We start from the raw sequence: 56,005 nt of genomic DNA on the forward strand, positions 1-56,005 counted from the left end.
CCCTGGCGACGGCACCGGGACCGGAGGGCCGAGGGCGGGTCCGAGGATGTCCGGGACGGTGCCCGACCCGGGTGTACCGACCATGGAGGTCGACGGCACCCGCATCGGCGCGTTCGAGGCCGGGCCCCGGCCTCGGACGAGTCGGGGCGCGGACGGCGGGGACCGGGAGCGAACGTCCGGGACGAGGGGTCCGTGAGCGGCTGGAGGCCCCGTGTCAGGGCGGGAACAAGCCTGTGGACAACTCCGATCGGTGGGAGGAGCGGCGGCATAATGAGTGCTATGCCCCTTCTCGTAGAGACCAGCGCCACGTTCGTCGGCCGGGAGACCCAACTCCGTTTCCTCCGGGAACACGCCAGACGAGCCCATGAGGAGGCACCGGGCGTGGTCCTGATCGGCGGTGACGCCGGGGTGGGTAAGAGTCGCCTGGTCAGTGAGTTCGTCGCTGCCCACCCGGAGGGGACGGTCCTCGTCGGTGGTTGCCTCCAGCTGGGCGTCGACGGTCTGGCCTACGCGCCGTTCACGGCGGTTCTGCGCCAGTTCCTCCGTGAACGCGGGCGCGCGGTGTTCGAGGCGGCCGCCCCGGGCGGGGTCGGCGAGTTCGCCCGGCTGCTGCCCGAACTGGGCGAGGTTCCGGCGGAGCGGCGGGAGAACCGGGGCATCCTCTTCGAGCAGATCCTCCGGCTGCTGACCCAGGCGGCGCGTGACGGCGGCCTCACCGTCGTCCTGGAGGACCTGCACTGGTCCGACAGCGCCACCCGTGACCTGCTCGTCTTCCTGATCCGCAACCTGGACCAGGCCGGGATCCAGTTCGTCGTCACCTACCGGAGCGACGACCTGCACCGTACCCACCCGCTGCGCCGCCTCCTGCCCGAACTCGAACGTGTCCCCGGGGTGCACCGGATCCGGCTGGAGCCATTGAGCCGGGACGAGGTCGGCCGCCAGGCGGCGGCCATCCGCGGCGTGGAGCTGGCGCCGGACGAACTCGACGACCTCTACCGTCGTACCGACGGCTTCCCGCTGTTCGTCGAGAGCCTGGCCTGCGCGGACGATCGCGCCCCCGGCGACCGGTTCGGCGTCCCAGACCGCTTTCGCGACCTGCTCCTGGAACCGCTGCACCGAATCGACGACACCGCCCTGTCGGTCCTGCGGGTCGCGTCGGTGGGCGCGGTGTCCGGCGACATCGAGCACGAGATGCTCCACCACGCCGCCGAACTGCCCGAACGTGAGTTGGAGACCGCGCTGCACACGCTGGTCGACGCCAACCTGCTTCGAGTGCACGGGACCGGCTACCGGTTCCGACACGCCCTGCTGCGCGACGCCGTCCACGGCGAACTGCTGCCCGGCCCGCACGCACGACTGCACCTGCGCTTCGCCCAGCTCATCGACGCCTACCCCGAATCGGCCCCCGCCGACCGCCGCGCCGCCGAACAGGCCCACCACTTCATGGCCGCCCAGGAGCTCCCGCGCGCGCTCCAGGCGTCCTGGTGGGCGGCGGTCCGGGCCGGGGACGCCCTCGCCGCGGACGAGGAGCTGGCCATGCTGGAGCGGGTCCTGAGCCTGTGGGCGCGTGTGCCGGACGCCCAGGAACGGGTCCAGGGCCACACGTGGGCGGAAGTCATGAGCCTGGCCGCGGGGGCCGCCCTGGCCGCGGACCGCCACGCGCGGGCCCGGGAGCTGACCGACGAGGCCCTGGCCGTCCTGCCGCGCGATGATGACGACCACACCCGCATGATCCGGGCCGAGCTGCTGCGCCGACGCGGTCAGGCGCGTGCCCACGACCCCGAGGGCGGGGGCGTCCTCGACCTGGCCCGCGCGCTGGAACTGCACCCGCCGCACATGCCGGGATACGGACTGTTGCTGTCGATCCTGGCCAGGGAGAGCCTGCTCTACCGGGTCGACCGTGACCCCGGGCCGGACCAGCGCCAGCTGTCCGACCTGGCCGACGCCGGGCTGAGCGCGGAGGAACTGGCGCGGTCGGCACTCCGGCTCGCCGAGCGTTCGGGGGTCCGTCTCGACACGTGCGCGGCCGCTGACGCCCGGATCACCCTGGGCGGGATCCTGATGTCCCAGGGCGACCCGGAGCGGGGACGGCCGCTGATAGAGGAGGGCATCCGCCAGGCCGCCGACAACGCCGACCCCAACATGGAGGCGCGCGGGGCGGGCAACCTCGGGCACTTCCTGCGCGAGCTCGGTCGGCACCAGGAGGGCCTGGAGGTCCTGGAGGAGTCACTCGCCCGGCACGCCGCGCTCGGGTGGGCGTCGGTGCACAGCACGTTCAACAACCAGAACCGGGCCGAGATCCACTTCGAGCTCGGGGACCTGGTTCGGGCGCGCGAGATCGTCGGCGCCACCCGCAACGGCCACCTCGCCACCAAGAACCGCTGGTACATCCAGCCCGTCGAGGCCAGGACGGCCGCCGCCATGGGGGACCTGGCCGCGGCCCGGGAGGCGGCCGGGCCGGAGGACCGAAACCGCGTCCTGACCGCCCAGCGCATGAACGTGGTTCAGCTGTCGGCGCTGGCACAGCTGGAGACGGATCTGGTGGGGGGTGCGGTGGACGAGGCCCTGGAACTGTCCGTGCGGGTCTTGGAGAAGGTGGCGCTGGCGGCCGGGCCGGGCTACTCGTGGCCGTTGGTGGAGGTGATGGCCGAGGCCGCGCAGCTCGGTCTGGGACCGGGGTGGTCCCCGGGAACCGCCGAGCGGGCCAGGCGGGTGCGCGCGCTGGCGGGCGAGGTCGTGGCCGAGATGCCGGTCATCGGTCCGGTGCAGGGGGCTTACGCCGCCTCGTGTACGGCCCGTTTCGCGATGATCGACGGGACCGGTCCGGGGGAGGCCCTGGCGGCGTGGCGCGCCGCCGTGACGGCCTGGGAGGGAACGCAGATGCGGCTGTACCTGGCCCGGGCCTGGGTGCACGCCGCCGAAGCGGCCGTCCAGGCCGGTGAGCGCGCCTGGGCGGTGGAACGGGTACGCGAGGCTCACGCCGTGGCCGTCGAATGCGCGGCCCGACCGCTCGCGCGCGCCGCCGCCGACCTGGCCCGCAGGGTGGGTGCGGCCCTGTCGGCGGGCGAGGCCGCGCCCGCCGCTCCGGCCGGGCTGACGGCGCGTGAGACGGAGGTGGCCCGGATGCTCGCGGTGGGGAGCACCAACGCGCAGATCGCGGAGGCGCTGTTCATCACCCCCAAGACGGCGAGCGTCCACGTGTCCAACATCCTGGGCAAGCTGGGGGTGGCCAACCGGGCGGCGGCCGGAGCTCGCGCCCGCGAGCTCGGCCTGCTCTGACCGTCGCCCCCCCCGTCCGACGAAGGGCGGTGGGCGGCCGACGCTCCCACCCGGTTCCCGTGTCAGCAGGCCACTCACCTGCTGCCCCTCACCGGGGAAACGGTGTCTGCCACCGTCAGGACCGCTGCCGGTCCCGTGGGCGATCGTGCCGCCCCGGTCCCCGTGGGGCCGAACACGTCAGCCGAACGTGAGAGCACCTGCGAGGCGGTCCCGTCCCCAACCGGGGCCGAGCACCTGGGCGCACTGGTCGGCGGTGCGGGGCCGACGCACGCGGGCGGTGCCCCGCGTGCGCACCAGGACCACCGCGATCCGTGCGGCGTCCAGATAGTCCCGTCCCGCCGGGGAGAGGATCTGCCGATCCCGTTCCGGCGGGGAGCGAAACACCCCGCCGATCTCACCGAGATCCTGGTCCCGCTCCTCGGGCGACCGCACGGTCGCGTGCCGAGACCGGGGCCACACGGCTCAGACGGTCCAGCGGTTGGTGATGGGCAGGCGGCGGTCGCGGCTGAGGTTGCGTGAGCTGATCTTGGTCCCGGGCGCGGACTGGCGGCGCTTGTACTCGGCGCGGTCGACGAGCCGGATGACCCGGCGGACCAGTTCGGGGTCGTATCCGGCGAAGACCAGCTCCGCCTCGCCCTTGTCGGTGCCGACGTAGGCGTCCAGGACCGCGTCGAGGAGGTCGTAGTCGGGCAGGGAGTCGCTGTCGAGCTGTTCGGGACGCAGCTCCGCGCTCGGCGGCTTGGTGATGGAGTTCTCCGGGATCGGCGGGACCTGGCCACGGCGTTCGGCGTCGGCGTTGCGCCAGCGCGCGAGGTCCCACACGAGCGTCTTCCAGCAGTCCTTGATCGGGGCGAACCCGCCCACGGAGTCGCCGTAGAGGGTGGAGTACCCGGTGGCGGACTCGCTCTTGTTGCTGGTGGCCAAGACCAGGTGGCCCTCCTGGTTGGACAGGCTCATCAGCAGGGTGCCGCGCACACGCGCTTGGAGGTTCTCGGCGGCCAGCCCGCTCAGCGGTGCGTCGATGTCCGCCGACGCCTGCTCGAAGGCGGTGACCACGGGCGCGATGGACACGGTTCGGGTGGTGAACCCCTGCCGCTCGGCGAGCTCCTCCGCGTCGCTGACGGAGTGCCCGCTGGAGTGCGCGCTGGGCAGGAGGAGGCCGTGGACGCGGTCGGCGCCCAGCGCGTCGACCGCGATGGTCGCGACCAGCGCGGAGTCGATGCCTCCGGAGACGGCGACCAGGGCGGAGCCGAACCCGTTCTTGACCACGTAGTCCCGTAGCCCCACGACCAGGGCGTGGTACACCTCGCCGGTGTCCGAGAGCGGGTCGGGCCGGGGGGTGACGGTGTTCGCCCGGGGCGGGTAGGGCGTGACCGGCGTGTCGGAGAGGGTGTGGCGGACCACCCGCAGACCGTCGACCTCGGTGCCGTCGGGCACACCGTTGTCGGTCCGGTCGGGCAGGTCGAGGTCGGCGACCAGCAAGGTCTCCTCGAACTGGGGGGCGCGCGCCACGAGTTCTCCGTCGGCGTCCACGATCAGGGAGTCGCCCTCGAAGACGAGGTCGTCCTGGCCGCCGACCATGTTGACGTAGGCCAGCGCGGCGCCGGTCTCACGGGCACGGCGCCGGCACAGTTCGAGACGTACGTCGTCCTTGTGCCGTTCGTAGGGGGAGCCGTTGAGGGAGACCACGAGGTCGGCACGGGCGGCACGGGCGGCCGTGACCGGTCCGCCCTCCCGCCACAGGTCCTCGCACACGACCAGGGCCACGTCGACGCCGTGGACGCGCAGGACGGGGAGGGTGTCGCCGGGCACGAAGTTGCGAAACTCGTCGAAGACACCGTAGTTGGGCAGGTGGTACTTGGCCGAGGTGAGCACGGACCGGCCTCGGTGCAAAACGGCGACCGCGTTCTGCGGGGCCCCGGCGGGCAGTCCGCCGTGCGGCGCGAACCCGGTGGGCGGCGCCCCCTCCCGCCGGGAGAGGTGACCCACCACGGCCGGGAGGTCACCCAGGCCCGCGCGGTCCAGGTCGGCGGCGAGTTCCCGGGTGGCCCGGATGGAGGCGGACACGAAGGAGTTGCGCAGTGCCAGGTCCTCGACCGGGTAACCGGTGACGACCATCTCGGGCAGGGCCACGAGGTGGGCTCCCTCTCCCGCGGCCCGCCGGACGGCCGACACGACCAGGTCGCGGTTCCCCTCCAGGTCACCGACTGTGGGGTTGACCTGGGCGAGTGCGATTCTCAACTGTGCCACGCCTTCGAGGGTAGCCGTCTCGTGTTACGCCTGTGGAAGACGGTTCCACGGGGGTCGGACCGGTCATAATGCGGATGTGGGGGTCGGAGTGCTCGGCCCCGACACCGCGTGCGGAAATACCCCGGAAATATGCGCACGGCAGACTGGGTCTGGGACACTGTGTCCGGCTTGGCTCCGCGTTCGGCGGGCCGGGAGCGGGACTGACCGGCATCGAGGAAGGTTGATCGTGAATCGACAGCAGGAATTCGTGCTCCGCACGTTGGAGGAGCGCGACATCCGGTTCGTGAGGCTGTGGTTCACCGACGTGCTCGGGTACCTCAAGTCCGTGGCCGTGGCGCCCGCCGAACTGGAGGCGGCCTTCACCGAGGGCATCGGCTTCGACGGGTCGGCGATCGAGGGCTTCGCCCGCGTGTACGAGGCGGACATGCTCGCCCAGCCCGACCCCTCGACCTTCCAGGTCCTGCCGTGGCGCAACGAGCCGCACGGCACCGCCCGCATGTACTGCGACATCCTCATGCCGGATGGTTCGCCGTCCTCTGCGGACCCGCGCCACGTGCTCAAGCGACAGCTGGGCAAGGCCTCGGACCTGGGGTTCACCTTCTACACCCACCCCGAGATCGAGTTCTACCTGCTGAAGAAGTTCCCCGAGCACGGGGAGTTCCCCGAGCCGAACGACTCGGGCGGCTACTTCGACCACACGCCGCACAACAGCGCGCACGACTTCCGGCGCAACGCCATCAACATGCTGGAGGCCATGGGCATCTCCGTGGAGTTCAGCCACCACGAGGGCGGCCCGGGCCAGCAGGAGATCGACCTGCGCTACGCCGACGCGCTCACCACCGCCGACAACATCATGACCTTCCGGCTCGTGATGAAGGAGGTGGCGATGGAGCAGGGCGTGTACGCCACGTTCATGCCCAAGCCGTTCACCGAGTACCCGGGCTCGGGCATGCACACGCACCTGTCCCTGTTCGAGGGCGACCGCAACGCCTTCTACGAGCCGGGCTCGGAGTACCAGCTCTCCAAGGTGGGGCGCGGGTTCATCGCGGGTCTGCTGCGGCACGCGGACGAGATCACCGCCGTGACCAACCAGTGGGTGAACTCCTACAAGAGGCTGTGGGACGACCCGGCCGCCTCCGCCGGCGCCGGCGGTGAGGCTCCCGCCTACATCTGCTGGGGCCACAACAACCGGTCCGCCCTGGTCCGGGTGCCGATGTACAAGCCGGGCAAGTCCAACTCCAGCCGGATCGAGATCCGCTCGATCGACACCGCCTGCAACCCGTACCTGGCCTACGCGGTGATCCTGGCGGCGGGCCTCAAGGGCATCGAGGAGGGCTACGAGCTGCCCCCCGGCGCCGAGGACGACGTGTGGGCGCTGACCGACGCCGAGCGCCGCGCGCTGGGCATCCGCCCGCTGCCGCAGAGCCTGGACGAGGCCCTGCGCATCATGGAGAACAGCGAACTGGTCGCCGAGACGCTGGGCGAGCACGTGTTCGACTTCTTCCTGCGCAACAAGAAGGCGGAGTGGAACTCCTACCGCCGCCAGGTGACGCCCTACGAGCTCCAGCGGTACCTGCCCACGCTCTGAGGCGGCGGCGCTTCGTCGTCGGGGCCCGGTGGTCCAGTTGGACCGCCGGGTCCCGGCGTTTCCGATGGAGCCGCGTGCGGCGTGGTGCTCGTCTCGAACTCCCTGAGGGCGAATGGGTACGGGTGGGGGTATGTTGTGTCCAACGGAGGTGGTCAGCGGTGGAACTCAAACCAGAGATGATCAAGGACGCCCTCACCCGGCTGCGCCGCGCACAGGGGCAGCTGAGCGGCGTGATCTCGATGATCGAGGAGGGCGAGGACTGCGTGGACGTCCTCCAGCAGCTCGCCGCGGTGTCCAGGGCGCTGGACCGGGCCGGATTCAAGATCGTGGCCACGGGCATGCGACACTGCAACGCCGCACGCGAGCGCGGCGAGGAACCGCCCATGACCGAGGAGGAGCTGGAGAAGCTCTTCCTGGCACTCGCCTGAGGTCGGAACCACCTGACCGGTGTCCGCGCATGCGGACACTCCCGTCATCCGCATACCCCCGGTACGCCTTCGTCCACCGCACACCCCTGGGCGTGTCTTCCCGAAAGGGAGACGTCATGATCTTCGCCCAGTACCACCTCGACTGTCCGTCCCAGGCCTCCCACCTCATCGGCGACGAGACCACCGGCCGTGCCGTGGTCGTCGAGGGCGCGGCCACATCCCGCGGCCGACCCACCCTCCCGGATCGGTGAACTGCCGGCTGAGCCCCGTGGTGGTCCACCGCGCGGGCGGCCACCGGTCCGGTGTCGCCGCGAGCCACGTGCGTTCGCGCGGCCGCGAGGACGTGTCAGACCTGACCGGCGGGTACAACGCCTATCAGCTCGTGTCCGTCTGACCGAGGAGGCGACGGCGTGCACCCGCGCCCGTCGTATACCCCCCGGTGTACTCATTCCTCGGGGCGGGAGCCGTCCTCTCCCGCCCCGGCACTCCCCCGAACCGCTCACCAACCTGGAGGACTCATGTCAGACACCCTCGACGTCGCGTCGGCACGCGCGCTGATCGACACCGACCCCGACACCCTGCTCCTCGACGTTCGCACCCCGGCCGAGTACGAGAGCGCCCACATCGCCGAATCCGTCAACCTGCCCCTGGGGCTGGTCCAACGCCACCTGGAGCGGGTCACGGCCAACGCCGGCGGACGCCTGGTCCTCGTCTGCCAGTCGGGGGCGCGCGCCGAGCGGTGCCGGACCGTCCTCGCCAAGGCCGGGCTCACCGACACCGCGGTCCTGAACGGAGGCATGTCCGCCTGGGCCGCCTCGGGCGCCCCCGTCGTCCGCGGCCGTGAGCGCTGGGCCCTGGAGCGGCAGGTCCGCTTGGTCGCCGGGAGCATCGTCCTCACCTCCGTGATCGCCGGCCTGTGGTGGTCCCCGGCCGTGTGGGTCGCCGCGTTCATCGGAGCGGGGCTCACGTTCGCGGCCGTCTCCAACACCTGTGCGATGGGCACACTGCTCACGAAGCTGCCCTACAACCAGCCGCGCGACGCGGTCGACGTCGAGGCCTCACTGGCGCGGATCGGCCGCGCCGGCGGTCGGGCCACCGGAACCGCGTGAGCGCCGGGGCCGACGGCCACCCTTCCGGCCCTGGTGGTCGGCGCGGTTTCCACTGGTGATGGGCCTGCTCCGGCTCGGCGGACTCGCGGACTTCCCGTCCCGCTCCGTCCTGTCGGGGTTCACCTCCGCCTCCGCCGTGCTCGTCGTGGCGAGCCGGGTGAGGGACCCGCTCGGACTGGACGCCGCGCGTTCGGCCACGCCGCCGGGCACGGCGGCGGCCGTCGTGGACGGTCTGACGACGGCGCACGGAGCGCATGTCGCCCGGCCTGTTCGGCGGGCTTCCGGTCGCGGACGGGTTCGCGTGCGGCGCGGTCGAAGTGGCCCCGTCCCCGGAGTCAGCCGATACCGAGGTCGCGGGCGCGCACGGCGGCGGCGTTGCGGTTGGACACCCCGAGCTTGGCCATGAGGTTGGTCAGGTGCACGCTCACCGTCTTGGCCGAGATGTGCAGCGCCTGCCCGATCTCCCGGTTGGTGCGGCCCTGGGCGACCTCGGCGAGCACCTCGGCCTCGCGCCGGGTGAGCCCCGCGGGCGGGACCTCCCCGGAGGGGGCGGCGGTGGCGCCCTCGGCGGCTTCCAGGGCGGGCGGCGCCCCCTCCGCCAGCCCGTGGCGGATCCGCAGCAGGGCCGCCTGACGGCCGATCAGTGTGAGTCCGTACCGCGCCGCCGTCCCCTCCACGACGGCGAGGTGGGCGGCGGCCCGGTCGCGGTCACCGGCGCGCAGGGCGGCCCTCACCGCAACCAGCAGGAGCTCAGCCTGGAGCACCGTCCGCCCCTGTGTCCGGGCCAGGTCGAGCGCCTCCTCGCAGGACGCCAGGGCCTCCTCGGGGTCCTCCGCGATCAGCCCCGCCAGGTACCCGGCGGCCAGTCGGCGGCCAGGGTGGCCCGGCCGCTCACGCAACGTGTCCAGGGCCGCCCGCAACTCCGTGATGGACTCCCCTACCTCCTCCCTACGGTCCGGGTCCTCGGCCGAAGAGACCAGGACCTCCGCGATCTCGGCGAGGAAGGCCGCGTACAGGTCCTCCGGCAGTTGCCACCGGCCGCCCCTGCTCCGGTCCAGCAGTTCCCGTGCGAAATGGAGTGCCTCCGTGGCTCGTCCCTCATGGAAGGCGAGCCGCATCATCGTGAAGTGGATCGGCAGGTACTCGGTCGGCGAGCTGCTGCTCTCAGGGAGCAGCCGTCGGAACTCGGTCATGGCCGCGCGCAGCCGGTCCACGTCCCACCGGACGAGGGCGAGTTCCATCACCACGGTCAGTGCCCTGGCCTGAATGAGGGAGTCACCGGTGATCTGGTCGAGGAACGGCTCCACCTCGTCCAGCCGCCCCTGGGAAAGGCGGAGCAACGCCATCATGGCGTGGAAAGGACCGCTCTGCGTTCGCGTCAGCCCGACCTCCTCGCAACGTCTCAGCCCCTCCACAGCATTGGCCAGGGCTTCCTCCATCCGCCCCAGGTGTTTGAGGACCCCACCGCGATTGACCAGTCCGCGCAGCTCAACCATGACGAATCCGTGTTCGCGGGCGAGCGCGGTGCCCTCATTCAGCAGTTCCAGACCGGCTTCGCCGTCCCCCACATCCAGGCAGCCCAGGGTGATCAGCGCGTCCGCCTCGCTGCGCCGGTCGCCCGTCTCCCGGGCCGCGGCGAGCACCCGGGTCGCGGTGATTCCGGCCTGCTCGGCGTGGCCGCGCATCATCAGGGTCGCGGCGAGAGTGGCCCCGACCGCGCCGCGCCCGGGATGGCCGTCCGGCAGGACGATGAAGGCGTCGGCCAGATCCTCCAGGGCGCCGTCCCGGCCCAGTTCCTTCAGGGCCTGGGCGCGGGCGTGCCGGAGTCCGCCGATGAGCTCGCCGTCGGCCGGAGGCGGGGCGTACGGGTCGTGGTAGTCGTCGACCCCGAGTTCGCTCAGGCCGTCGGTGGCGTGGGCGACGGCGCGGCGCAGCGAACCGGCGACGAGGGACACCTCGGCGGCCCGCCGCAGGACCTCGCCGCGGGGCTGGCCGACGCGTTCGACGGCGTCGGGGACCCGATCCCACAGCTCCAGGACGCGTTCGAGCAGCGCCAGGTGTTCGGGGTAGGCGGCGGCGTCGGCCGCGTGGTCCGCGGCCCGCCAGGCCGAGGTGAGCGCCAGTGGCTGGTCGCGCGCCTCGTGGGCGTGGTGGGCGAGCTGGATCGCCCGTTCCGTCTCGGAGAGGCCCGGGACGCCCTTCTCCAGCGCCTCGGCGTAGCGGCGGTGGGAGCGGACCCGCTCACCGGGCAGCAGGTCGGTGTAGACGGCCTCGGCGAGCAGGGCGTGCCGGAAGGAGTAGCCGCTCTCGGTGGCGCGGAGCACCTGGGCGTCGACGGCCTGCCGCAGGGCTCGCTCCAGCTCCTCCTCACTGGTACCCGAACAGCGCGCGGCCGCCGCCAGGACGGGGTGTTCGACGTGTTCGCCCGCTGTGGCGGCCAGGCCGAGCAGGCGGCGCGTGGCGTCGGGCAGCGCCTCGACCCTGGCGAGGAGCAGGTCCCGGGGGCCGTCCGGGAGGCCGCCCCCGACCGGATCGGGGCCGGCGAGGAGGGACTCGACGAAGAGCGGGTTGCCGCCGCTGCGTTCGTAGAGCAGGTCGACGTCGGCTGGGGTGAGCGCGTGGCCGCGCAGTACGGCCGCCTGGGCGGCGACCTCGTCGCGGGTGAGGGGGCCGACGTCGAGCCGCCCGACCCGGGGCAGGCGCTGGAGTTCGGGGAGCAGGCGCCGCAGGGGGTGGGTGCGGTGCAGGTCGTCGGTGCGCACGCTCACCAGCAGGTGGAGGGGGACCGCGCCCAGGTTGCGCAGAAGGAAGACGAGCAGGTCGCGGGTGGAGGCGTCGGACCAGTGCAGGTCCTCGACGACCACGGCGAGGCCGCCCGGCTTGGCGCGCTCCTCCAGGAGGGTGAGGACGGACTCGAAGAGGCGGGCACGGCTCTCGTCGGCGGGATCGGGGCGGGCGCCGAGTTCGGGGACCAGCCGGGACAGCTCGCGAGCGTGTACGGCGGGGTGCGGGGCGCCCTCCTCGGGGGCGAGCTGGCGGATCAACGTCGTGAAGGGCGCGAACGGGACTCCGTCCGCGCCCAGTTCGAGGCATCCGCCCACGGCGGTACGGGCCAGCGGGGTGCGGCGCAGGTACTCGTCGATGAGCCGCGTCTTGCCGACCCCGGCGTCGCCGCGGAGCAGGACGGCGCGGGCGCCGTCCTCACGTGTGCGGCGCGCGTCGCGCGCGAGCCGGGCGAGGTGGTCGTCGCGTCCCACGAGGGGGGAGGGAGGGTCGTGCTCCAACATGCCGTCCAGTATGTCGGGTTCATTCGACCAGTGGCACGGCGTTCTGCCCGGAGGCGGACCGGTGTCCGGCCGCCTCCGGGAGGACTCGGCGGTCAGGCGGTACCCAGCCACAGGTCGGGGCCGAACACCTCGTAGTGGACGTCCCTGGCCGGTACGCCGGCCGCGATCACCTGAGCGCGCACGTCGCGCATGAACGGCAGCGGACCGCACAGGTAGACCTCGCAGTCCCCGGGCAGGGCGACCCCGTCCAGGTCCATGCGCCCCCGGTGCGCCGCCCCCTCCGCGCCGGTCTCGTACCACACGTGGTGCTCGGCTCCGGGGATCCGGGCGACGAGGCCCGCCGCCTCCTCGCGGTGCGCGTGGTCCCCCGGCGAGCGGTCGGCGTGCAGGACGAGCACGCGGCGGTCACCGCCCCGTTCCACCAGGTGGTGCAGCATCGCCAGCATGGGGGTGCAGCCGATCCCGGCGGAGGCCAACACGACCGGCCGGTCACCCTCGCCGAGAGCGACGTCTCCGGCGGGGGCGGACACCTCCAGCGTGTCTCCGACCCTGACGGTGTCGTGCAGGAGCGTGGAGACCTCCCCCGCGGGGCCGTCCACCGCCCGCAGGCGCCTGACGGTGATGCGGCGGCGCCGCCCCTCCGCTCCGGTCAGGGAGTACTGGCGCGCCTGTCGGACGCCGTCGGGCATCCGCACCCGCACGCTCACGTACTGGCCCGGCCGGAACTCCGGAGCGGGGGCGTCGCCCTCGGGTTCGAGGGTGAGGGAGACCGTGTCAGGGGTCTGCTCGCGCCGCCCGACCACGCGCCAGGAGCGCCACACGCCCCCTCCGGCGTGCCCGCCCTCGGCGTACAGGCGGGCCTCCAGGGCGATGAGGGCGCCGGCCATCAGCCAGTAGACCTCGTCCCAGGCGGCGACCACGTCGGGGGTGGCGGCCTCGCCGAGGACCTCGGCGATGGCGGAGAAGAGGTACTTGTGCACGATCACGTACTGGTCGTCGGTGACACCGAGGGAGACGTGCTTGTGGGCGATCCGCGCGAGTAGGGCGTCGGGCCGCTCGTCCGGGTGCTCCAGCAGAGCGGTGGCGAAGGCGGCGATCGACCCCGCGAGCGCCTGACGCTGTTCGCCGGAGGCCTGGTTGCCCCGGTTGAACAGGCCGTCGAGGAGTTCGGACCGCTCGCTGAGCATCGTCTCGTAGAAGCGGGCGGTGATGGCGTCCAGCGCTCCGGCCACGGCCGGGATCGTGGCCCGCACCGTCGCCGCCGACTCGGTGGAGAGCATGTTTCCTCCCTCACCCGGGGAAGGGTGCCCCGGGACAGATAATTGGTATCTGAAATGCATATTAAGCCCGCCGCGACGACCTCCCCATCCGGGGTACGCAGAACGGAGTATCAGCAGTTCAGAGCGGCTTTTCCGGTTCCCGCAGCAGAGTCAGGACGTCGTGGGTCGGCTGCGCCACGAGGGACTCCACAGTCACGGCGTCCAGCGAGGCGTAGAAGGCCTCACGCGCCTCGCGCAGCGCGAGGCGCAGACGGCAGGCGGACCGCAGCGGGCAGGGCGGGTCGTCCTCACAGCCCGCGAGGTCCCCGGCCCCCTCCAGTTCCCGGACGATCATCCCCACCGACACACGGCGCCCCCGGTCGGTCAGCAGCAGGCCGCCGCCCCGACCCCGACGCGTCTCCACCAGCCCCATCTCGGACAGGCGGGCCACGGCCTTGGCCAGGTGGGTGTAGGGCACGGCGAGCATGCCCGCGGCGGTCCGGGTGGTGAGGAGTTCGCCCTCCTCCGCCACCGCGAGCCGCATGACCAGCCGCAGGGAGACGTCGGTGAAGGCGGTCAGACGCATGTCCCCACGGTAGCCGGGGCCCGGCCCGCTCGGCCCGGATCAGCCGGAGGTCTCATCCTCGCGGTGGTCACCGCTCGCCACGGCCTCCTGGCCCTCGGCGGGCTGGTGTCGCCCCGCCTCGCGCGGCATCCAGATGAGGACGACGACCAGGCCGAACAGGCCGATCCCCAACGAGATGAGGGCGGCCAGGTGCAGCCCCGACATGAACGCCTCCTTGGCCGGGGCCACGAGCTCGCGACCGTCCTCTCCGATACGCCGGACCATCGCGAGGGTGCCCTCGATCGATTCCCCCGCCGTGTGCAACTCCTCCGCACTGGTCCGGGAGGCCCCCTCCCCCTCCGCGAACGCGTCGAGGGCCGGGCCGACCTCCGCACGGTAGCGGGTGGAGATCACCGCTCCCAGGGTCGCCACCCCCATCGCGGTGGCGACCTGGCGCACCGTGTTCTGCACGGCGGAGGCGGCGCCGGCCTTCCCCGGCGGGACCGCGGACATGATCGCGTCCGTGGCGGGGGTCAGCACACTCGCCATCGCCGCGGCTTGGAGGAAGAAGACCACCAGGATGAGCGGAACCGGCGTGTCCTGGCTGAGCTGGCTGAAGAACAGGAAGCTCCCGCAGGCCACCAGGACGCCCGCGGCGGCGACCCTGCGCGGCCCCGCCCAGCGCACGAGCGTGGGACTGAGCGGCGCCATGATCATCTGCCCCACGGCGGAGGGCAGCACCAGCATCCCGGCGACGAACGGCGTGAACTCGCGCACGCTCTGCCAGTAGAAGCTCAGGAAGAAGATGATCCCGGCCATGCTGAAGAACAGCACCATGATGACGGCCATGGCGACGCTGAACCGGGGATCGCGGAAGAAGCGGACGTCCAGCGAGGGGTCGGGGGTGCGCGACTCGTGCAGGAGGAAGACCGCGACCAGGGCCACACCCGCGACGAGCGCGCCGTACACGTCCCAGTCGGTCAGCGACGCCCTCTCCCCGGCGGTGATGATGCCGTAGATGAGCAGCACCAGCCCCGGAACGGACAGCAGCACGCCCAGCACGTCCGGCCGTCCGGGGTTCGGGTCCCGCGACTCCGGGATGAGGAAGAACACCAGGGCGAGCCCCAGCAGGACGAACGGCACGTTGATGAGGAAGATCGACCCCCACCAGAAGTTCACCAGCAACAGGCCGCCCGCCGTCGGCCCGATCGCCAGGGCCAGGCCCACCGAACCCGCCCAGATCCCGATCGCGCGGCCGCGCTGCTCGGGCGGGAACACGTGGGTGATGATCGACAGCGTCTGCGGCATCACCATGGACGCGCCCAGGCCCATGGCCGCGCGGGCGAGGATGAGCTGTTCGGGGGAACCCGAGTAGGCCGAGGCGGCCGACGAGGCTCCGAACACCACCAGGCCGCACACCAACAGGCGGCGACGGCCCCACCGGTCCCCCAGCACGCCGAAGGTGAACAGCAGGCCGGCGAACACCAGCGTGTAGGAGTTGATCGCCCACGCCAGCTCCGACTGGCTCGCGCCCACCCCGGCCTCGGGGTCCGACAGCGTGCGCAGCGCGACGTTGAGGATCGTGTTGTCGGCGACGATCACCAACAGACAGATAATGAGCACGCCGAGCGCGCCCCACCTGCGCCGGTACGCCGTCCGCGAGTCCAACATCCCACCTCCATACCAGGGTTCCCGGGAATGATCCCATGACGCGAACCGGTTGTATCCCAAGGAATGCGGCGCAACGGCGGCATGCGATGATGCTGGCGTGCGGCACCGGCCGACCGCCCGGACACGGCGGCGCGGCTCCCCGTCCCGCACACGCACGGTCCCGTCCAGGACCGACCGGCCCCGAGGGGCCTCCTCGCGCGCACGCGCGAGACGATCTCGTCCACACGTCCGGGGACACCACACGGTGCTTCGAGACAACGGAGGAAGACACATGATGACCACCTCGATCACGACCCCCTCTGACGGGAAGAGCCTGTACGGCGGGGTCACCAGCCGACGCGTCACCGTCCGCGACCTGGCCGCGGCCAAGGAGCGCGGCGAGCGCTGGCCGATGCTGACCGCCTACGACGCCCTCACCTCCCGGATCTTCGACGAGGCGGGGATTCCCGTGCTGCTCGTCGGCGACTCCGCGGCCAACGTCGTCTACGGCTACGACACCACGGTGCCGGTGACCATGGACGAACTGGTTCCGCTGACCGCCGCCGTGTCCCGCTCCACCCGGCGGGCGATGGTCGTGGCCGACCTGCCCTTCGGCGCCTACCAGGGATCGCCCCAGCAGGCCCTGGAGGCGGCGACCCGCTTCATGAAGGAGGGGCGGGCCCAGGCGGTGAAGCTGGAGGGCGGCCACACGGTGGCCCACCAGGTGGAGCTGCTCGTCTCGGCCGGGATCCCGGTGATGGGCCACATCGGCCTGACCCCGCAGTCGGTGAACACCCTCGGCGGTTATCGGGTCCAGGGACGTGGGGAGGCCGCCGCCGGGCTGCTCAAGGACGCCAAGGAACTGGAGCGCGCGGGCGCGTTCTCCGTCGTGCTGGAGTGCGTCCCCGCCGACCTCGCCGCCCAGATCACCGAGCAGTTGGGCATCCCGACCATCGGTATCGGCGCGGGTCCGTCCACGGACGCCCAGGTGCTGGTGTGGCAGGACATGGCCGGGCTCAGCCCCAAGGTGGCCAAGTTCGTCAAGACCTACGCCAACCTCGCCGACACCCTGCGTGAGGCCGCGTCCGGGTTCGCGGACGAGGTCGTGGGCGGCGCCTTCCCCGAGGAGCGCCACTCCTACGCCGGCTGACCGGAAGCGATCCGGCCCGGTGACGCCGGCCGGGGCGCCCGCCCCGGCCGGCGTCGCCGTGTCCGGGGGCGGCCGAACCCGTCTCCAAGTGTGAGGGAGGCTACTTTCCGAACGGCGCTCGGTAGTACAGTCGCTGCGTACCCAGCACCGACACGGGCCGGGACCGGCCCGCCGGGGAGGACCAATGCGCATCTCGATGCCGCTCCAGTACGCGGGCGAGCCCAAAGCCGCGGTGGACCAGGTGGTCGAACTGGAGAAAGTCGGGCTGGACACCGTGTGGGTGGCCGAGGCCTACGGGTTCGACAGCCCCACCCTGATGGGCTACATCGCCGCCCGCACCGAGACGGTGTCGATCGGCTCCGCCATCCTGCCGCTGTACACCCGCACCCCGAGCCTGGTGGCCATGACGGCCGCGGGGCTGGACGACCTCTCCGGTGGGCGCGCGATCCTCGGACTGGGCGCCAGCGGCCCCCAGGTGATCGAGGGGTGGCACGGTGTCCCCTACACCAAGCCCCTGGCGCGCACCCGCGAGACGATCGAGATCTGCCGGAGGATCTGGGCCCGGGAGGAGCGCCTCACCCACGACGGGGCGGTCTTCCAGCTCCCGCTCCCCCCGGATCAGGGCACCGGCCTGGGCAAGCCGCTCAAGATCATCAACCACCCCGTGCGTCCCGACATCCCCGTCTACGTCGCCGCGCTGGGCGAGAAGAACGTCCAGATGACCGCCGAGATCGCCGACGGGTGGCTCCCCCACCTGTTCGTTCCGGAGAAGGCCGACGTCGTCTGGGGTGAGGCCATCGCCAAGGGGAGGGCCAGGCGCGACCCCGCCCTGGGCGAGCTGGAGATCTCCGCCGGCGGTCTGCTGGCCATCGGCGAGGGCGAGGACACCAAGCGGCTGCTCGACCTCGTCCGCCCGATGATCGCGCTGTACGTGGGCGGCATGGGCGCCAAGGGCAGGAACTTCTACAACACCCTGGCCCGCCGGTACGGCTACGAGGAGGCCGCGGAGACCGTCCAGGACCTGTATCTGGAGGGCCGCAAGGACGAGGCCGCCGCGGCGGTGCCCGACGAGTTCGTCGAACTGACCAACCTGGTCGGCCCGGAGTCCTACGTACGCGAGCGTGTGGAGGCCTTCCGCGCGGCTGGCGTGACCAGGCTCAACGTCACCCCGGTGGGCGGGGACCCGGTCGCGCTCGTCGAGAGGGTCAAGGACTGGGTGTCCTGACGCTCCGGGGCGCTCCCGGGTCCGGGGGCGCCCCTCACAGTCCCGTGATCCGGATCCCCGCGTGGGTCTTGTAGCGGCGGTTGACCGCGATGAGGTTCGCGGTGAGCGCCTCGACCTGGTGGGCGTTGCGGAGCCTGCCTCCGAACACCCCGCGCACCCCGGGAATGCGCTCGGCCAGGGCGCGCACCTCGTCGGTGGCCGCCCGGTCCTCACCCAGCACCAGCACGTCGAGGTCGACCGTGTCCACGTCCGGGTCCAGCAGGACCACGGCGGACACGTGGTGGAAGGCCGCGGTCACCCGGCTGTCCGGCAGCACCTCGGCGGCCTGCTGGGCGGCGCTGCCCTCGGCGACGTCGAGCGCGAACGGCCCGCGCTTGTCGAAGCCGAGCGGGTTCACGCAGTCCACGACGATCTTGCCCGCCAGGGCGTCGGCCAGGCTCACGAGCAGTTCACGGTGTCCGTCCCAGGGCACGGCGACGATGACGATGTCACCGGCGGCGGCCGCGTCGGCGTTGGACAGGCCCTGGACGTCGATCTCGGCCTTCTCCGCCGCGACCAGTTCGGCGGCTGCGGTCGCGGCCCGCTCAGCGCTGCGGGAGCCGATGAGGACGCTGTGCCCGGCCAGGGCGAACCGGCGGGCCAGCCCCCGGCCCTGGTCGCCCGTCCCCCCGAGGACGGCGATGGTCCTGCCCGCGATGTCGACGCCCTCGGGCGTGGTCGGTTCGGTCATCAGGCTTCCTCCCGGACGAGACGGTCGTTGACGGAGTCGTGGGCGCCGCGGCGCTCCCCCTCCCGCCCGGGGAGGGGATGAACGCCGATCCTGTCAGAGGGGAGCGGGAGGGGAACGCGCGCCCCGGCCTCAGCGGTCCTCCTCCGCCTCCCACTCCTCGTTGCGCTCGGCCGCGATGGAGAGTGCCCGCGCGGCCGTGGCCTCGTCCTCGTAGGGCCCCATGCGCTCGCGGTTGGGGCAGCCCGCGCCCTGTTCGACCCGCATGTGCTTCAGGCAGTACCACCAGTCGCCGCCGTGTATCTCACTCACCGTCGCCCGCCTCTCGTCGTCCGGAACGGATGTCCCACACCTACCATTCCTATGTGAGTTGGCCAGTGTCGGCCGAACCATATGAATCCGGGCCCCTGGCCCGGTGATCTCCCGAACGGTCCTGGAGATCGCAGGACAGCACGAGCCGGTCACGCGGGCGTACCCGGGTCTTACCTACCCCAGAGGGTGTGCCCGGTATCCCGCGTGGGCCCGTGGTCCCCCGCGCCCCGGGGGCGGGGCCGGTCTGGTCGTCGGCTCTGCGCACACGATCCTCCGGTCGTGTGCGCGGCCTGGACCGACGCCGGATCCCGCACCCCAGGGCGCGCCGTCCGATCGCCACCGACGCGGCATGATGCCCCGTCACGGTGACATTGGTCTTCCCCCTGGTCTGCTGTTGGAGCGGCTCCTTCCAGTACCGGCGCCCCCAGACCGAGGTGTGGGCGGGGTCGACCGCGACCACCACCAAACCGGCGTGGGAGGCCGTCCCCCGCAGCCGGTCACGGAACCGGGCGGTGGGGATCCCCGCCACCGTGCGACGGAAGGTCTTACCGCGCCTGCCCCGGCCCATCGTCTCCCGCCCGGTCTGGCGGGCGTCGGTGAAACCCAGGTTCTCGATCGCCACCCCGGCACAGCCGTGCTGGTGGTCAAGCCGGATGAGCTGGCTGATGGCGGCGCGCAGCCGTCCGTCCCGGATGTTGGTGGGGCCGGTCAACTCCAGCGGGACGGTGAAGAGAGCGCCGACGGGGTTGCCGTGCGAGTCGAGGACGCAGGCGGCCAGGTGGTCGGCGTTCAGGTCCACCCCCAACAACCGCACCCCCTGTGCGGAGAGCTCATCAGGGGTGGGCGGGGTCGGGTTCTCCACCGCCCAGGACACGTCCACGTACCAGCGGCCCCGCTCGACATCGTGGGTGAGGTCGTAGCGCACCGCCCGGCCGGCGGTGACACGGTCCAGCCATTCGTCACGGCGGTGGGAAAACCGCACCGTGCAGGAGAGCCGATACCGGCCCCGGGGCGCGTTGGCCGGATGCCTCAACGCCTCGGGCAGGGCGACGGTGACCGACCCGCCGTCGGCGGTGGACGGTGATGGTGTAGTCGCCGAACGGCGCGCCGGTCTCGCCGTCCGCGGTCGGGAACAGCCGCGATGCCTCCCACCTGCGGCGCCACTCGACCTCGGACAGAGCGGCGTCGGCCAGGTGGTGACGGGTGTGCAGCAGTCTCCTTCCGCCGACCACGATCGCCGGACGACCGGCCTCGATCCGCGCCTCGACCTCGGCCAGACGGGCAGTGAGCACTCCCAGACGGCGCTTCTTCTGCCAGCGCTCGGAAGTGTGGGCGTAACCGCGCACCCCGTCCCGGCGCTGGCCGCACGGTACGGACAGGCGCCGCCGGAGCGTGCGGATGGCGCGGGTGAGCATGGCGCGTTCGTCGAACAGGGACCGCACCGCGAGCTGGTACTGGTCCTCCGAGGTGCGGGTGATCGCCCCCGCCCACCGCGATGAGGACACCTTCGTCAACGCCTTCTTACGTTCGGCCCGCCGGTTCTGCCTGACTGGAACCATGCCGATCCGCACACGTTCGGCCAGGTCGGCACGGGCCAGGGACCCCAGGTGAGTACCGAGCACGACCAGGACACGTTCATCGGCCTCGCTCACCCGCAGCCGGTCACGAATCCGCGCACCCGTGGGCGGGGCGACGGTGAACGGGGCGGCCAGCACGCGCGTTCGACGCGTGGCGCGGCGCTTACGGCCCACCGGCTCACCCCCTTTCCCTGATCGGCGGTGATCACGGTAGCGAAGGACACCGACACACAGCGCCACGACAGCGAAAGGCCCCGGGACAGCGGGACTGTTCGTCCGGTTATGACCAACAGCAGCCGACAAGACCGGGAACAGCTCCCAACCCGTGGTGGGGCACCCCTCACACCCGTCGGGCCCGGATCGCCGAACTCGTACGGTGGTAGGCACGAACTACAATCTGTGTCCATGACTACTCCGCTGGTTCCTGGGCGCATCTCGCCACAACGTTCGGTTCCCTCCCACATCGTCCGGCCGGAGTACGTCGGACGGAAGCACCCGGTGGAGGGCGTTCTCGGTGACGTGCAGACCCCCGAGACCATCGAGCGGATGCGCGAGGCCGGACGGATCGCCGCCCAGGCGCTCCAGGAGGTCGGCAAGCACGTCGAGCCGGGGGTGACCACGGACGAGCTGGACCGGATCGGCCACGAGTTCCTGCTCGACCACGGCGCCTATCCGAGCACGCTCGGCTACAAGGGCTACCCGAAGTCGCTGTGCTCCTCGCTCAACGAGGTGATCTGCCACGGCATCCCCGACGACACCGTGGTCTCCGACGGTGACATCGTCAACATCGACATCACCGCGTACAAGGACGGCGTGCACGGTGACACCAACGCCACGTTCCTGGCGGGAGACGTGGCCGAGGAGAACCGTCTTCTGGTCGAGCGGACCCGCGAGGCGACGATGCGCGCGATCAAGGCGTGCCGCCCGGGTCGGCGGATCAACGTCATCGGCCGGGTCATCGAGTCCTACGCCAGGCGCTTCGGTTACGGCGTGGTCCGGGACTTCACCGGTCACGGTGTGGGCCCGGAGTTCCACTCGGGTCTGGTGATCCCGCACTACGACGACCCGCGCGCGGACACCGTCATGGAGCCGGGGATGACGTTCACCATCGAGCCGATGATCACGCTCGGCGGGGTGGACTACGACATGTGGGACGACGGGTGGACCGCCGTGACGGCCGACCGCTCGTGGACGGCCCAGTTCGAGCACACGCTCGTCATCACCGACTCCGGCTCGGAGATCCTCACCCTCCCCTAGGCGGTGTTTTTTGGGTCCTCCGCTTCGCTTCGGACCGTGTTCGGGCGCCCTCAGGGCAGGGATTCTTCATCCTCGTCCTCGCCTGTCGCTCGTTCCTCGCTGGCGGCTCGACTCGTCTTGCAGAACCCCGCCAGCGCCCGAACGACACCCCCTCGGGTGACCGTTCCAAGAAACAGGCCCTAGACGGACGGTGCGCGTGCCCCGGGAGCCACGGGTTCCCGGGGCACGGTCGTGTCCGGGGTGCGCCAGGACGCTCCGAGCCCCGGACGGGGGCGTCGAGCTGTCACTCCTCCGACACTTCAAGCGGACAAATGCCCCCATATCACCGCATACTTGGTCAATTCGGTGACAAACCGCACATATCAGGGCACATTTTGCGCATCCTCGTAAGCGTGCCGCTCGAAGGAGCGGAAGCGACCGGAGTGAGCACCGGTCCACACTCAGGGGGGAGATCCCATGATGAAGACCATGTCGCGAGTCCTGATCACCGCCGTCGCCGCGCCCACGCTGGCGTTCGGCCTCCCGACCGCCGCCTTCGCCGACAGCTTCTACGAGGCCGACCAGACCGTCGCCGGCCCGCACGGCGCCAGCTCGACGCACGTCTGTTCGGCGGCGTTCGACGGCGGCCACGGCTTCGGGTTCGGATTCGGCGGCTTCGGCAAGCGGGGTTGTGACGACCACCGGGGCCCCTGGATCTGGTAGCCCACAGGACCGAGTACCGGACATCGTCCGGCTCGCGAGAGGGGGTGCCGGGGAGCAGTGTCTCCCCGGCACCTCTCATGTTTGCCCCACCTCCGAAGACGGGCCCCGAACTGTCACTTCTCCGACGGTTCAGGCCCCAGATCCCCTCTTATCTCCACACACTTCGTCAATCCAGTTACAAAGCGCACATATTCGACCACGATCTGCGCATCCTCGTAAGCATGCCGCTCGAACGAGCGGAAGAGGCCGGGGCGATCGCACCGGCCGATGCACAGGGGGGAGATCCCATGATGAAGACCATCTCGCGAGTCCTGATCACCGCCGTCGCCGCGCCCACGCTGGCGTTCGGCCTCCCGACCGCCGCCCTGGCGGACAGCTTCTACGAGGCCAACGCCACCTTCGCCGGCCCGCACGGCGCCGGGTCGCAGAGCATCTGCGCCGCGGCCTTCGACCGCGGCCACCACCACGGCCCGTGGATCGGCGGCGGCTTCCACGGCAAGAGGGGCTGCGACCGCGACTTCCACCGTGGCCCCTGGTTCGACTAGAGCCACGCGGGTCCACCAGATCAGCCAGACCAACACCGGACACCGTCCGGATCGCGGGTCGGATGCCGGGGAGCGACGCCTCCCCGGCATTTCGCGTGCCGCACCGGCCCCGGAGGGCGAACCAGAGCTCCGCCGACAGGCCAGAGTGGACAAATGCCCCTTCTCGACATACTTCGTCAATTTGGTTACAAAGAGCGAATACTCAGTCACAATCTGCGCATAATGATCAACGTGCCGCTCGAACGAGCGGAAGCGACCGGAGCGAAGCACCGGTTCACACACAGGGGGGAGATCCCATGATGAAGACCATCTCGCGAGTCCTGATCACCGCCGTCGCCGCGCCCACGCTGGCGTTCGGCCTCCCGACCGCCGCCCTGGCGGACAGCCTCTGGGAGGCCAACGCCACCTTCGCCGGCCCGCACGGCGCCGGGTCGCAGCACATCTGCGCGGCCGCGACCGACCACGGCCACCACCACGGCCTCGGCCACGGGGGCTTCAAGCGCGGCCTCGACTGCGACCGCGGCCACCACCACGGCCCGTGGCGCCCCTAGTTCGGTCGGGTGAGCGCCGGACGCACACCGTCCGGACCGCGCACCGGGTGTCGGGGAGTCCCGAGCTCCCCGACACCTCGACCACCGCCCTCCGCTCCCGGTTCGCCGGGGGCGGGGGGCGCTCCCGTGTGCGCGGCGCCCGGCTCCCCCGCCCCGCGCGCGTCCCCGCCCCCGCCCCTCCCTGGATCGGCCGGGGCCGCAGGGTTAGGGTCGCCGCATGAGGATCCTCGTCTCCGCCGACATGGAGGGCGCCACCGGCGTCACCTGGCCCGCCGACGTCGAACCCGGGACCGAGCAGTGGCAGCGCTGCCGGGCGATGTTCACCGGCGACGTCAACGCCGCGATCGAGGGCCTGTTCGCGGGCGGAGCGAGCGAGGTGCTGGTCAACGAGGCGCACGCCACGATGCGCAACCTCCTCCTGGAGCGCCTGGACGAGCGCGCCACCATGATCACCGGCCGCCACAAGGACCTGTCGATGGTCGAGGGGATCCAGCACGGCGACTGCGACGGCGTGGTCTTCCTCGGCTACCACTGCGGCGCCGGGGACGAGGGGGTGCTCGCGCACACCTACCTGCCGGGCGCCCTCACCGGGGTATGGCTGGACGGCGAACCCGCCAGCGAGGGTCGGCTCAACGCGGCCGTGGCCGCCGAGTACGGCGTCCCCGTCATTCTCGTCACCGGCGACGACCGCGCGTGTGAGGACGCCGCGGCCTACGCGCCGTTCGCCCGGACGGTTCCGGTCAAGGAACACGTGAGCCGGTACGCCGCGCGCTGCCTCCCCCCGGCCCGCACGGCCAAGGAGATCCGTGCCGGTGCGCAGGCCGCCATGGTGCTCTCCGGACGGCTCGGCCCCGAGGAGCCCCGGACGCACACCGTGGAGGTGGCGTTCGACTCCGCGCACCTGGCGCAGGCCGCCGACGTCGTTCCGGGCGTGACGCGTACGGGGGTGCTCGGGGTCCGCTACACCTCGCCGAGCGCCTACGAGATGATCCGCTGCTTCAAGGCGGTGACCACGCTCGCCGCGCGGGCGATGGAGGAGGACTACGGGTGACCGTCCGGGGCGGCAAGGAGCGTCTTCGGGACTGATGAGCGGTGTCGCTGTGTACGGTGAGACCGTGACCCGGGTCACCGTGGCCACACCCTTATCACCGGGCCCCAACGACCCCAGCCGAGAGCGAGGCCGCACCCGTGGGCGACCCTTCCGAGGCGACGTACGACCTGGCCGCGGCGGGGGACGACGCCGTCCGTCTGGCCCGTGAGCTCGTGCGCAGGGACTCCACCAACCGCGGCGGCGGGGAGGGGGACGAGCGGGCGACCGCCGAGTTCGCCGCCGAGGCGCTGACCGACGCCGGTCTGACACCGCGGATCCTGGAGCCCGCGCATCGACGGTCCAACGTCGTCGTGCGCGTCCCGGGCACCGACCCGGACGCATCCGCCCTTCTGCTCCACGCCCACCTGGACGTCGTCCCCGCCCGAGCCGAGGAGTGGTCGGTCCCTCCCTTCGGGGGTGAGGTCGCCGACTGCCCGGTCACCGGAGCTCCGTCGCTGTGGGGACGCGGGACGGTGGACATGAAGAACACCATCGCCGTGGCCACCGCCGTCATCCGCCACTGGGCCCGGAGCGGGCTGCGCCCCAGGCGCGACATCGTGCTGGCCCTGGTCGCCGACGAGGAGGACAGCGCGGTGTTCGGCGCCGACTGGCTGGTGCGGGAGCACGCGCAGCTGTTCGAGGGCTGCCGGGTCGGGATCGGCGAGCGCGGCGGCCACACGGTCCACGCGCGCACCGCCTCCGGCCGGCCGGTGCGGCTCTACCCGGTCGCCGCGGCCGAGCGCGGGAGTGCCTGGCTCCGGCTACGCGCCCACGGAACCGCCGGACACGGCTCCCGGCCGCCCGCCGACAACGCCGTCGGCGCCCTGGCCGCCGCGATCGCCCGGATCGACGCCTACCGCTGGCCCCTGCGCCTGACACCGGTGACCCGCGCCGCGGTCGACGCGATCGCCGCCGCTCTGGAGGTCGAGCGCGTGCCCGGGGACACCGACACCGACGAGGCGGTCGACGCCCTGATCTCCCGACTGAACGCGGCCGCTTCGCTCGTGGCGCCGACGGTGCGCAACTCGGCGACGCCCACGACGCTGGCGGCCGGATACAAGGTCAACGTGGTCCCGGGAGAGGCGGTCGGCGGGGTGGACGGCAGGGTCCTGCCGGGGGCCGAGGAGGAGTTCGCGAGCGCGATGGACGCGCTCACCGGGGAGCGCGTGGACTGGGAGTACGAACACGCCTCGCCTCCGGTGGCCGCCCCCCTGGACTCGGGCGCGTTCCGGGCGATGCGGGCGGCGCTGGTGGCCCACGACCCCGGCGCGCACGTGGTCCCCGTCTGCATGGCCGGTGGCACGGACGCCAAGGTGTTCGCCCGGCTGGGGATCGACTGTTACGGCTTCTCCCCCATGCGGCTGCCGGAGGGGATGGACTACCCGGGTCTGCTGCACGGAGTGGACGAGAGGGTTCCTCTGGAGGGGCTGAGATCCGGGGTGGGCGTGCTGGACGCGTTCCTGCGGGCCTGAGGGAGCGGTCCGCCGGGGGGCGGAACACGATGCGGACGGTCTGCGTCCGACCGGAGACGGCGACGACCATGGACGGTGACGGGTGGGGAGGACGATGACCGAGGTGCGTGGTGCGCGGGAGGCCGTGGCCAGGGCCGTGCGGAGCGCCCGGGGCGTGCGGGAGCTGGTCCGGCCGCCCCGGCTGCGGGAGGGGGACCGCGTCCGCCTGGTGGCGCCGTGCAGCCCCGTTCCGGCCGCCCGGTTGGCGGCCGCGGCGGAGGTACTGGGCGAGTGGGGTCTGCGGGTGGAGTTCGCGCCGCACGTCCGCGAACGTCACCCGCGGCTGCCCTACCTCGCCGGGCCGGACGCCACACGGGCCGCCGACCTCCAGGAGGCGTGGTGCGACCCGGACGTGGCCGCGGTGTTCTGTGTGCGCGGAGGCGACGGGGCGCACCGGACCCTGGACCTGCTGGACTTCGACGCGATGCGCCGCGCACGCCCGAAGGCGTTGGTGGGGTTCAGCGACATCACCGCGCTGCACGAGGCCTTCGCCGTCGAACTGGGGGTGGCGACGGTGCACGGGCCGGTCGTGGGGACCCGGTACTTCGTGGGCGACCAGGTCGCCCAGCACGAGCTGCGCACGACCCTGTTCGCCCCGGAGCAGCGGACGGTGCTGACCTCCCCGGGGGCACACGCGCTGGCGCCGGGACGGGCCCGGGGGGTGACCTTCGGCGGGAACCTGAGCCTGCTCAACGACGGTCTGGCCACGCCGCACAGCAGGCTGTCGGCCGACGGGGGCATCCTGCTGCTGGAGGACGTCGGGGAGGACGTGGCGCGGATCGACCGGATGCTCACCCACCTGTTGCGGACCGGCTGGCTGGACGGGATCGCCGGGGTGGCGCTGGGGACGTGGACGGACTGCCCTCCGGACCTGGGGGTGATCGCCGACCTGATGCGCGACCGTCTGGCGCCGCTGGGCGTACCGGTGCTGTGGGGGTTGGAGTTCGGCCACTGCGCGGCCCAGCTGACGGTTCCGCTGGGGGTGCCCGCTCAGCTCGACGCCGAGGACGGCAGCCTGGAGCTGGCCGTCCCCGGACTGGAGTGAGGCGCGCCGGACCCATTGACCTCAATTAATGTTGAGGTTGCACGATGGCCGCATGGCTTCGACACACGACACCACTCTCCTGTTCCACAACACCATGCGGATCACCCCCGGACGCCTGGACGAGTTCCGGGAGGCGATCCGACGGGCGGTCGAGTTCACCGAGCGACACGCGCCGCAGCTGATGGTGCAGGTCTTCCTCGACGAGGAGCGGATGCTGGCGCACAGCTTCCAGCTCTACCGCGACTCGGCCTCCGTCCTCACCCACTGGCAGCTGTCCGACCCCTACATCCGCGACGTGATGAAGCACTGCTCGGTGCGGGCGTTCGAGGTGTACGGGGAGCCCGACCAGGAGGTGGCGGACGGGCTCACCTCATCGGAGTTCGACGCGCCCGTGGTCTTCCTCCCCCGGCTCGGGGGCTTCACCCGCCCCCTGGGGGAGCCGCTCCCCGGACAGGAACCGGTCACGGGAGGGTGAGGACCACCGGCCCCTCCTCGGTGACGGCGACGGTGTGCTCGACGTGGGCGGCACGGGACCCGTCGGCGGTGCGCACCGTCCAGCCGTCGCCGGCGTGGACGTAGGCGTCGGTTCCGCCGCGCACGAGTTGGGGTTCGATCGCGATCACCAGCCCGGGGCGCAGGACCACGCCTCTACCCGGACGCCCCTCGTTGGGGACGTCCGGGGCCTCGTGCATGACGCGGCCGATGCCGTGACCGCAGTGGTCGGCGGTGAGGCCGTACCCGGCGGCGCGCGCCCGCGCGCTGATGGCGTGGCCGACGTCGCCCATGCGCGCACCGGGACGGGCGGCGGCGATCCCCCGCGCCAGGGCGGCCTCGGCATCGGCGATCAGCCGCACGTCGGCGGGGTCGGGGGCCTCGCCGACCAGGAAGCTCACGGCGGCGTCGGCCGACCAGCCGTCCAGCCGGGCGCCGCAGTCGACGCTGACCAGGTCGCCGTCCTGCAACGCCCGCCCGGTGGGGACGCCGTGCACGATCTCGTCGTTGACGCTCAGGCACACCACGCCGGGGAAGGGCGTGGGCGCCCACGACGGGTGGTAACCGCGAAAGAGCGGCTCGGCCCCACTGGCGGCGATGACGTCGGCGGCGGCGCGGTCCAGTTCCAGACCGGTGCGCCCGGGGGCGGCGACGGCCCGCGCGGCGGCCAGGGCCCGCGCCACCACGCGTCCGGCCTCGCGCATCCGGGCGATCTCCTCGGGGGTCTTCAGTTCGACCACGGGGCTTCCTCTCCTGGGGTGGGATATCTATACCGGTATTACTATACGACCCACGGCGGTGCGGGCTACACTCTCGGCATGGTTCGTGAACCGCTGACCGCCGACCAGATCGAACGGGGCCGCCTCCTCGGGGCCCTCCTGCGCGCTGCCCGCGCCGACCGGACGATGGTCGACGTCGCGCGTCAGGCCGGGATCTCGGTCGAGACCCTGCGCAAGATCGAGGGCGGCCGCGTCCCCACTCCCGCCTTCTTCACCGTGGCCGCCGTGGCCACCGCGCTCGACGTCTCCCTGGACGACCTGCTGCGCAGGGTCCACGACACCGCCGCCGCCCGGGAGACGGCCGCCGCCGTCTGACCCGACCTCGGCGCGACGCCCTGGCCCGCCCACCCGTACCGTGGGGGCCACCACAGCCGCGTCTCGGGCGTGTTCCCGACACGCCCGGGCCCGGCAGTGGTAGGCACGGGAGTGGCCGCGCCGTCGAGCACCACCAGGGGGAGACCATGACCGACCGGGCACTACGCGTGGACGAGGCCGAGCTGCGCGGCCTCCTGGACGGACGCTGGGCGAGCGTCCGCGAACGCGCCCGCGACCTCCTCCAGGGGGACGAGTTCGCCCCGGTCCACGGGCTGTCGGTGGAGGACCACCGCGCCCGCGTCCTCACCCAGCTCAAGACCCTGGCCAAGACGGAGATCCCCGCTTACGGCTTCCCCGAGTCGGTCGGCGGAGCCGACGACATCGGCGCCTCCGTCGTCGCCTTCGAGATGCTCGTCGCCGACATGTCCCTCATGGTGAAGGTGGGGGTGCAGTGGGGGCTGTTCGGCGGGGCGATCCGCGCTCTGGGGACCGAACGCCACCACGCCGCGTACCTGCCCGACGTCATGTCCGTCGACCTGCCCGGCTGCTTCGCCATGACCGAGACCGGACACGGCTCCGACGTCCAGCACCTACGCACCACGGCCGCCTACGACCCCGCGACCGAGGAGTTCGTGGTCCACACCCCCGACGAGTCGGCGCGCAAGGACTACATCGGCAACGCCGCCCGCGACGGCCGCATGGCGGTGGTCTTCGCCCAACTGCGCACGGACGGCGCCGACCACGGCGTGCACGCCCTGATGGTGCCGATCCGGGACGAGGACGGCTCCCCCGCCCCCGGAGTGCGCATCGAGGACTGCGGCGCCAAGGCCGGGCTCAACGGTGTGGACAACGGCCGCCTGTGGTTCGACCAGGTGAGGGTGCCGCGCACGAACCTGCTCAACCGGTACGGCGACGTCGCCGCCGACGGCACCTACTCCAGCCCCATCGACAACGAGAACCGGCGCTTCTTCACCATGCTCGGCACGCTCATCCGGGGCCGGATCAGCGTGGCCGGGGGCTCGGGCACGGCCACCAAGGCGGCCCTGGCCATCGCCACGCGCTACGCCGACGTCCGGCGCCAGTTCACCCGGCCCGCGGGCGACGGCCAGCCCGAGCGCGAGGTCCGCATCCTGGACTACCTCGCCCATCAGCGCAAACTCCTGCCCGCTCTGGCTCGGACCTACGCCCTGCACTTCGCCCAGGAGGAGCTGGTCTCCCGCCTGCACGAGCTGTCCCGTTCCCCCGAGCGCGACGAGCACGCCCAGCGCGAACTGGAGTCGCGGGCCGCCGGGCTCAAGGCGGTGGCCACCTGGCACGCGACCCGGACGATCCAGACCTGCCGGGAGGCGTGCGGCGGCGCCGGGTACCTGGCGGAGAACCGCATCCCCCAGCTCAAGGCCGATTCCGACATCTTCACCACGTTCGAGGGTGACAACACGGTCCTGATCCAGCAGCTCACCAAGGGCCTGCTGACCGACTTCCGGGAGTCCTTCGGCGACCTGGACCAGCTGGCGTTGGCGCGCTTCATGGCGGGCCGGGTGTTCGAGGGCGTCATCGAGCGCACGGCGGCCAAGCCGCTGATCGACCGGCTGATCGCGGCCGCTCCGGGGCGCGGCGAGGAGGCCGACCTGTACAACCGGGGCTGGCAGCTGGAGCTGTTGGAGGACCGTGAGAAGCACGTGGTCGAGGGGCTGGCGCGGCGGCTGCGCCGAGCCCGCCGGGACGGCAGCGACGCCTTCGAGGTGTTCAACCGCGCCCAGGACCACGTCCTGGCGGCGGGCCGGGCGCACATGGACCGGGTGGTGCTGGAGGCGTTCGTGGCGGGGATCGACCGCTGCGGGGACCAGGCGACCGCCAAGCTGCTCAGCCGGGTGTGCGACCTGTACGTCCTGTCGGTCGTGGAGGAGGAGCGCGCCTGGTTCCTGGAGCACGAACGCCTGTCCACCGCCCGTGCCAAGGCGGTCAGCCAGGCGGTGAACGACCTGTGCCGGGGGCTGCGGCCCTACGCGGTCACGCTGGTGGACTCCTTCGGCCTGCGCGACGAGTGGCTGGGCGCCCCGATCGCCCTCGGCGCGGAGCACGCGCGCCAGGGCGAGTAGATGTCGGCGATCAGACTGCTGGTGCTGGGCGCGGTCCGCCTCCACGGCCGCGCCCACGGCTACCAGGTGCGCGCCGACCTGGAGCACTGGGGCGCGCACGAGTGGTCGACGGCCAAGCCGGGGTCGATCTACCACGCCCTCAAGCAGTCGGCGCGGCAGGGGCTGCTGGTCGCGCACGAGGTCGCCCCGTCCACGGCCGGTGGACCGCCCCGCACGGAGTACGAGATCACGGAGAGGGGCGAGGAGGAGTACCTCTCCCTGCTGCGCGCGGCGCTGTCCGCCCACGACGAGCGCTTCGACGTGCTCTCGGCGGCGCTCGGGTTCATGGTCGACCTGCCGCGCGCGGAGGTGTTGGAGCTGCTGCGGAGGCGGGTCGGGGCGCTGGAGTCCTGGCGGGAGCACGTCGCGGAGCACCGGGCCCCCGCCGGGGGTCCGGGGGCGACCGGGCACATCGAGGAGATCATGGACCTGTGGACGCACACGGCGGAGTCGAACGCCGTGTGGACCCGCGCACTGATCGGCCGGATCGAGGGCGGCGCGCACACCTTCGCGGGTGAGGGCGGCGCCCCCTTCGACGGGCTGCTGGCCGAGGACGCCTAGGCGGTGCTCAGTCGAGTGGCCACAGGTACACGTCGCCGTTACGGGCGATGGCCAGGGTACTGCCGTCGGGGCTGAAGCGCGTCATCGAGAGCCCCAGGTAGAACGGGCTCATGGGGAACCTGGTGACCTCCTCTCCGGTCTCGACGTCCCAGAGCACGGTGGCGCCGTTGTCGCTGACGGCCAGGGTGGAGCCGTCGGGGCTGAAGGTCACCTCGTAGATCACGCCCTGGTGGTCGGGGAAGGCGGTGATCTCGCGCCCGCTCTCGGGGTCCCACAGCCGGACGGTGCCGTCGACACCGCCGGTGGCCAGCATGGTGCCGTCGGGACTGAACTCCATCGTGTGAACGTAGTCCTCGTGCCCGGTGAGCTCGGCGATCTCGTCCCCGGAGCCGACGTCCCGCAGATGGGCGGTGCCGTCGCCGTGGCCGATGGCCAGGGTCCCTCCGTCGGGGCTGAACTCCAGTTCGTAGGCCCCAGCCCCGGAGTCGTCGATCAGACGTATCCGGTCCCCGCTTCCGGTGTCCCACAACCCGGCCATGCCGACGGAGACGGCCGCGGTGGCGCCGTCCGGGCTGAACGCCGTCGGCCAGGCGAAGTTCCCGCCGACGAGGGGAACGATCCCGTCGCCGCTGTCGGCGTACCACAGCCGGAGGGGTCCGTCCTCGGCCAGGAAGGTGAAGGGGTCGTCCTCGTCGTCACCCGCGATGGTGATGTCCGTCGAGCCGGTCCAGTCCTCGGCCAGGGAGAAGTCGAGCCGCTCACCGGACTCGACGTCCCACAGCCAGGTGGCGCTCCCGGTTCCGGCGGCGTTGCCGACCCCGGTGGCGAGCATGGAGCCGTCGGGGCTGAACACCACCGACCGCACGGCACCCTCCCCGTCGTGCTCGAAGGTCATGTCCGGGCTGGTCCCACTCGTACCGGAGCCGAGGAGACCGCCGTCCCCGGAGTCGCGGGAGTCGTTCCCCGCGGTTCCACTCGCCCGGTCCGACCCGGACGCGTTCGTGACCAGTTGGACGCCGACCCACAGGAAGAGCGCGACGACGGTCACCGCGGCGCCCGCGCCGAGCAGCCACGTGCGCGTGGAGTTCCAGCCGGACCCGCGGTGTCCCGGTGCCACCGGCTCCGCCGAGGGCCGGACCGCCGTCGGGGGTGGGGCAGGCGGGGCGGGTTGGGGAGGCGACGCGGACGAGGGTACGACGGCGGTCGGGTGCGGCCAGGATCCGTGCAGATCGTGCTCCGCGAACCGGGAGAGGATCTGGGCCGGGGTGGGGCGCCGCGCGGGATCGTGGTTCCAGCAGTCGCGGATCAGCGCCCGCACCCGCGGATCGATCTCCCCCGGATCGGGCGCGGGACCGATCAGACGGCGCAGGGTCTCGGCCATCGTGGCCCCGACGAACGGATTGACTCCCGTGGCGGCGTAGGCGAGCACGGTCCCCAGCGAGAACACGTCCGAGGCCGGGCCCACCCGGGACCCGTCGGTCTGCTCCGGGGACATGTACGGCAGTGTTCCGAACACCGCGCCGTGCGTGGTCATGCTGTTGACGTCCAGCGGACGGGCGATACCGAAGTCGATGATGCGGGGTCCGTCGTGGGCCAGGATGATGTTGCCCGGCTTGAGGTCGCGGTGGACCAGATCGCTGGAGTGCACCGCCGAGAGCCCCTCGGCGAGCCCGACCGCCAGAACGTGGAGGGCCGGGGGCCGGAGGGGACCGGACTCACGTACGGCCCGCTCCAAGGTGGGGCCGGGGATGTGGGCGGTGGCGATCCAGGGCGCCTCGGCGTCGGGGGCGGCGTCCACCACCTGGGCGGTGTGGAAACCGCCGACCCGTCGCGCCGCGTCGGCCTCGCGGGCGAAGCGGGAGCGAAACTCCGGGTCCTGGGCGAGTTCGGAACGGATGACCTTGATGACCACCTGCCGTCCGGAAACGGTGCGGGCGAGGTAGACCTGGCCCATCCCACCAGCTCCCAGTCGGGCGGTGAGGCGGTAGGGGCCGATGTGAGGGGGGTCTGTGGGGTGCAGGGGGTCCACGGTGTCGGCTTTCTACCAAGGGGAGGGGTGGTGGTCCGTGTCGCCCGGGGATTATGTCAGCAACCCCTGGAGTCGACGGGCCCCGGCCCGGACCGGACCGCCGTTCCGGCGGCGGTTCCCGTCCGCTCGGCGGCCGACCCCCGCGCCTAGGACGGTTCCTCACCCAACCAGCGGCGCAGGTCCCCGGCGTTGCGCAGCTCCGCCTCGACCACGCTCCGCTCCTGCTCGGTCAGTTCGATCTCCCTGAGCCGGTCGCGCCGGTCCGCCGCCTCCGCGTGGTCGCCCAGGGCGGTGGACAGCTCGACCAGCATCGCCAGCGCCGTGGCGCGTTCGACGTCCGTGGCCTCGTCCGCGCGCCTGCGCAGCGCGGACTCCAGCTGTCGGGACGCCGCGAGGTCGTCGGTCTTGAAGTCGCGCAGGATCCGGGCGTTGTCCAGGGCCCGCGCGAACGGCGGCAGCCCCTCCGAGCCGCCGTACTCCGGCTCCTCCGGTTCATCGCGCTGGATGAAGATGACCGAGTTGCCCGAGGGATCCATGAGGGTGAAGCGACTCGCGCCGGGCCGGTACCGGGTGACACGGGGCAGGCCGCGGCCGAGGACCTTGCCGAAGGCCTCGCGCATGCCCCGAGTGATGGCGGCGTGGTAGGCGGCGACGTCGTCGACCATGACCAGGCACCCGCCGGTGTGCTCCATCGACGGGTCCAGGCCCTTGGGCGGACGGCCGAAGTGCAGGTCGAAGCCGCTCCAGCGCAACGCGAGGTAGAGATAGGGCCTGCGCTGGTCGTGGGTGACCTCGAAGCCGATCGCGCGGAAGAACTCAATCGTCGCCTCCGGGTCGAAGCAGTGCAGCACCGGGATGACCGTCTCGTCGGGGCGCACGGCGATCGGCCGTTCGCCGGGATGGTCCCTGCGTTCGGCGCCGGGCGCGGCCGAGCCCTGACCCATCGCACCTGCTTCGGACGCCCGCCGGACGGAGGCGCCATCCGTCTGAGCGCCCGACACGCTCGCGGACTCGTCCCCCGCCGCCCCGCCACGTCCGGTCATGACCCGCCCCCAATTGATCAAGTTTGACTACTCGGCGAGCCTAAGCGGCGCGAACACTGCTAGTCAAACTTGACTAATAGTCCCGACGCGCGCCGGGCGACTCCGGCGGAAGGCCCGCGCGGGGATCGCGCGCACGGGGACTTCCGTTCGGTTGCGTGATCCACCTAACATGAGGGAAATTCACGTTAGGTAGGTCGTCCGTGCGCACACCCCCCGCGCGATCCCCCTCCCCCGACCCCCCACCCGACGACGGCTCCGCCCTCCCCACCGCGCTGGCCGAGCCGACGCGACCGGTACGCGCGCCCTGGGTGGCCGGGATCTGCCTGGCCAACCTGGGCATGTGGATGGCGTTCTTCGGCCCGCTCCAGATCCTGCTCCCCGAGCAGATCACCCTCATCGCCCCCGACACCAAGGAGGCCACGCTCGCCTGGGTGACCGGGGTCGGCGCGGCGATCGCCATGGCCGCGACCCCGCTGGCCGGAGCCCTGTCGGACCGCACCACCGGACGGTTCGGGCGCCGCCGCCCGTGGATCGTGGCCGGCGCGGTGCTCGGCGCCGCCGGGCTCATCGCCCTCGGCTGGCAGGAGAGCGCGATCGGCGTACTCGCGGGCTGGTCGTTCGTCCAGGGCGCGCTGTCCTGTCTGAACGCGACCCTGCTCGCCGCCGTCCCCGACCACGTTCCGGTGCGCCAACGCGGGGCGGTGTCGGGGTGGATCGGCGTCCCCCAGTCGGCCGGGGTGGTCGCGGCGGTGCTGCTGGTGACCGTGGTGGCCACGGGGATCGCCCCCGGGTACGCGCTGATCGGCGTGCTCGTCCTCGTCTGCGCGCTGCCCTTCGCCCTCATGGCGCCCGACCCGCCGCTGCCCCGGCCGGCGCGCCCGCCGTGGAGCGACCTCCTCCGAAGCCTGTGGGTGTCGCCCCGCCACCACCCCGACTTCGGATGGGCCTGGCTGACCCGGTTCCTCATGCAGACCGGCAACGCCATGTTCACGCTCTACCTGCTGTACTTCCTGCGCGACGGGGTGGGCTACGAGGAGCTGTTCCCCGGCTCGTCGGCGGCGGACGGCCTGCTGGTGCTGATCCTCGTCTACACGGTGGCGGTCGTGGCCACGACCGTGGTCGCGGGGCTGGTATCGGACCGGATCGGGCGCCGCCGGGGCATGGTCGCGCTGTCCGGCGGGGTGATGGCGCTGCCCGCGTTCCTGCTCGCCGTGTTCCCCACGTGGCCGATGAGCCTGGTGTGCGCGGTAGTGCTGGGGGTGGGGTTCGGGGTGTTTCTGTCGGTGGACAACGCCCTGGTCACGCAGGTGTTGCCGACCGCCGAGGGACGGGCCAAGGACCTGGGGATCGTGAACATCGCCAGCGCCGGACCCCAGGTGATCGCGCCCGCGCTGGCCGGTCCGATCGTCGTGCACCTGGGCGGCTACCCGGTGCTCTACACCGTGTGCGGCCTGCTCACACTGCTGGGCGCCGCGTTCGTCTGGAAGATCCGGGGCGTGGCGTGAGGCCGCGCCCGACGAGGAAGGAAACCACCGTGCCGTCACCGTTCCTGTGGGGCGTCGCCTCCTCGGCGCTGCAGGTCGAGGGTGCCCTGACCGAGGACGGGCGCACCCCGTCGATCTGGGACGACTTCCACCGGCGCCCGGGCGCCGTCCGCGACGGGCACAGCCCGGCCGAGGCGTGCGACCACTACCACCGGTGGGCCGAGGACGTGGAGCTCCTGGGCCGACTGGGGGTGAACGCCTACCGGTTCTCGGTCTCCTGGCCGCGTGTGGTGCCCCGCGGCCGGGGGCCGGTGAACAAGTCCGGCGTCGCCTTCTACGACCGCCTGGTGGACGCGCTGCTGGAGCGGGGGATCGAACCGGTGCCGACCCTGTTCCACTGGGATCTTCCGGTCGAGCTGGAGGAGGCGGGCGGCTGGTCGGCGCGCGAGACGGCGCACGCGTTCGCCGAGTACGCCGCCGCCACCGCCGACGCGTTGGGCGACCGGGTGCGGCGTTGGATCACCCTGAACGAGCCGGTCGTGCACATGGCCTACGGGCACGCGTTCGGGATCCACGCGCCCGGCCGGGTCCTGGACGTGCCGGACGTGCTGGCGGTCGCCCACCACCAGCTGCTGGCGCACGGGCTGGCGGCACGGGAGCTGCGTTCGCGCGGCCTGGAGGTGCTGCTCACCAACAACTACTCCCCGGTCGAGCCCGCCTCGGACTCCCCGGCCGACCGCGCGGCGGCCGACGCCTACGACGCCCTGCACAACCGCCTGTTCACCGATCCCGTTCTCTTCGGCGGCTATCCGAACCTGTCGGCCTTCGGGGCGGGAGAGGTCCCCGGAGCGCGCGACGGCGACCTGGAGCTGATCGCGGGCAGCGTGGACGGATTGGGCGTGAACTACTACAACCCGTCCAGGATCGCCGCCCCCGCCGAGGAGTCGGGGCTACCGTTCGACTTCGCCGAGGTCACCGGTGTGCCGACCACGGCGTTCGGGTGGCCGGTGGCGCCAGAGGGGCTGGAGCGGTTGCTCCTCCTGCTCGGCGAGCGCTACGGGAACGCGCTGCCGCCGCTGTACGTCACGGAGAACGGGTGCTCGCAGACCGACGCCGTCACACCGGACGGCCGTGTGCCCGACCCCGAGCGGATCGCCTACCTGGAGGGCCACGTCGCGGCGGTGGACCGGGCACGGGAGCGCGGCGCGGACGTGCGCGGGTACTTCGTGTGGACGCTGACGGACAACTTCGAGTGGGCGGAGGGCTACCACCAGCGGTTCGGTCTGGTGCGCGTGGACCACACGACCCAACGGCGGACGCCCAAGGACTCGTTCGACTGGTACCGGGGGCTCATCGCCGCCCGGCGGTGAACCCGCCCCAGCCTCCAGACATGACGGCGGCGTGCGGGCCACCCGGAACCAGCCCGGGGCCAGGCGGCCCAGGGGTTCGTTCGGTATGACGAATCCATCCTCGGAACTGTTTGTTTGCATTGGCCGCGATTGGACCTGGTTCAGATGACGGATTCGTTTCTGTTTCCGCGTTCCGCCATTCGATTCCGGTCTTCGTGTTCTACGCTGCCGACACCAGAACGAACATGATCCAGGGGAACCCACATGACATCCGGACGTCGGCTCGCCACGCTCACCACCGCGCTCACAGCGGCGGCGGCACTTCTGTGGGGAGGCTCCGCAGCAGCCTCGGACACCAGCCAGGATGAGGTGCTTCGTGGTTGCGCCCGGGATGTGCTGGCCGAAAATGCGGTCGACGCGGAAACGACGAACAAGACCCTGATGCTCCTGGAGGATGCGCAGGCCCAGGGTCTCACGCAAGAGTCCGAGGAAACTCTCAAGCAAGAGGTGAAGCAACTCTTCGTAGCGGCGGGTCAGGGGGACAAGCTCGCGGCGGTGTTGACGGGGTTCGATGCCTGCGTCAACGGACGCTGAGCCCGGCGGCGTGCACGCGATCGTGCACGCCGCCGGTTCGATTCGTGGGAGGGATCAGGCTCGTTCGTCGCGCAGGCCGTGGAGAAGCGCGGCCCACTGGTCACCCGGGAAGCTGAGGTACCCGAGGCTCCGGTTCTGTGTGTCCCGGACCTTCACCACATCCGGGGCCTCGCAGACCTCCACGCAGTCGCCGCTTCGGCCGCTGTAGCTCGACTTGTGCCAGTTCTCAGTCATGTTCAACCTCTTCGTTCATCCGGCGCATCAGGTCGATCGACGCCAGCGGGGGTAGCGCCCATGACAGCAGTTCCCGGTAGATCGCCTGGTGATTGGCAACCTCCAGGTGGTCGTCGATGATCACCCCACCACCCGTGTGCTCGGCGTAGACGACAGGGGAGCCGTTGTCGGAGCCGATCACACGGAATGCACCTGAGGCACCACCGATGTAGGGAGTCCCTTGGGGTACCACCAACAACTTCAGCCTCTCGGATTCTGCCAGACGCACCAGATGCGCTCGCTGCTCGCGCATCACGTCACCCTTGCCCACGGGAGCGCGAAGGACCTCCTCCGGAATCACAGCCAGGAGCTTGGGGTTGTTCGCCTGCACGAGCGCGTCCAACCGCTTCACCCGAAGCTCGGCCAGATGCTCGTGCTGCTGCGCCGCGTCGAGAAGCCGTGACTGCTGGAAGATCTCCAACGCGTACGCCTTGGTTTGGAGGAGACCCGGCACGAGGTTCGGATGGAACATGTGAATCTCGGTCGCGTTCTCCTCCGAGTTGGTCACCTGCTCGTACCACTCGGGGTCGCCCTCCCCCCGTACGGCCTGCAACCAGCTCCGCATGAGTGCGCCATTGGTAGCGAAGAAGGCGTCGAGCCGCTTCGCAGCGTCCTCTTTCGTCCTACGCGTCCCCCTCTCCATCGCACCGAGCATCTGCGGGGAAACACCGGCATGGGGTGCCAGGCGTTCGAGACTCAGCCCCGCCTGGAAGCGACGACGCCGGATCTCGGCCCCGAACTCCCGCCAGACAGCAATTTTTCGTTCCGTCACGGCAGCAGACAAGCACAAGACCGCTACATGCATGAGTGCTTTCACTACTTAATGCTCCAAGAGTGACGCAACTCTTGCCTCCAAGTAAGGCTCCTCGAAGACTCGAAGCAGACGAAAAACCGCCCCAAGCTGTGCTTTCACCCGGAGAACAGTCCAGCACACGAGCGTTACTCGTCACACTGCCGTTCGCTACCGAGGAGCCATACATGGTGCAGCAATTCAGCCAATTTCGGACGCAAATGGACTTCCGGTCGTCCGGTCGGCCGATAAGTGCGGGAGGCACCCGATGAAGCCTCCGACCGGGTCCAACGAATTCGGCCCCGTCCTCCCCCGCCCCGCCGTGGACGAACACGTCGCGCACGGCTACACCACCGTCCAGATCGTCCGACTGGCCGTCTGGGCGGCCCGCGAGTGCAACTGGGTGAACGGCATGGAGATGACCCACCGCGCCGAAACCGCCTGGGAGGCGATCACCGAGCACCTCCACCTCACGCACGAACGCCCCGAGGAGACCGAACTCATCTCGATCGGCTGGAAGGCCATGAAGGCCCAGCACTACCAGGACCTCCGGGCGCACGGCTACGGCGGCCAGGACCAGTCCGTCCTCTCCCGCGCCTTCGTCCGGTACTGGACCAGCGCCTCGGCACCCACGCACGGCCACGAGGACCTCATCGTGGACCGCCTCGCCTTCGCCCAGATCTGGCGGACCCTGACCGAACCCCAACGCGACGCCCTGCGTGCCCTGGCCGAGTACGGCGACCGCGCGAGCGCCGCCCGCTCGCTGAACCTGTCCGACAACGCGTACTGCTCCGCGCTGGCCCGCGCCCGAAGGAACTTCTTCGCCCTGTGGCACGAACACGAGCAGCCCTCACGGCTGTGGGGCGCCGACCGCCCCGGAGCCCGCCACCAGAACCCCATGTACCTGCTGCGCCAACGACGCCGCAAGGCGGAACAGCGCGCCCGGAGGGGCCAGAGCGGGCCGAGGGCGCGCATCGGCCGCCCGCGCCGGAACCTGGGGGTGTCCGACGCCGAGATCCTCGCCCGGCACGAGGCCGGGGAGAGCATGAACGCCCTGGCACGGGCGCTGGGCACCTGCCGGGACGTCATCCAGCACCGGATCGACACCGCCCGGTCCGAACGTGCCGATGCCGGATGAGGGACGCCCGAATCTACTCGCTCGCGACGGCGTCGAGCGGTCCGCTGTCCGCCCGGTCGACGCCGCCGGCCTCGGCCTGGCGGACCGGTTCCCACCACCACCAGTGCGACTCGGGCACCCAGGCGGGCACCTCCTCGCCGCTGACCGGGCTGGCGTCGGCCGCCACCGCGACGAGGGCGTCGTCGATGCGCGGGACGGCCTCCAGGTCCACCGGGCGCAGGAACCGATTCCACGGAACGAACTCGTCACCGAGGATCTGGAGCATCGACCGCCGCCAGCAGGCGGGCCGGTAGCCCTCGTGCCGACCGTTCTCCGCCGCTGTCTGGGTGCGCACCACGTACAGGCTGAGCCGGTCGGGATTGTTCCCGCTGACCAGCAGCTCGGCCAGGGTCGAGTTGAAGTTCCGCCCCGCGGGGGAGGCGCGTTCGGCCTCCGTGGTGGCCCGGTACAGCTCGAAGAGCGCGGCGAACGCGGCGTCCATCAGGGCGTCGCGATCCCTGCGCCGTGCGGCGCTCTCCGCGAACGCGTCCACCGCCTGCCTGGCCAGGCCGGGCAGGTCCCGGCCCGTTTCCGCACCCACCGTCACACCGTCCGTCCGGTCTCATCCGCGTATGTGTCTGGTCCGGGCCCGAGCCCGAACGCTTCCGATGATAGACATCCGCGCGGCCGCGCACGCCGCGCGGAGCCGAACGCTCACCCGTGCTCCCGCCCGAGCGCCTGGTCGAGCATCCGCGCCCACTGGCGCACGATCCCCCGCCGACGTGCGCTGTCGTCGCTGAGCAGGTTGGCCAGGCCCAGCCCGCGCGCCAGATCCAGCGTCGCCTGCACCGCCTCCCGTACCCCCGGGACCGCCTCGTCCGCCCCGAGGAGCTCCACGGCCGCCCTGTGGATCTGACGCCCCACCCGTTCCTCCATCGGGATGACGCGGTCGCGCAGAGCTGGGTCGCTGGCGGCGCCCGCCCACAACTGGAGCGCGGCGTGGAAGTCCTCGCCGCTGAACGCGTCCACGACCATCTGGACGACCGCCTCGGTGCGGTCGGGTCCCTCCGGGACGGAGACGGCGCCTCGCCGGAGCTCCTCGCCCCGACTGTCGACCATCCGGTCCAGCGCGGCGAGGAACAGCTCGTCACGGGTGGGGAAGTGGTGCTGGGCCGCGCCTCGCGACACCCCGGCCGCCTCGGCGACCGCGCCGACCGTCGCCCCGGCCACGCCGCGCTCGGCCAAGCAGCGCACGGCCGCGTCCAACAGCCTGGCCCGGGTGGCCCTGCTGCGCTCCTGTCTCGGCTCCCGGTCGAGCTCGGTGCCCACGTCGCGCCCCCTCAACTGCGGTGCGCGGACACGCCGCGCCCGGGGCGGGCGCGGCGTGTCCGCGCGGTCGATCGATCAGTACGACTTGGGCAGGCCGAGGGACTGCTGGGCCACATAGTTGAGCACCATCTCCCGGCTGACCGGCGCGATCCGGGCCAGGCGCGCGGCGACGACGGCCGCGCCCAGACCGTACTCGCTGGCCAGGCCGTTCCCGCCCAGGGTCTGGACCGCCTGGTCGACCGATCGCACGCACGCCTCGGCGGCGGCGTACTTGGCCATGTTGGCGGCCTCGCCCGCCCCCGCGTCGTCGCCGGAATCGTAGCGGAGCGCGGCGTGCTGGGTCATCAACCGGGCCTGTTCCGTCTCGATCTTGACCTGTGCGAGCGGGTGTGCCAGACCCTGGTGGGCGCCGATGGGCGTGTCCCGCCACACCGTGCGCTCCTTGGCGTAGGCGACCGCCTTGCCCAGGGCGTGCAGGGCGCTGCCGGTGGCCAGCGAGGCGGCCATGATCCGTTCGGGGTTGAGCCCGGCGAACAGCTGGAGCAGCCCCGCCTCGGGATCGCCGACCAGCGCGTCGGCGGGCAGGCGGACGTCGTCCATGAACAGCTGGAACTGGTGGTCGGGGCTGACCAGGTCCATCTCGATCGGGCGCGCCTCGAACCCGGGGGCGTCGGTGGGCACGACGAACAGCGCCGCGCTCAGGCGCCCCGTCGCCTCGTCCTCGATCCGGCCGACGATCAGGACCGCGTCGGCCACGTCCACTCCGGAGATGAAGGTCTTGCGGCCGTTGAGCACCCAGCCGTCGCCGTCGCGGCGGGCGGTGGTGGTGATGCGGTGGGCGTTGGAGCCGGCGTCGGGTTCGGTGATGGCGAAGGCCATGATGGCCTCGCCGGTGGCCAGCCCGGGCAGCCAGCGCCCGCGCTGGGCGGGGGTGCCGAAGCGGGACAGGACGGTGCCGCAGATGGCCGGGGAGACCACCATCATCAGGGTGGGGCACCCGGCGGCGCTGAACTCCTCCAGGACGGCGGCGAGGTCGCCGATGCCGCCGCCCCCTCCGCCGTACTCCTGCGGGATGTTGACGCCCAGGTAGCCGAGGCGTCCGGCCTCCTCCCACAGTTCGGTCAGGTAGGCGCCCTCCCTCGCCCTGGATCTGTAGTAGTCGGATCCGTACTTCTCGGCGAGGGCGGCCACCGCGGCGCGCAGTTCACGGCGTTCGGACGGTTCGTCGAAGGTCATGGCCCCGGTCACGTGTCGGTCCCTTCGTGGTCCTGTTCGGCGTAGTCGAGTACGGCGAGGGGCACCCCGGCGGGCACCCGCTGTCCCGCCGCGACCGGGAGGTCCCGGACGGCACCGGCGGCGGGAGCGGTGACGCGGTGCTCCATCTTCATGGCTTCCAGGCGCAGCAGGGTCTGTCCCGCGCGCACCTTCTCCCCCACGACCACGTCCACGGCGGTGACCGTGCCCGGCATGGGGGCGGGCAGGGCGCCCGGGTCGACGACGGTCCCGGGTCGGGGCAGGAGGTCGACGGGGATGAGGGTGACCGATCCCCGAGAGGAGTCGACGTGGACGTCGGGGTCCCCGTCGTACCGGTGGACGGTGAAGGGGCGGCGCAGACCGTCGACCTCCAGCACCACCAGGTCAGGGGAGGCGGACAGGACCCGGACACCGGGGCGTTCGGGGACGTGGGCCCCGCGGACGGACCGGTGGGAGGCGGTGATCGGTGTCCCGCCGCCTTCGGCGCGTACGTACTCGCGGGTGTGCGGCCGCGACGGGATGTTGCGCCAGTGGGCGGGCACTCCCGCGGGAACGGGTGTGCGGCCTCGGGCGGCCTCGGCCGCCGACAGGCTCGCGGCCAGGGCGGCGAGGTCCCCGGTGTCGGTGTCGGCGAGCGGCTGGGCGAGTGCGGTGAGCCGGTCACCGGTGAGGTAGCCGGTGGTGAGACGGGCCCGCCGGGCGGGGTCGGGGTGGTCGGCGTCGGTGAGGGCGGGATGGCGCAGGGCGCGGACGAGCAGGTCCCGGTTGGTGCCCACACCGTGCACGCGCGCGGTGGCCAGGGCCGCGGACAGGCGGCGCAGAGCGTCGCGGCGGTCGCGGCCCAGGGCGATGACCTTGGCGAGCATGGGGTCGAAGTCGGCGCTGACCGTGTCGCCGGGCTCGACGCCGCTGTCCAGGCGCACTCCGGGGGCGGTGAGCGGGGTGAAGGCGGCGGTGGCGGCGGGGACGTCGAAGGCGCGCAGCACACCGGTCCGGGGCCGCCAGTCCTGGCGGGGGTCCTCGGCGTACAGGCGGGCCTCGATCGCGTGGCCGCGCGGGGCGGGCGGGCCGGAGGCGGGCAGTGCCTCGCCCTCGGCGACGCGGATCTGCCACTCGACCAGGTCGAGCCCGGTGACGCACTCGGTGACCGGGTGCTCGACCTGGAGCCGGGTGTTCATCTCCAGGAAGACGGGGGCACCGGGTCCGTCGTCGTGGACGGGGACGAGGAACTCGGCGGTCCCGGCGCCGACGTAGCCGATCGCCCGGGCCATGGCGCGGGCGGCCCCGTGCAGGCGGTCGCGCAGGGTGTCGGGGAGCCCGGGGGCGGGGGTCTCCTCGATCACCTTCTGGTGACGGCGCTGGACGGAGCAGTCGCGTTCGCCCAGGGCCCACACGGCGCCGTGGGTGTCGGCGAGGATCTGCACCTCGACGTGCCGGCCGTGGTCGACGTAGGGCTCGCAGAAGACGGCCGGGTCGCCGAACGCGGCGGCGGCCTCGGCGCGGGCGGAGGCGGCGGCGTCGGGCAGCTCGGCGAGGGCGCGAACGACGCGCATACCCCTCCCCCCGCCCCCGGCGGCGGCCTTGACCAGGACGGGCAGGTGGTCGGCGGTGACGTCGTCGGGGTCCAGGGCCGCGGCGACGGGGACCCCTGCCTCGCGCGCGATGTGCTTGGCGCGGGTCTTGGAGCCCATGGCGGCGATCGACTCGGGGGGCGGGCCGACCCAGGTGAGTCCGGCGCCGACGACCGCGCGGGCGAGGTCGGCGCTCTCGGACAGGAACCCGTAGCCGGGGTGGACGGCGTCGGCGCCGGCGGACAGGGCCGCGGCGACCAGTGCGCCGGGGTCCAGGTAGGCGGCGGCCGGTCCGGCTCCGTCGGGGACGGGCAGGCGCACGGCGGTGTCGGCCTCGGCGACGTGCGCGGCGGCGGCCTCCTCGGGGGTGTCGGCGTGGACGGCGACGGTGGCGACCCCCAGGGCGCGGCAGGTGCGCAGGACGCGGCGGGCGATCTCGCCGCGGTTGGCGACCAGGAGGGTCGTCACGGGGGCTGTGGCGGGGGCGGCCGGGGGCGCCGTGGCGGGGGCCGGTCCGGTCTGGGACGGTGGTGGGGCGTGGTCGGGCACGTCGGGTCTCCTCTCCTCGTCCGGGGTCACATCCGGAACACGCCGAAGCGGTCGGTGCCGCGAACGGGGGCGTTGTGCGCGAAGGACAGGCACAGGCCCAGGACGGTGCGGGTGTCGCGGGGATCGATGACGCCGTCGTCGTAGACCCGCCCGGACAGGAACAGGGGGAGCGACTCAGCCTCGATCTGCCGTTCGACCATCTCGCGCATCGCGGTGTCCTGGTCCTCGTCGTAGGGCTGGCCCTTCCTGGCGGCGGACTGGCGGGCGACGATCGACAGGACCTCGGCGAGCTGGCGCGGGCCCATGACGGCCGACCGGGCGCTGGGCCAGGCGAACAGGAACCGGGGGTCGTAGGCGCGGCCGCACATCCCGTAGTGCCCGGCGCCGTAGGAGGCGCCGATGAGCACGGAGAAGTGCGGGACGGTGCTGTTGGAGACGGCGTTGATCATCATCGAGCCGTGCTTGATGATGCCGCCCTGCTCGTACTCGCGGCCGACCATGTAGCCGGTGGTGTTGTGCAGGAAGACCAGAGGGGTGTCGGCGCGGTTGGCGAGCTGGATGAACTGGGCGGCCTTTTGCGCCTCGGCGCTGAACAGGACGCCGTCGTCGTTGGCCAGGATCCCGACCGGGTAGCCGTGCAGGGTGGCCCACCCGGTGACCAGACCGGCGCCGTAGGCGGGTTTGAACTCGTCGAACACCGAGCCGTCGACGATCCGGGCGATGACCTCGCGCGGGTCGACGGGGACCTTGAGGTCGGGCGGCATGACGCCCAGCAGCTCCTCGGCCGGGTAGAGGGGTTCGGCGGCGGGACCGCCCGGGACCGGGCCGGCCTTGGTCCGGTTGAGGCGGGCGACGAGGCTGCGGCCGATGCGCAGGGCGTCGCGTTCGTCCTCGGCAAGGTGGTCGGCGAGCCCGGAGACCTCGGCGTGCATGCGCGCGCCGCCCAGCGACTCGTCGTCGCTCTCCTCCCCGGTGGCCGCCTTGACCAGCGGTGGGCCGCCGAGGAAGACCTTCGAGCGGTCGCGGACCATGACGACGTGGTCGCACATGCCCGGGATGTAGGCGCCCCCGGCGGTGGAGTTGCCGAAGACGAGCGCGATCGTGGGCACCCCGGCGGCGGACAGGCGGGTCAGATCACGGAAGGTACGCCCGCCGGGAACGAAGATCTCCTTCTGGGTGGGCAGGTCGGCGCCACCGGACTCCACGAGGTTGATCAGCGGCATGCGGTTGTGCTCGGCGATCTGCGCCGCGCGGGCCGACTTGCGCAGCGTCCACGGGTTGCTGGAGCCGCCGCGCACGGTGGGGTCGTTGGCCACGATGACGCACTCCGTGCCGGAGACGACCCCGACCCCGGTGACGACGCTGGCGCCGACGTGGAAGTCGCTGCCCCACGCGGCCAGTGGGGAGAGTTCGAGGAAGGGGCTGCCCTCGTCAAGGAGGAGTTCGATCCGTTCGCGGGCGAGCAGCCCGCCCCGGGACCGGTGCCGCTGGACGTAGCGCTCACCGCCCCCGGCCACGGCCTTGGCGTGTTCGGCGTCGATCTCGGCGAGGGCGGTCAGCATGGCCTCGCGGGCCTCGGCGAAGGCGGGCGAGGCCGCGTTCAGGCGGGTGGGAAGGACCGAGCCGAAGGTGCGCGTCGGGTGTGGCGGGGCGGGACGGGAGGGTGTGCTCACAGCGCGCCCACCTCCTCCAGCAGCGGTCGGGGGATCGGTGTCCGTCGGGCCCGCAGCCACTCCCCCAGCCCCTTGGCCTGGGGGTCCGGTCCCTCGCGGCGTGGGGTGCCGGGGGCGAGCAGGTCCTCGATCCAGAAGTTCACGGCGCGCAGGTTGGGCAACACGTGGCGGGTGACCTTGAGGTCGGCGGTCTCGGGGAGGAGTTCGCGCAGGCGGTCGACGGTGAGCTCGTGGGCGAGCCAGCGCCACCCCAGGTCGGTTCGGGCCCAGACGCCCACGTTGGCGTCGGCTCCCTTGTCTCCGCTGCGGGCGCCCAGGACCAGGCCGAGGGGGGCGGTCCGTGCGGCGTGCGGGGGCAGGGGTTCGGGCAGCGGGGGGTCGGGGAGGTCGAGGAGTTCGCGGGTGCGGGCGGGCGGCGGGATCGGCGCGCCGTCGCCGTCGGGGAGGATGACGGTGTGCTCCACCTCGGCGGCGGGGACGAGCGCCTGGGTGATGGCGACCCCGTCGGGGCGGGCGTCGCGCGGCGGCGCGGCCAGGTGGAACCCCGCGTAGCTGGCCAGGGCCAGTTCGACGGCGGTGGCGCCGAAGGACCGGCCGACCGTGGCGGGGTCGTGGTCTCGGGCCACGACGCGCAGACGGGCGGTGGCGGAGTCCTGGTCGGCTGCGTGGGGGTCGCGCGCTGGCGTGAACTCGAAGTGCAGGTCACCGGGCTTGCGCCTGTCGAGGGCGGCGCGCATCTGGCGTTCGGCGTGGCGGGCCTTGTCCTCGGCGTCCAGACCGGTGATGAGGAACTCGACCTCGCCCCGGAAACCGGTGAGGCTGGTCAGGCCCACCTTGAGCTCGGGGGGCGGCGCCTCCCCGCGCACGCCGCTGATCCGAACCCGGTCGGGGCCCTCCTGGTCGAGTCGGACGGTGTCCAGCCGCGCGGTGACGTCGGGCCCGGGGTAGCGGGGTCCGGCGACCTCGTAGACGAGCTGGGCGGTGACGGTCCCGGTGGTGACGGCGCCGCCGGAGCCGGGGTGCTTGGTGACGACCGCGCCGCCGTCGGCGTGGATCTCGACGAGGGGGAAGCCGGGGCGGTCGAGGTCGCGGCCCTCGCGCACGAGGTCGGCGGCGAAGGCGTAGTTGCCCCCGGTGGCCTGGGCGCCGCACTCGATGACGTGTCCGGCCACGGTCGCCCCGGCCAGGGCGTCGAGGTCGTCGCGGGTCCAGCCGTGGTGGGAGATCGCGGGGCCCACGGCGAGGGAGGCGTCGGTGACGCGGCCGGTGACCACGATGTCGGCGCCCGCGTCCAGGCAGGCGGCGATGCCGAAGGCGCCCAGGTAGGCGTTGGCGGTCAGGGGGGTGCCGAGGTTGAGCTCCTCCGCGCGGTGGAGGAGGTCGTCGCCGGTGACGACGGCGATGCGGGGGTCCAGATCGCACTGGTCGGCCAGTTCGGTGAGCCGGTCGGCGAGGCCGCGCGGGTTGAGGCCGCCCGCGTTGGTGACCACCCGGATCCGGCGCTCCATGACCAGGGACAGGCACTCGCGCATCTGGCTCAGGAAGGTCCTGGCGTAACCGCGGCCCGGGTCGGCGAGCTGGTCGCGGCCCAGGATCGCCATGGTCAGCTCGGCCAGGTAGTCCCCGGTGAGGACGTCCAGGGGGCCGCCGGTGAGCATGTCGCGGACCGCGGAGAAGCGGTCGCCGTAGAAACCGGAGGCGTTCCCGACGCGCAGCGGGGGCGCTGGTGTCGCAGTCATGGATCGAGAGTGACACCGGACACACGAAAAAACAAGCGCATGTGATTGTTTTTCTCTCGAACGTCCCGATGCTCACCACATGGCCGGAAGTGGCCACGGAGTGTGGGTTAGTGAGTCCGCGCGAGGGGAGACGCGCGGGGTAGTTTGGCGCGGTGAGTACCTCCCACGACGACAACAGACCCAGCACGGACGCCGCCGGGGACACGCCCGCCGAGGCCGCCGAGGCGAACGCGGAGACGGCCGACGAGCCGACCGGAGACACCGCCGGGGACGGACGCGGAGCCGGGGCCACGGCGAAGGACGCCGGAGACGGGACCGCGTCGGCCGAGGGCGCCAAGGGCGGGGACGCGAGCGAGGACTTCCTCATGGGCACGCCCCTGCCGCCGGCCTCCACCCTGGGCGGTGTCTTCTCCGCCGAGACCTTCGCCGTGGTCGGACTGCTCCTGCTGGCCCCCGTCATCATCAACTCGCGGCTCTTCGAGTTCTTCGCCTGGTTCGTGCTCGGCGGCGCGGTCTCGGCGCCCGCCAGCAGCGGTTCCGAGATCACGGTGGCTGGCGGGCTCAGCGCCCTGGCCGTCCTCTCCGGGGCGGTCTCCCTGTTCCGGAGCGGGGCGCACACGCGGGCCTCGGCACGCTGGGTGGCGGCGGCGACGGTGCTCGTCGGCGCGCTGTTCCTGCTGCTCGCGGTCACCACCTACGCCTGGGTGCCCGAGCCGTCCGCGGAGTTCGGCTGGTTCGGCTACGAGCCCTACAGCCTCAACGGCTGACCCGATCCACCGCCGCTCACGTTCGGCGTCGGTGTACACGCGCGCGGCGGGTCCCGGACCGCTCCGGCCGGGTCACCCGTACCCGCGGACCGGCCCAGCCGACTGCCTGGGGACGCTCCGGGCGGCCGGTGCCGAATCCGCGATCCTCCGGATCAGCGAGGCCGGCGGCGTGCTCGGCGCCGTCACGCGCTCCGTCCTGGACCGCGACCGCCGCCCCCCTCTCACCAGGTCCGTGAGGCGTTGACCCGGGCCGCGGCGACCGCCTCGGCCATGGGCACGCGCGTGAGCGGCCCGTGCCCGGGCAGCAGGAGATCGGCGTCCAGCCCGGCGACCGTGTCGAGCGCGGCCAGCATCCGGTCGCGGTCGTGGTGGAAGAGCGACGGGAGCGGCTGGGGCCCGGTGAGGCGGGAGATCGCGTGGCCGGTGCACAGGGTGTCCCCGGTGACCACCGCGCCCGCCGACGGCAGGTGGTAGCAGTTGTGTCCGGAGGTGTGACCGTAGGTCGGCACCGGCACCGGGCGCCCCGGCAGGTCCAGCGGCCCCTCGCCCGGGAAGGGGAGTGCGCGCACGGGCTCCCTGCTGGTGCCGCCCGACCTCAGGACGTGCAGGGTCCACGAGGCCACGCCGGGACGCCACAGGTGGGACAGGATCGTGGCGGGGGTGACCTGCTCGAGGTACTCACGGGCGGCGTGCGGCACCTCGCGGGCGTCCGCGTACACGGGGGTGCCGTACCTCGCGGTGAAGCGGGGCAGAGAGCCGATGTGGTCGACGTGGGCGTGCGTGACGAGGACGCCGCGCACGTCCTCGGGACGGTGGCCGATATGGCGGATCGACCCCTCCACGGCGTCGGCGTCGCCTGGATAGCCCGCGTCGATGAGCGTGAGGTCGTCGCCCTCCTCGAGGATCACCCAGTTGACGTGGGCTCCACCGACGAAGTAGACGCCGTCCGCGGCCTTGACGACACCCTCCGGTCGTGCTGACACGTTCTCCCCGCCTCCGGTTCCGGCAGCTCTGGCCGGGGCGCGCGGCCCCGCCGCGAACGTAGCAGTGCCGCCCCCGCCGGGAAAGGTCTTCGGACGTCACGGAGACTCGCGGAAAAAGTTCGGCGGCCGTGTCGATCCGCGTTGCCCCGGTTCGACCTACGGATGAGAGGGTTCCACGCAGGAGCCCGGACATCCCAGGGAGTACAGAGCCATGAAGTACATGCTGATCATGCGCGCGACGGACGAGGCCATGGAGAACATGGGGGACGTCGACTTCGACACGATGCTGGAGACGGTCGGCAGGTTCAACGACGAACTGATCCGCGCCGGTGTCCTGCTCGCCGCGGAGGGCCTCGCCGACCCCTCCGAGGGCGTGGTCGTCGACACCTCCTCGGAGCCCCCGGTGGTCACCGACGGCCCGTACGGGGAGACCAAGGAGCTGTTCGGCGGGTTCTACCTCCTCAACGTGGCCTCCAAGGAGGAGGCCGTGGAGTGGGCCAAGCGGATCCCGATCGCCGGTCCCGGTTTCAAGACCGAGATCCGCCGGGTCACCACGATCGACGAGTTCCCGCAGGACAACGAGTGGATCAAGAAGGAGCGGGCGTGGCGCGAGGCCACGGGCCAGCTCTGAGCGGACGGACGGGACATGGGTGACCCCACGGGACGCGAGGCCGTCGCCGCCGTCTGGCGGATCGAGTCCGCACGGATCGTCGGCGCTCTGACGCGCTACACCGGGGACTTCGCGCTGGCCGAGGACCTGGCCCAGGAGGCGCTGGCCGAGGCCCTGGTGACCTGGCCGCGCGAGGGAGTGCCCCGCAACCCCGCGGGGTGGTTGCTGACCGTCGGGCGGCGGCGCGCGATCGACGCGTTCCGTCGGCGCGCCGCCCGCGACGAGCGCTACGCCGCCCTCGCCCGGGATCTGGACGAGGGCGGCATCGCCTCGGGCACGGTGCCCGCCGAAGCGGCCGGGGAGGACCGGGACGTGCTGTGGGACCCGGACCGGATCGACGACGACGTGCTCGCGCTGATGTTCACCGCCTGCCACCCGGTGCTGTCGCGGGAGGCGCGCGTGGCGCTCACGCTGCGGGTGGTGGGTGGTCTGACCAGTGACGAGATCGCTCGGGCGTTCCTGATCCCGACCGCGACGGTGCAGGCCCGGATCACCCGGGCGAAGAAGACCCTCGGGGCGGCGCGGGTGCCGTTCGGTCCGCCGTCGGCCCAGGAGCGCGCCGGGCGGTTGAACTCGGTGCTCAACGTGGTCTACGTGATCTTCACCGAGGGGTCCTCGGCGAGCTCCGGCGACGAGCTGATCCGGTTCGACCTGGCGTCCGAGGCCCTGCGCCTGGCCAGGGTGCTGTCCCGGCTGGTCCCGGACGAGCCGGAGGCGCACGGTCTGCTCGCGCTGCTGGAGCTGACGGCGGCGCGCTTCCCGGCCCGCACGGACGCGGACGGTCGGCCGGTACTGCTGGAGGACCAGGACCGGCGCCGGTGGGACCGGTCAGCGATCGGCCGGGGGCGCGCCGCCCTGGCGCGCGCGGAGGGCTGCGGTCGGGGCCTGGGCGCGTACGGGTTGCAGGCGGCGATCGCCGAGTGCCACGCGGTCGCCTCCTCGGTCGGGGAGACCGACTGGGAGCGGATCGTGCTCGTCTACGAGGCGCTGGGGAGGATCGCGCCGTCGCCGGTGGTCGACCTCAACCGGGCGGTGGCGGTGTCCATGGCCCGGGGACCGGCCGCGGCGCTGCCGATCGTGGACGGACTGGCGGAGGCCGGGGCCCTGGCGAAGACCCACCTGCTGCCGACCGTGCGCGGGGAGCTGCTCACCCGGATGGGGCGGACCGAGGAGGCCCGCGCCGAGCTGGAACGAGCGGTGCGGCTGTGCGGCAACGAGCGGGAGCGGGGCGTCCTGGAGGGCAAGATCACCGACCTCGGATGACGCGGGTGGGGTCGGCCGTTCCCCGGGGCTGTCCCCACAGCCGGGCAGAATCCACCCATGGTGATGTGCGACTACTTCTCCGCGACCGGTGACGAGGAGGCCGTCGGCGTGCTCGACGAACCCGGCGGCCCGGACCCGGCGGTGTTCGACGTGCTGCCGCTCAAGGGGATCGACCCGGTGGTCGTCATGGCACGGCTGGAGGCGATCGTGACGGGCCGCGACCACGACGAGGCGTCCGCCCGCCCGCGCTCCGGGGAGCTGCTGTCGGACCCGGGGCACGGGAGCGCCTTCGTCGTGAGCGTGTCCGACAGTCTCCGGCGGGCGCTGGCCTCCGCCTCCGACGAGCGGCTGGCCGAGGCGGCCATGTCGTGGGCGGATTCGGAGGAGCTCCGCGACGGTCCGACCTCGGCCGACGACCTGCTCGCGGCGCTTCGTCTGCTGGCGGGTCTGGCACGCCGCGCCGACCGGGAGAACAGACGTCTGTACTGCTGGTGGGCCTTGTAGCGGCGCGGCCGTCATCACCCGGCGCGATCGGGGGCGGGCACCGGATCGGCACGATCCCGAGAATCGGGGAACCACCGGCGGCTCCGTTCCCTCCCAGTTCATGTGGCGACTCACGTGGTCGCCGCGGTCGCCCCGGTCCCCACCGGTCACAGCCGCACCAGGCGTGGGACCGGCGCGGATCCGGCGAACCCCGGACCATCACCGATCGCATCCCCCAAGGAGCACCAGCCAGTGAAACGCCCCCGTACCGTCGCCGCGACCGTGACCGCCGCGATCAGCGCGGCAGCCCTCGGCCTGACCGCCTGTTCGACCTCCGTGAACCCCGACGAGGTGGCGCTGGAGTACAACGCCGGAGCCTTCTCGTCCACCGAGTTCGACCAGTGCGTGGACCCCGGCAACCGCGAGTACTACGGCCCCGGCGACCGGATGTTCGTCTACCCGGGCGGCCAGCGCACGTTCACCTTCTCCGGTGCCGAGAGCGCCGAGATGGCCACCTCCACGGCCGTCTCCTCCGACGACCTGGAACTCCAGGTCACCGGCCTGGTGACCTTCGCCCTCAACCCGGACTGTGAGACGCTCCGGCTGTTCCACGAACAGATCGGCCTCAAGTACGAGGCGCACGAGGACGCGGGGTGGAACGAGATGCTGCGCGACTACATCGGGCAGCCGCTCAACCGGGCGATCGACGACGCCACCAAGGAGTACACATGGCGCGAGCTCTACACCGACCCCGACGCCAAGTCCGAGTGGGAGCGCCGGGTGGGCGAACTGACCGCCGACTACATCGCCGAGCAGGGCGGCGGGGCGTTCTTCATCTCGCCGACGTTCGTGCTCGGCGAGGAGGAGGAACCGGGTGACCCGCAGCTGACCCTCCAGCAGCCGACCCCACCCGAGGAGGTGCGCGACGCGCTCACCGCCGCCCAGGAGGCGGTCGAGCAGACCCGCGCCCAGGAGTCCGAGAACGAGCGCGTCGCGACCGAACTGGAGGCGATCGAGGCGCTGGTCGAGGTGCTCGGCCCCGAGGGCTACATCCTGTACGAGGCGATGAAGAACGGCGACATCGACCTGTTCCCGGTCCCGGCGGGCGGCAACGTCAACATCACCCCGCCGGGGAACTGACGGCATGGACGAGAGCATTCCCCGGGACGTCGCCGCCGCCCTGGACACCCTGCTGACCGCGGACGATCCGCTCCATGCCGGGCTGCGCGGACAGCTTCCCCACCTGAGGGTGTGCAATCGCTGTTCGTGCGGCTGGAAGGCACGAACCGCCAAGAGCCGAGGGGCGGTGCCGACCGCCCCTCGGCCCCGCTACTTGGCGGCGTCGAGGAAGGCCTGCCACTCCCCCGCCCCGAAGACGAGTGCGCCCAGGTCGCGATGCTTAGTGTCCCGGACGGCGGTCCCGGACGGCCAGTCGGCGACCTCCACGCACGCGGCCTCACTCTGGGAGTAACTGGACTTGCGGAATCGCGTGTTCGACGGAATGGGGCGTGATGTGTCCACAGCGTCAGTCCTTGTCTTGGGTGTGGTCCCTGGCGATGCGCTCCAGCAACGCCAGGGTGGGTTTGCCGTCGTCGAGCGCCGCGGCACGGAGCCGGTTGAAGACGTCCGCGTAGTGCTCGACGTTCTCCGTACTGGACATGAACATGTGGGATGACGGTCCTTGAAGGTAGACCGTCAGCAGTCCGTGGTGTTCGACTCTCAGGATGGAGAACGAGGCCAACGTCAGCGCGGCGTGCGCGCCAGCGCTGAAGGGCAGCGCCTGTAGGGTCACGGTCGGTCGGTGGGCGAGTTCGATGAGGTGCTCTAGCTGCGCGGCCATGAGGCTCGCACTACCGATGCGCTGTCGCAGCGCGGCCTCAGCGACGATCATCCACACGTTCGGGGGCGAAGGACGGCTCAGCACTTCCTGACGCGTGAGCCGAACCTGGATCTCCCTGTCGAGATCGCTGTCCGGACGCATGGTCGCCTCGATGACGGCGCGTGCGTAGTCCTCCGTCTGCGCCAGCCCAGGAATCAACTGGGACTGGTACATCTCGATCGAGGTCGCCTGCGCCTCGATGTTGGCGTAGGAACGGTAGCTGCGCTCCAGGTCGTAGGGCTGCCACCGATCCGGTTCTCGGGCCTGCTTACGCAATGCCAGCAACCGGTCCAGCTCCTCGGGTGCCTCGTAGAGCGTGAGCAGACGTTCGATGGACGCCGCTCCCGGTACGGCCCCTCCGTCTCCTGGGGTCTCCCAACGCGCGAGGCTGCTGGCAGCCGTGCGCATGGCCTTCACGACATCCCCGAACTTCCGGTCTCCACGCAGTCTGCGCAGTTCCTGTGCCAGCTGCCACTGGGCGAGTGTCGGGTTGTCAGCCATCTCTTGATGATGCCCTTCCACTCAATCTGGACAAAATTCGCTACTTCCAAAAGCTACTTGCAAATGCTTGTAGCGAAGAGTTTACTGAGACCTGGGACACCTTGTGACAGGTGTCCCAGCCACGAAGAAGCTCCGGCGGGTGTTCTCAGCACCCCCGGAGCGCGGTCAGCAGCCCATTCCCCATATCCAGGGAGCCACCGACATGTCCGTTGTACCGCAGACACCCACCCCCGCCTATCCGGGGCGGCTCTGGGCGGCCCGCACCTACCCGGGTCTGCCGTCCATGAACGCCCGGATGCGCGCCGACCTCCGATCCGACCTCGCCACCCTGGCCGGGATCTCACCCGACCTGACCGACGACGTCGTCCTGTGCGCCAGCGAGGCGTTCGCCAACGCGGTCGACCACTCGCGCTCCGGCCACCCGGGCGGACGGGTCATGCGCTTCCTGTCCACACCCGTCGTGACCGGGCACGAGACCATTCTTCGCCTGTCGGTCATCGACGACGGACCCGAGTACGCCCCGCGCATTCCCGCTCCGCGCACCCCGCACGACTGTCCGTTGGCCGAGCGTGGCCGGGGCCTGCTGCTCATCCACCGCCTGGCCACCGAGTGGGGAACCGCGCGAGCCGTGGACGCCCCGGACGGCTCCCTCCTGTCCACCGCTCTCTGGGCCGAGTTCGCCTACCCGAGCACGGAGGCGGAGCGATGACCGACACCGACCGGATACGGGCGGTCCTCGGCGCCCCGCGCGGCCGTCGGTTCACTCGACCCGTGGCCACCACGACGACTGCCACCGCCGACCGGCACCGGATCCTCCTGGAGGAGATGCGCGACAACCCCCGCGTCCGCTACCGGCAGCGGCACGGCGTCCTCCCCGCCTGGATGGACGAACCGCGCCGACGCCCGACGAACCCCCCGGCACCGGTCCCGGTCCCCCGCCCGCGCACGGCACCCGACGACGACCCCCGCCCCCAAAACCCCAAGCGTCCGCCCCTCCCCCGCCGACGCAGTCGCCACCGCAAACCTCCCAGACGCCTCCTCCCCCTCCTGACACTCCATGCCCTCACCGCCCTGGCCGGAGCAGGCGCGTACCACCTGGTCATGAGCCTGCCCTGAGGCCCGCCAACACGGGGGCCGCGCCGGGACCCGATCTCCGGCACGGCCCCGGAACGCGGACGCCGGACGGGGCGGCCCCTGGGACACCCATGCATACCGACCGGGCGGTTTGCCCCATGGGAGCGCTTCACCTAGGGTGCTGGCACCCCCCGGTTCC

At 72.1% G+C, this 56,005-nt stretch carries 55 protein-coding genes; 31 read left to right on the plus strand and 24 right to left on the minus strand.

The genetic code is table 11. The annotated features are described in order from the left end of the window. Nucleotides 1-270: 270 nt before the first annotated feature. Nucleotides 271-3,279, plus strand: a complete 3,009-nt coding sequence (locus tag KIK06_RS13115) for a helix-turn-helix transcriptional regulator (protein WP_268643333.1) — start codon at nucleotides 271-273, stop codon at nucleotides 3,277-3,279. 177 nt (nucleotides 3,280-3,456) lie between these two features. Here the strand turns inward: KIK06_RS13115 and KIK06_RS13120 are convergent, their stop codons facing one another. After that, nucleotides 3,457-3,711 (minus strand): hypothetical protein, encoded by a 255-nt coding sequence (locus KIK06_RS13120; protein WP_268643334.1) that lies wholly within the window; start codon nucleotides 3,709-3,711, stop codon nucleotides 3,457-3,459. 30 nt (nucleotides 3,712-3,741) lie between these two features. Then, nucleotides 3,742-5,529 carry an NAD+ synthase gene (locus tag KIK06_RS13125; RefSeq protein WP_026128238.1) on the minus strand — a complete coding sequence of 596 codons (1,788 nt, stop codon included), beginning with the start codon at nucleotides 5,527-5,529 and terminating at the stop codon, nucleotides 3,742-3,744. A gap of 226 nt (nucleotides 5,530-5,755) precedes the next feature. Here KIK06_RS13125 and glnA point away from each other — a divergent pair, with 226 nt between their 5' ends. The 6 genes from glnA (at nucleotide 5,756) to KIK06_RS29375 (ending at nucleotide 9,060) form a co-directional block, all read left to right on the plus strand. Continuing rightward, the gene (gene glnA, locus KIK06_RS13130; RefSeq protein WP_268643335.1) at nucleotides 5,756-7,117 is read left to right on the plus strand and encodes a type I glutamate--ammonia ligase; all 1,362 of its coding nucleotides are present in this window, start codon (nucleotides 5,756-5,758) and stop codon (nucleotides 7,115-7,117) included. A 176-nt stretch (nucleotides 7,118-7,293) separates the two neighbouring features. Beyond that, on the plus strand, nucleotides 7,294-7,545 hold the full coding sequence (locus KIK06_RS13135) for a metal-sensitive transcriptional regulator (RefSeq protein ID WP_083924430.1): 252 nt from the start codon (nucleotides 7,294-7,296) through the stop codon (nucleotides 7,543-7,545). 116 nt (nucleotides 7,546-7,661) lie between these two features. After that, nucleotides 7,662-7,796, plus strand: coding sequence for a hypothetical protein (locus KIK06_RS13140; protein WP_268643336.1), 135 nt, complete (start codon nucleotides 7,662-7,664; stop codon nucleotides 7,794-7,796). A gap of 17 nt (nucleotides 7,797-7,813) precedes the next feature. Beyond that, a complete protein-coding gene (locus KIK06_RS13145) occupies nucleotides 7,814-7,939 on the plus strand; it encodes a rhodanese-like domain-containing protein (protein WP_241479750.1) in 126 nt (41 codons plus the stop codon). Nucleotides 7,940-8,063: 124 nt separating this feature from the next. Then, complete coding sequence (locus tag KIK06_RS13150) at nucleotides 8,064-8,654, plus strand: rhodanese-like domain-containing protein (RefSeq protein ID WP_017602078.1); 591 nt, start codon at nucleotides 8,064-8,066, stop codon at nucleotides 8,652-8,654. A 58-nt stretch (nucleotides 8,655-8,712) separates the two neighbouring features. Next, a complete protein-coding gene (locus KIK06_RS29375) occupies nucleotides 8,713-9,060 on the plus strand; it encodes a SulP family inorganic anion transporter (RefSeq protein WP_442789824.1) in 348 nt (115 codons plus the stop codon). On the opposite strand, the gene KIK06_RS13155 is transcribed toward KIK06_RS29375, so the two are convergent. The 4 genes from KIK06_RS13155 to KIK06_RS13170 form a co-directional block, all read right to left on the minus strand. Continuing rightward, on the minus strand, nucleotides 8,990-11,941 hold the full coding sequence (locus KIK06_RS13155) for a helix-turn-helix transcriptional regulator (protein ID WP_268643337.1): 2,952 nt from the start codon (nucleotides 11,939-11,941) through the stop codon (nucleotides 8,990-8,992). The genes KIK06_RS29375 and KIK06_RS13155 overlap by 71 nt on opposite strands. 92 nt (nucleotides 11,942-12,033) lie before the next feature. Then, nucleotides 12,034-13,221: a globin domain-containing protein gene (locus tag KIK06_RS13160; RefSeq protein WP_268643338.1), complete on the minus strand. Its 1,188-nt coding sequence runs from the start codon at nucleotides 13,219-13,221 to the stop codon at nucleotides 12,034-12,036. Nucleotides 13,222-13,339: 118 nt separating this feature from the next. Then, nucleotides 13,340-13,786, minus strand: coding sequence for an RrF2 family transcriptional regulator (locus KIK06_RS13165; RefSeq protein ID WP_268643339.1), 447 nt, complete (start codon nucleotides 13,784-13,786; stop codon nucleotides 13,340-13,342). Between the two features lie 39 nt (nucleotides 13,787-13,825). After that, complete coding sequence (locus tag KIK06_RS13170; protein WP_268643340.1) at nucleotides 13,826-15,436, minus strand: MFS transporter; 1,611 nt, start codon at nucleotides 15,434-15,436, stop codon at nucleotides 13,826-13,828. Nucleotides 15,437-15,710: 274 nt separating this feature from the next. Here KIK06_RS13170 and panB point away from each other — a divergent pair, with 274 nt between their 5' ends. Together panB and KIK06_RS13180 are read left to right on the plus strand one after the other, a co-directional pair. Continuing rightward, complete coding sequence (panB, locus tag KIK06_RS13175; protein WP_268645974.1) at nucleotides 15,711-16,565, plus strand: 3-methyl-2-oxobutanoate hydroxymethyltransferase; 855 nt, start codon at nucleotides 15,711-15,713, stop codon at nucleotides 16,563-16,565. A 184-nt stretch (nucleotides 16,566-16,749) separates the two neighbouring features. Next, a complete protein-coding gene (locus tag KIK06_RS13180; protein ID WP_268643341.1) occupies nucleotides 16,750-17,790 on the plus strand; it encodes an LLM class F420-dependent oxidoreductase in 1,041 nt (346 codons plus the stop codon). Nucleotides 17,791-17,824: 34 nt separating this feature from the next. On the opposite strand, the gene npdG is transcribed toward KIK06_RS13180, so the two are convergent. The 4 genes from npdG to KIK06_RS13200 all read right to left on the minus strand — a co-directional run bounded on the left by npdG (nucleotide 17,825) and on the right by KIK06_RS13200 (nucleotide 20,580). Further along, nucleotides 17,825-18,520 carry an NADPH-dependent F420 reductase gene (gene npdG, locus KIK06_RS13185; protein ID WP_268643342.1) on the minus strand — a complete coding sequence of 232 codons (696 nt, stop codon included), beginning with the start codon at nucleotides 18,518-18,520 and terminating at the stop codon, nucleotides 17,825-17,827. Between the two features lie 129 nt (nucleotides 18,521-18,649). Next, the gene (locus tag KIK06_RS13190; RefSeq protein ID WP_017602070.1) at nucleotides 18,650-18,829 is read right to left on the minus strand and encodes a hypothetical protein; all 180 of its coding nucleotides are present in this window, start codon (nucleotides 18,827-18,829) and stop codon (nucleotides 18,650-18,652) included. Between the two features lie 49 nt (nucleotides 18,830-18,878). Further along, nucleotides 18,879-19,811, minus strand: a complete 933-nt coding sequence (locus tag KIK06_RS13195; RefSeq protein ID WP_268643343.1) for a hypothetical protein — start codon at nucleotides 19,809-19,811, stop codon at nucleotides 18,879-18,881. Then, entirely contained in the window at nucleotides 19,789-20,580 is a 792-nt protein-coding gene (locus KIK06_RS13200; protein WP_268643344.1) for a hypothetical protein, read from the minus strand. Before KIK06_RS13200 ends, KIK06_RS13195 begins: the two co-directional genes overlap by 23 nt. Nucleotides 20,581-20,811: 231 nt before the next feature. Between KIK06_RS13200 and map (KIK06_RS13205) the strand changes: the two genes are divergently transcribed. The 8 genes from map (KIK06_RS13205) (at nucleotide 20,812) to KIK06_RS13240 (ending at nucleotide 27,582) form a co-directional block, all read left to right on the plus strand. Beyond that, nucleotides 20,812-21,663, plus strand: coding sequence for a type I methionyl aminopeptidase (gene map / locus KIK06_RS13205; protein WP_083924426.1), 852 nt, complete (start codon nucleotides 20,812-20,814; stop codon nucleotides 21,661-21,663). A gap of 456 nt (nucleotides 21,664-22,119) precedes the next feature. Continuing rightward, a complete protein-coding gene (locus KIK06_RS13210) occupies nucleotides 22,120-22,365 on the plus strand; it encodes a hypothetical protein (RefSeq protein ID WP_268643345.1) in 246 nt (81 codons plus the stop codon). 287 nt (nucleotides 22,366-22,652) lie between these two features. Further along, complete coding sequence (locus KIK06_RS13215; RefSeq protein WP_017598027.1) at nucleotides 22,653-22,910, plus strand: hypothetical protein; 258 nt, start codon at nucleotides 22,653-22,655, stop codon at nucleotides 22,908-22,910. A 296-nt stretch (nucleotides 22,911-23,206) separates the two neighbouring features. After that, nucleotides 23,207-23,461, plus strand: coding sequence for a hypothetical protein (locus KIK06_RS13220; RefSeq protein WP_268643346.1), 255 nt, complete (start codon nucleotides 23,207-23,209; stop codon nucleotides 23,459-23,461). 217 nt (nucleotides 23,462-23,678) lie between these two features. Then, nucleotides 23,679-24,512, plus strand: coding sequence for a M55 family metallopeptidase (locus KIK06_RS13225; protein WP_268643347.1), 834 nt, complete (start codon nucleotides 23,679-23,681; stop codon nucleotides 24,510-24,512). A 137-nt stretch (nucleotides 24,513-24,649) separates the two neighbouring features. After that, nucleotides 24,650-26,023: a M20/M25/M40 family metallo-hydrolase gene (locus KIK06_RS13230; RefSeq protein ID WP_268643348.1), complete on the plus strand. Its 1,374-nt coding sequence runs from the start codon at nucleotides 24,650-24,652 to the stop codon at nucleotides 26,021-26,023. Between the two features lie 94 nt (nucleotides 26,024-26,117). Continuing rightward, a complete protein-coding gene (locus tag KIK06_RS13235) occupies nucleotides 26,118-27,107 on the plus strand; it encodes a S66 peptidase family protein (RefSeq protein ID WP_268643349.1) in 990 nt (329 codons plus the stop codon). 52 nt (nucleotides 27,108-27,159) lie between these two features. Next, nucleotides 27,160-27,582 (plus strand): hypothetical protein, encoded by a 423-nt coding sequence (locus tag KIK06_RS13240; protein ID WP_268643350.1) that lies wholly within the window; start codon nucleotides 27,160-27,162, stop codon nucleotides 27,580-27,582. Here the strand turns inward: KIK06_RS13240 and map (KIK06_RS13245) are convergent. Further along, nucleotides 27,569-28,339: a type I methionyl aminopeptidase gene (map, locus tag KIK06_RS13245; protein ID WP_268643351.1), complete on the minus strand. Its 771-nt coding sequence runs from the start codon at nucleotides 28,337-28,339 to the stop codon at nucleotides 27,569-27,571. The genes KIK06_RS13240 and map (KIK06_RS13245) overlap by 14 nt on opposite strands. Before the next feature lie 78 nt (nucleotides 28,340-28,417). On the opposite strand from map (KIK06_RS13245), the gene KIK06_RS13250 reads away from it, so the two are divergent. The 3 genes from KIK06_RS13250 (at nucleotide 28,418) to KIK06_RS13260 (ending at nucleotide 31,392) form a co-directional block, all read left to right on the plus strand. Beyond that, nucleotides 28,418-28,693, plus strand: coding sequence for a helix-turn-helix domain-containing protein (locus KIK06_RS13250; protein WP_017598019.1), 276 nt, complete (start codon nucleotides 28,418-28,420; stop codon nucleotides 28,691-28,693). 146 nt (nucleotides 28,694-28,839) lie between these two features. Next, nucleotides 28,840-30,792, plus strand: a complete 1,953-nt coding sequence (locus KIK06_RS13255) for an acyl-CoA dehydrogenase family protein (RefSeq protein WP_268643352.1) — start codon at nucleotides 28,840-28,842, stop codon at nucleotides 30,790-30,792. Next, entirely contained in the window at nucleotides 30,793-31,392 is a 600-nt protein-coding gene (locus tag KIK06_RS13260) for a PadR family transcriptional regulator (RefSeq protein WP_268643353.1), read from the plus strand. Between the two features lie 7 nt (nucleotides 31,393-31,399). Here KIK06_RS13260 and KIK06_RS13265 read toward each other — a convergent pair whose 3' ends face one another. Beyond that, nucleotides 31,400-33,346 carry a WD40 repeat domain-containing serine/threonine protein kinase gene (locus tag KIK06_RS13265; protein WP_442789768.1) on the minus strand — a complete coding sequence of 649 codons (1,947 nt, stop codon included), beginning with the start codon at nucleotides 33,344-33,346 and terminating at the stop codon, nucleotides 31,400-31,402. 221 nt (nucleotides 33,347-33,567) lie between these two features. Next, nucleotides 33,568-34,365 (minus strand): glyoxalase, encoded by a 798-nt coding sequence (locus KIK06_RS13270; RefSeq protein WP_268643355.1) that lies wholly within the window; start codon nucleotides 34,363-34,365, stop codon nucleotides 33,568-33,570. A 299-nt stretch (nucleotides 34,366-34,664) separates the two neighbouring features. Between KIK06_RS13270 and KIK06_RS13275 the strand changes: the two genes are divergently transcribed. The 3 genes from KIK06_RS13275 to KIK06_RS13285 all read left to right on the plus strand — a co-directional run bounded on the left by KIK06_RS13275 (nucleotide 34,665) and on the right by KIK06_RS13285 (nucleotide 37,891). Further along, nucleotides 34,665-35,969 (plus strand): MFS transporter, encoded by a 1,305-nt coding sequence (locus KIK06_RS13275; protein ID WP_268643356.1) that lies wholly within the window; start codon nucleotides 34,665-34,667, stop codon nucleotides 35,967-35,969. Between the two features lie 29 nt (nucleotides 35,970-35,998). Continuing rightward, nucleotides 35,999-37,318: a GH1 family beta-glucosidase gene (locus KIK06_RS13280; protein WP_268643357.1), complete on the plus strand. Its 1,320-nt coding sequence runs from the start codon at nucleotides 35,999-36,001 to the stop codon at nucleotides 37,316-37,318. A 243-nt stretch (nucleotides 37,319-37,561) separates the two neighbouring features. Next, nucleotides 37,562-37,891 (plus strand): hypothetical protein, encoded by a 330-nt coding sequence (locus KIK06_RS13285; protein ID WP_268643358.1) that lies wholly within the window; start codon nucleotides 37,562-37,564, stop codon nucleotides 37,889-37,891. Nucleotides 37,892-37,945: 54 nt separating this feature from the next. On the opposite strand, the gene KIK06_RS13290 is transcribed toward KIK06_RS13285, so the two are convergent. Both KIK06_RS13290 and KIK06_RS13295 read right to left on the minus strand, forming a co-directional pair. Beyond that, complete coding sequence (locus tag KIK06_RS13290) at nucleotides 37,946-38,125, minus strand: DUF397 domain-containing protein (RefSeq protein ID WP_268643359.1); 180 nt, start codon at nucleotides 38,123-38,125, stop codon at nucleotides 37,946-37,948. After that, nucleotides 38,118-38,981, minus strand: coding sequence for a helix-turn-helix domain-containing protein (locus KIK06_RS13295; RefSeq protein ID WP_268643360.1), 864 nt, complete (start codon nucleotides 38,979-38,981; stop codon nucleotides 38,118-38,120). The genes KIK06_RS13290 and KIK06_RS13295 overlap by 8 nt, the downstream gene beginning before the upstream one ends. Nucleotides 38,982-39,222: 241 nt before the next feature. Here KIK06_RS13295 and KIK06_RS13300 point away from each other — a divergent pair, with 241 nt between their 5' ends. Next, nucleotides 39,223-40,092: a hypothetical protein gene (locus tag KIK06_RS13300; protein WP_268643361.1), complete on the plus strand. Its 870-nt coding sequence runs from the start codon at nucleotides 39,223-39,225 to the stop codon at nucleotides 40,090-40,092. 13 nt (nucleotides 40,093-40,105) lie between these two features. Here the strand turns inward: KIK06_RS13300 and KIK06_RS13305 are convergent, their stop codons facing one another. The 6 genes from KIK06_RS13305 to KIK06_RS13330 form a co-directional block, all read right to left on the minus strand. Next, entirely contained in the window at nucleotides 40,106-40,678 is a 573-nt protein-coding gene (locus KIK06_RS13305) for a hypothetical protein (protein WP_017598007.1), read from the minus strand. 107 nt (nucleotides 40,679-40,785) lie between these two features. Then, nucleotides 40,786-41,400, minus strand: a complete 615-nt coding sequence (locus KIK06_RS13310) for a TetR/AcrR family transcriptional regulator (protein ID WP_268643362.1) — start codon at nucleotides 41,398-41,400, stop codon at nucleotides 40,786-40,788. Between the two features lie 75 nt (nucleotides 41,401-41,475). Beyond that, nucleotides 41,476-42,648, minus strand: a complete 1,173-nt coding sequence (locus KIK06_RS13315) for an acyl-CoA dehydrogenase family protein (protein WP_268643363.1) — start codon at nucleotides 42,646-42,648, stop codon at nucleotides 41,476-41,478. After that, nucleotides 42,645-44,693 (minus strand): ATP-binding protein, encoded by a 2,049-nt coding sequence (locus tag KIK06_RS13320; protein ID WP_268645975.1) that lies wholly within the window; start codon nucleotides 44,691-44,693, stop codon nucleotides 42,645-42,647. Before KIK06_RS13320 ends, KIK06_RS13315 begins: the two co-directional genes overlap by 4 nt. A gap of 107 nt (nucleotides 44,694-44,800) precedes the next feature. Then, nucleotides 44,801-46,336, minus strand: coding sequence for an acyl-CoA carboxylase subunit beta (locus KIK06_RS13325; protein ID WP_152486243.1), 1,536 nt, complete (start codon nucleotides 46,334-46,336; stop codon nucleotides 44,801-44,803). 107 nt (nucleotides 46,337-46,443) lie between these two features. Continuing rightward, entirely contained in the window at nucleotides 46,444-48,186 is a 1,743-nt protein-coding gene (locus KIK06_RS13330; protein ID WP_268643364.1) for an acyclic terpene utilization AtuA family protein, read from the minus strand. 152 nt (nucleotides 48,187-48,338) lie between these two features. Between KIK06_RS13330 and KIK06_RS13335 the strand changes: the two genes are divergently transcribed. Continuing rightward, entirely contained in the window at nucleotides 48,339-48,953 is a 615-nt protein-coding gene (locus tag KIK06_RS13335) for a hypothetical protein (protein WP_268643365.1), read from the plus strand. 221 nt (nucleotides 48,954-49,174) lie between these two features. On the opposite strand, the gene KIK06_RS13340 is transcribed toward KIK06_RS13335, so the two are convergent. Continuing rightward, nucleotides 49,175-49,936 (minus strand): MBL fold metallo-hydrolase, encoded by a 762-nt coding sequence (locus tag KIK06_RS13340; RefSeq protein ID WP_268643366.1) that lies wholly within the window; start codon nucleotides 49,934-49,936, stop codon nucleotides 49,175-49,177. A gap of 211 nt (nucleotides 49,937-50,147) precedes the next feature. Here KIK06_RS13340 and KIK06_RS13345 point away from each other — a divergent pair, with 211 nt between their 5' ends. From KIK06_RS13345 to KIK06_RS13360, 4 genes are all read left to right on the plus strand, one after another. Continuing rightward, nucleotides 50,148-50,567: a YciI family protein gene (locus KIK06_RS13345; protein WP_017598000.1), complete on the plus strand. Its 420-nt coding sequence runs from the start codon at nucleotides 50,148-50,150 to the stop codon at nucleotides 50,565-50,567. Nucleotides 50,568-50,582: 15 nt separating this feature from the next. Further along, entirely contained in the window at nucleotides 50,583-51,869 is a 1,287-nt protein-coding gene (locus tag KIK06_RS13350; RefSeq protein WP_017597999.1) for an RNA polymerase sigma factor, read from the plus strand. 57 nt (nucleotides 51,870-51,926) lie between these two features. Beyond that, nucleotides 51,927-52,373, plus strand: a complete 447-nt coding sequence (locus KIK06_RS13355) for a hypothetical protein (protein WP_017597998.1) — start codon at nucleotides 51,927-51,929, stop codon at nucleotides 52,371-52,373. 231 nt (nucleotides 52,374-52,604) lie between these two features. Beyond that, entirely contained in the window at nucleotides 52,605-53,492 is an 888-nt protein-coding gene (locus KIK06_RS13360; RefSeq protein ID WP_017597997.1) for an SPFH domain-containing protein, read from the plus strand. Nucleotides 53,493-53,681: 189 nt separating this feature from the next. Here the strand turns inward: KIK06_RS13360 and KIK06_RS13365 are convergent, their stop codons facing one another. Both KIK06_RS13365 and KIK06_RS13370 read right to left on the minus strand, forming a co-directional pair. Continuing rightward, nucleotides 53,682-53,873 carry a DUF397 domain-containing protein gene (locus KIK06_RS13365; protein WP_017597996.1) on the minus strand — a complete coding sequence of 64 codons (192 nt, stop codon included), beginning with the start codon at nucleotides 53,871-53,873 and terminating at the stop codon, nucleotides 53,682-53,684. Between the two features lie 4 nt (nucleotides 53,874-53,877). Beyond that, nucleotides 53,878-54,732, minus strand: coding sequence for a helix-turn-helix domain-containing protein (locus tag KIK06_RS13370; protein WP_017597995.1), 855 nt, complete (start codon nucleotides 54,730-54,732; stop codon nucleotides 53,878-53,880). 202 nt (nucleotides 54,733-54,934) lie between these two features. Between KIK06_RS13370 and KIK06_RS13375 the strand changes: the two genes are divergently transcribed. Continuing rightward, nucleotides 54,935-55,441 (plus strand): ATP-binding protein, encoded by a 507-nt coding sequence (locus KIK06_RS13375; RefSeq protein ID WP_268643367.1) that lies wholly within the window; start codon nucleotides 54,935-54,937, stop codon nucleotides 55,439-55,441. Next, a complete protein-coding gene (locus KIK06_RS13380; RefSeq protein ID WP_017597993.1) occupies nucleotides 55,438-55,848 on the plus strand; it encodes a hypothetical protein in 411 nt (136 codons plus the stop codon). The genes KIK06_RS13375 and KIK06_RS13380 overlap by 4 nt, the downstream gene beginning before the upstream one ends. Nucleotides 55,849-56,005 lie beyond the last annotated feature (157 nt).

Origin of the sequence: Nocardiopsis sp. EMB25 (assembly GCF_026797795.1) — a bacterium.
GTDB classification, from domain to species: domain Bacteria; phylum Actinomycetota; class Actinomycetes; order Streptosporangiales; family Streptosporangiaceae; genus Nocardiopsis; species Nocardiopsis lucentensis.

What these genes read in the sequence shown, in the direction of transcription:
- KIK06_RS13140 (WP_268643336.1), top strand. Translation starts at nt 7,662, where the DNA reads ATGATCTTCGCCCAGTACCACCTCGACTGTCCGTCCCAGGCCTCCCAC.
- KIK06_RS13285 (WP_268643358.1), top strand. Translation starts at nt 37,562, where the DNA reads ATGACATCCGGACGTCGGCTCGCCACGCTCACCACCGCGCTCACAGCG.
- KIK06_RS29375 (WP_442789824.1), top strand. Translation starts at nt 8,713, where the DNA reads ATGGGCCTGCTCCGGCTCGGCGGACTCGCGGACTTCCCGTCCCGCTCC.
- KIK06_RS13330 (WP_268643364.1), bottom strand. Translation starts at nt 48,186, where the DNA reads ATGACTGCGACACCAGCGCCCCCGCTGCGCGTCGGGAACGCCTCCGGT.
- map (WP_083924426.1), top strand. Translation starts at nt 20,812, where the DNA reads ATGACTACTCCGCTGGTTCCTGGGCGCATCTCGCCACAACGTTCGGTT.
- KIK06_RS13150 (WP_017602078.1), top strand. Translation starts at nt 8,064, where the DNA reads ATGTCAGACACCCTCGACGTCGCGTCGGCACGCGCGCTGATCGACACC.
- KIK06_RS13240 (WP_268643350.1), top strand. Translation starts at nt 27,160, where the DNA reads ATGGCTTCGACACACGACACCACTCTCCTGTTCCACAACACCATGCGG.
- KIK06_RS13260 (WP_268643353.1), top strand. Translation starts at nt 30,793, where the DNA reads ATGTCGGCGATCAGACTGCTGGTGCTGGGCGCGGTCCGCCTCCACGGC.
- npdG (WP_268643342.1), bottom strand. Translation starts at nt 18,520, where the DNA reads ATGACCGAACCGACCACGCCCGAGGGCGTCGACATCGCGGGCAGGACC.
- KIK06_RS13155 (WP_268643337.1), bottom strand. Translation starts at nt 11,941, where the DNA reads ATGTTGGAGCACGACCCTCCCTCCCCCCTCGTGGGACGCGACGACCAC.
- KIK06_RS13225 (WP_268643347.1), top strand. Translation starts at nt 23,679, where the DNA reads ATGAGGATCCTCGTCTCCGCCGACATGGAGGGCGCCACCGGCGTCACC.
- KIK06_RS13160 (WP_268643338.1), bottom strand. Translation starts at nt 13,221, where the DNA reads ATGCTCTCCACCGAGTCGGCGGCGACGGTGCGGGCCACGATCCCGGCC.
- KIK06_RS13215 (WP_017598027.1), top strand. Translation starts at nt 22,653, where the DNA reads ATGATGAAGACCATCTCGCGAGTCCTGATCACCGCCGTCGCCGCGCCC.
- KIK06_RS13220 (WP_268643346.1), top strand. Translation starts at nt 23,207, where the DNA reads ATGATGAAGACCATCTCGCGAGTCCTGATCACCGCCGTCGCCGCGCCC.
- KIK06_RS13170 (WP_268643340.1), bottom strand. Translation starts at nt 15,436, where the DNA reads ATGTTGGACTCGCGGACGGCGTACCGGCGCAGGTGGGGCGCGCTCGGC.
- KIK06_RS13135 (WP_083924430.1), top strand. Translation starts at nt 7,294, where the DNA reads ATGATCAAGGACGCCCTCACCCGGCTGCGCCGCGCACAGGGGCAGCTG.
- KIK06_RS13235 (WP_268643349.1), top strand. Translation starts at nt 26,118, where the DNA reads ATGACCGAGGTGCGTGGTGCGCGGGAGGCCGTGGCCAGGGCCGTGCGG.
- KIK06_RS13350 (WP_017597999.1), top strand. Translation starts at nt 50,583, where the DNA reads ATGGGTGACCCCACGGGACGCGAGGCCGTCGCCGCCGTCTGGCGGATC.
- KIK06_RS13375 (WP_268643367.1), top strand. Translation starts at nt 54,935, where the DNA reads ATGTCCGTTGTACCGCAGACACCCACCCCCGCCTATCCGGGGCGGCTC.
- KIK06_RS13325 (WP_152486243.1), bottom strand. Translation starts at nt 46,336, where the DNA reads ATGCTGACCGCCCTCGCCGAGATCGACGCCGAACACGCCAAGGCCGTG.
- KIK06_RS13355 (WP_017597998.1), top strand. Translation starts at nt 51,927, where the DNA reads ATGGTGATGTGCGACTACTTCTCCGCGACCGGTGACGAGGAGGCCGTC.
- panB (WP_268645974.1), top strand. Translation starts at nt 15,711, where the DNA reads ATGACCACCTCGATCACGACCCCCTCTGACGGGAAGAGCCTGTACGGC.
- KIK06_RS13180 (WP_268643341.1), top strand. Translation starts at nt 16,750, where the DNA reads ATGCGCATCTCGATGCCGCTCCAGTACGCGGGCGAGCCCAAAGCCGCG.
- KIK06_RS13380 (WP_017597993.1), top strand. Translation starts at nt 55,438, where the DNA reads ATGACCGACACCGACCGGATACGGGCGGTCCTCGGCGCCCCGCGCGGC.
- KIK06_RS13255 (WP_268643352.1), top strand. Translation starts at nt 28,840, where the DNA reads ATGACCGACCGGGCACTACGCGTGGACGAGGCCGAGCTGCGCGGCCTC.
- KIK06_RS13290 (WP_268643359.1), bottom strand. Translation starts at nt 38,125, where the DNA reads ATGACTGAGAACTGGCACAAGTCGAGCTACAGCGGCCGAAGCGGCGAC.
- KIK06_RS13210 (WP_268643345.1), top strand. Translation starts at nt 22,120, where the DNA reads ATGATGAAGACCATGTCGCGAGTCCTGATCACCGCCGTCGCCGCGCCC.
- KIK06_RS13345 (WP_017598000.1), top strand. Translation starts at nt 50,148, where the DNA reads ATGAAGTACATGCTGATCATGCGCGCGACGGACGAGGCCATGGAGAAC.
- KIK06_RS13265 (WP_442789768.1), bottom strand. Translation starts at nt 33,346, where the DNA reads ATGGGCCAGGTCTACCTCGCCCGCACCGTTTCCGGACGGCAGGTGGTC.
- KIK06_RS13270 (WP_268643355.1), bottom strand. Translation starts at nt 34,365, where the DNA reads ATGGGTCAGGGCTCGGCCGCGCCCGGCGCCGAACGCAGGGACCATCCC.
- KIK06_RS13115 (WP_268643333.1), top strand. Translation starts at nt 271, where the DNA reads ATGAGTGCTATGCCCCTTCTCGTAGAGACCAGCGCCACGTTCGTCGGC.
- KIK06_RS13165 (WP_268643339.1), bottom strand. Translation starts at nt 13,786, where the DNA reads ATGCGTCTGACCGCCTTCACCGACGTCTCCCTGCGGCTGGTCATGCGG.
- KIK06_RS13300 (WP_268643361.1), top strand. Translation starts at nt 39,223, where the DNA reads ATGAAGCCTCCGACCGGGTCCAACGAATTCGGCCCCGTCCTCCCCCGC.
- KIK06_RS13370 (WP_017597995.1), bottom strand. Translation starts at nt 54,732, where the DNA reads ATGGCTGACAACCCGACACTCGCCCAGTGGCAGCTGGCACAGGAACTG.
- KIK06_RS13250 (WP_017598019.1), top strand. Translation starts at nt 28,418, where the DNA reads ATGGTTCGTGAACCGCTGACCGCCGACCAGATCGAACGGGGCCGCCTC.